The organism is Ferrovibrio sp. GW821-FHT12F09 (assembly GCF_058806775.1).
The window spans coordinates 1-56,931 of sequence record NZ_JBXAPZ010000003.1; the positions used below are offsets into that span (position 1 = coordinate 1).

Annotated in this window: 52 protein-coding genes, 1 tRNA gene and 1 pseudogene (1 of these 54 only partly in view); 35 read left to right on the forward strand and 19 right to left on the reverse strand. The window is 64.0% G+C overall.

From position 1 onward, the window contains the following. From AC1ROB_RS20265 to AC1ROB_RS20315, 11 genes and pseudogenes are all read left to right on the forward strand, one after another. Positions 1-77, forward strand: a 77-nt coding sequence (locus AC1ROB_RS20265; protein ID WP_445808136.1) for an EF-Tu C-terminal domain-related protein, incomplete at its 5' end; no start/stop codon positions are given. 26 nt (positions 78-103) lie between these two features. After that, positions 104-180 (forward strand) — tRNA-Trp (locus AC1ROB_RS20270). A gap of 43 nt (positions 181-223) precedes the next feature. Continuing rightward, complete coding sequence (gene secE / locus AC1ROB_RS20275; RefSeq protein ID WP_492973279.1) at positions 224-421, forward strand: preprotein translocase subunit SecE; 198 nt, start codon at positions 224-226, stop codon at positions 419-421. Positions 422-426: 5 nt separating this feature from the next. After that, positions 427-957: a transcription termination/antitermination protein NusG gene (gene nusG / locus AC1ROB_RS20280; protein ID WP_492973278.1), complete on the forward strand. Its 531-nt coding sequence runs from the start codon at positions 427-429 to the stop codon at positions 955-957. Positions 958-1,101: 144 nt separating this feature from the next. Further along, on the forward strand, positions 1,102-1,536 hold the full coding sequence (gene rplK, locus AC1ROB_RS20285; RefSeq protein WP_341899184.1) for a 50S ribosomal protein L11: 435 nt from the start codon (positions 1,102-1,104) through the stop codon (positions 1,534-1,536). Between the two features lie 15 nt (positions 1,537-1,551). Next, positions 1,552-2,268, forward strand: coding sequence for a 50S ribosomal protein L1 (gene rplA / locus AC1ROB_RS20290; protein ID WP_492973277.1), 717 nt, complete (start codon positions 1,552-1,554; stop codon positions 2,266-2,268). Between the two features lie 329 nt (positions 2,269-2,597). Further along, positions 2,598-3,107 (forward strand): 50S ribosomal protein L10, encoded by a 510-nt coding sequence (gene rplJ / locus AC1ROB_RS20295; RefSeq protein ID WP_492973276.1) that lies wholly within the window; start codon positions 2,598-2,600, stop codon positions 3,105-3,107. A 65-nt stretch (positions 3,108-3,172) separates the two neighbouring features. Next, positions 3,173-3,547 carry a 50S ribosomal protein L7/L12 gene (gene rplL, locus AC1ROB_RS20300; protein ID WP_341915005.1) on the forward strand — a complete coding sequence of 125 codons (375 nt, stop codon included), beginning with the start codon at positions 3,173-3,175 and terminating at the stop codon, positions 3,545-3,547. Between the two features lie 235 nt (positions 3,548-3,782). Beyond that, the gene (gene rpoB, locus AC1ROB_RS20305; RefSeq protein WP_492973275.1) at positions 3,783-7,877 is read left to right on the forward strand and encodes a DNA-directed RNA polymerase subunit beta; all 4,095 of its coding nucleotides are present in this window, start codon (positions 3,783-3,785) and stop codon (positions 7,875-7,877) included. Positions 7,878-7,915: 38 nt separating this feature from the next. Then, a pseudogene (gene rpoC, locus AC1ROB_RS20310) lies at positions 7,916-12,187 on the forward strand (DNA-directed RNA polymerase subunit beta'); the annotation flags it as partial. A 143-nt stretch (positions 12,188-12,330) separates the two neighbouring features. Continuing rightward, a complete protein-coding gene (locus tag AC1ROB_RS20315; protein WP_492973274.1) occupies positions 12,331-12,762 on the forward strand; it encodes a hypothetical protein in 432 nt (143 codons plus the stop codon). Positions 12,763-12,765: 3 nt separating this feature from the next. Here AC1ROB_RS20315 and AC1ROB_RS20320 read toward each other — a convergent pair whose 3' ends face one another. Next, on the reverse strand, positions 12,766-13,212 hold the full coding sequence (locus AC1ROB_RS20320; RefSeq protein WP_492973273.1) for a PAS domain-containing protein: 447 nt from the start codon (positions 13,210-13,212) through the stop codon (positions 12,766-12,768). A gap of 114 nt (positions 13,213-13,326) precedes the next feature. Between AC1ROB_RS20320 and recO the strand changes: the two genes are divergently transcribed. From recO to AC1ROB_RS20335, 3 genes are all read left to right on the forward strand, one after another. Then, entirely contained in the window at positions 13,327-14,091 is a 765-nt protein-coding gene (gene recO, locus AC1ROB_RS20325; protein WP_492973272.1) for a DNA repair protein RecO, read from the forward strand. A gap of 33 nt (positions 14,092-14,124) precedes the next feature. Continuing rightward, positions 14,125-16,362, forward strand: a complete 2,238-nt coding sequence (parC, locus tag AC1ROB_RS20330) for a DNA topoisomerase IV subunit A (RefSeq protein ID WP_492973271.1) — start codon at positions 14,125-14,127, stop codon at positions 16,360-16,362. Positions 16,363-16,743: 381 nt separating this feature from the next. Beyond that, positions 16,744-17,925, forward strand: coding sequence for a hypothetical protein (locus AC1ROB_RS20335; protein WP_492973270.1), 1,182 nt, complete (start codon positions 16,744-16,746; stop codon positions 17,923-17,925). Positions 17,926-17,962: 37 nt separating this feature from the next. Here the strand turns inward: AC1ROB_RS20335 and AC1ROB_RS20340 are convergent, their stop codons facing one another. Then, positions 17,963-19,201, reverse strand: coding sequence for a flavin-dependent oxidoreductase (locus AC1ROB_RS20340; protein ID WP_492973269.1), 1,239 nt, complete (start codon positions 19,199-19,201; stop codon positions 17,963-17,965). Between the two features lie 23 nt (positions 19,202-19,224). Further along, positions 19,225-20,217, reverse strand: a complete 993-nt coding sequence (locus AC1ROB_RS20345) for a tripartite tricarboxylate transporter substrate binding protein (protein WP_492973268.1) — start codon at positions 20,215-20,217, stop codon at positions 19,225-19,227. A 138-nt stretch (positions 20,218-20,355) separates the two neighbouring features. Between AC1ROB_RS20345 and AC1ROB_RS20350 the strand changes: the two genes are divergently transcribed. After that, positions 20,356-20,865, forward strand: coding sequence for a MarR family winged helix-turn-helix transcriptional regulator (locus AC1ROB_RS20350; protein WP_492973267.1), 510 nt, complete (start codon positions 20,356-20,358; stop codon positions 20,863-20,865). On the opposite strand, the gene AC1ROB_RS20355 is transcribed toward AC1ROB_RS20350, so the two are convergent. Continuing rightward, the gene (locus AC1ROB_RS20355) at positions 20,862-22,049 is read right to left on the reverse strand and encodes a hypothetical protein (protein ID WP_492973266.1); all 1,188 of its coding nucleotides are present in this window, start codon (positions 22,047-22,049) and stop codon (positions 20,862-20,864) included. The genes AC1ROB_RS20350 and AC1ROB_RS20355 overlap by 4 nt on opposite strands. 578 nt (positions 22,050-22,627) lie before the next feature. Here AC1ROB_RS20355 and AC1ROB_RS20360 point away from each other — a divergent pair. The 6 genes from AC1ROB_RS20360 to AC1ROB_RS20385 all read left to right on the forward strand — a co-directional run bounded on the left by AC1ROB_RS20360 (position 22,628) and on the right by AC1ROB_RS20385 (position 28,614). After that, positions 22,628-23,428: an undecaprenyl-diphosphate phosphatase gene (locus tag AC1ROB_RS20360; protein WP_492973265.1), complete on the forward strand. Its 801-nt coding sequence runs from the start codon at positions 22,628-22,630 to the stop codon at positions 23,426-23,428. A gap of 32 nt (positions 23,429-23,460) precedes the next feature. Beyond that, positions 23,461-25,092 (forward strand): AMP-binding protein, encoded by a 1,632-nt coding sequence (locus AC1ROB_RS20365; protein WP_492973264.1) that lies wholly within the window; start codon positions 23,461-23,463, stop codon positions 25,090-25,092. Positions 25,093-25,178: 86 nt separating this feature from the next. Next, positions 25,179-26,222, forward strand: a complete 1,044-nt coding sequence (locus AC1ROB_RS20370; protein WP_492973263.1) for a COX15/CtaA family protein — start codon at positions 25,179-25,181, stop codon at positions 26,220-26,222. A 3-nt stretch (positions 26,223-26,225) separates the two neighbouring features. Further along, positions 26,226-26,552: a divalent-cation tolerance protein CutA gene (gene cutA, locus AC1ROB_RS20375; protein WP_492973262.1), complete on the forward strand. Its 327-nt coding sequence runs from the start codon at positions 26,226-26,228 to the stop codon at positions 26,550-26,552. A 76-nt stretch (positions 26,553-26,628) separates the two neighbouring features. Beyond that, positions 26,629-27,333, forward strand: a complete 705-nt coding sequence (msrA, locus tag AC1ROB_RS20380) for a peptide-methionine (S)-S-oxide reductase MsrA (protein ID WP_492973261.1) — start codon at positions 26,629-26,631, stop codon at positions 27,331-27,333. Positions 27,334-27,408: 75 nt separating this feature from the next. Then, complete coding sequence (locus AC1ROB_RS20385) at positions 27,409-28,614, forward strand: MFS transporter (RefSeq protein WP_492973260.1); 1,206 nt, start codon at positions 27,409-27,411, stop codon at positions 28,612-28,614. A gap of 1 nt (position 28,615) precedes the next feature. Here the strand turns inward: AC1ROB_RS20385 and AC1ROB_RS20390 are convergent, their stop codons facing one another. From AC1ROB_RS20390 to AC1ROB_RS20400, 3 genes are read right to left on the reverse strand one after another with little or no spacing between them, the layout of a single operon-like run. Continuing rightward, positions 28,616-29,938, reverse strand: coding sequence for an O-acetylhomoserine aminocarboxypropyltransferase (locus tag AC1ROB_RS20390; protein ID WP_492973259.1), 1,323 nt, complete (start codon positions 29,936-29,938; stop codon positions 28,616-28,618). A gap of 5 nt (positions 29,939-29,943) precedes the next feature. Beyond that, the gene (locus tag AC1ROB_RS20395) at positions 29,944-30,447 is read right to left on the reverse strand and encodes a CoA-binding protein (RefSeq protein WP_492973258.1); all 504 of its coding nucleotides are present in this window, start codon (positions 30,445-30,447) and stop codon (positions 29,944-29,946) included. 2 nt (positions 30,448-30,449) lie between these two features. Continuing rightward, positions 30,450-31,256 (reverse strand): enoyl-CoA hydratase, encoded by an 807-nt coding sequence (locus AC1ROB_RS20400; protein ID WP_492973257.1) that lies wholly within the window; start codon positions 31,254-31,256, stop codon positions 30,450-30,452. Between the two features lie 258 nt (positions 31,257-31,514). Here AC1ROB_RS20400 and galU point away from each other — a divergent pair, with 258 nt between their 5' ends. Together galU and AC1ROB_RS20410 are read left to right on the forward strand one after the other, a co-directional pair. Beyond that, the gene (gene galU / locus AC1ROB_RS20405; protein ID WP_492973256.1) at positions 31,515-32,390 is read left to right on the forward strand and encodes a UTP--glucose-1-phosphate uridylyltransferase GalU; all 876 of its coding nucleotides are present in this window, start codon (positions 31,515-31,517) and stop codon (positions 32,388-32,390) included. Positions 32,391-32,417: 27 nt separating this feature from the next. Continuing rightward, positions 32,418-33,734 carry a UDP-glucose dehydrogenase family protein gene (locus AC1ROB_RS20410; protein WP_492973255.1) on the forward strand — a complete coding sequence of 439 codons (1,317 nt, stop codon included), beginning with the start codon at positions 32,418-32,420 and terminating at the stop codon, positions 33,732-33,734. A gap of 6 nt (positions 33,735-33,740) precedes the next feature. Here the strand turns inward: AC1ROB_RS20410 and AC1ROB_RS20415 are convergent, their stop codons facing one another. The 3 genes from AC1ROB_RS20415 to AC1ROB_RS20425 form a co-directional block, all read right to left on the reverse strand. Further along, on the reverse strand, positions 33,741-35,006 hold the full coding sequence (locus tag AC1ROB_RS20415) for an MFS transporter (protein ID WP_492973254.1): 1,266 nt from the start codon (positions 35,004-35,006) through the stop codon (positions 33,741-33,743). A 206-nt stretch (positions 35,007-35,212) separates the two neighbouring features. Continuing rightward, entirely contained in the window at positions 35,213-36,253 is a 1,041-nt protein-coding gene (locus tag AC1ROB_RS20420; protein ID WP_492973253.1) for an adenylate/guanylate cyclase domain-containing protein, read from the reverse strand. 148 nt (positions 36,254-36,401) lie between these two features. After that, the gene (locus tag AC1ROB_RS20425; protein WP_492973252.1) at positions 36,402-37,625 is read right to left on the reverse strand and encodes a serine hydrolase; all 1,224 of its coding nucleotides are present in this window, start codon (positions 37,623-37,625) and stop codon (positions 36,402-36,404) included. A gap of 174 nt (positions 37,626-37,799) precedes the next feature. Between AC1ROB_RS20425 and AC1ROB_RS20430 the strand changes: the two genes are divergently transcribed. The 7 genes from AC1ROB_RS20430 (at position 37,800) to AC1ROB_RS20460 (ending at position 45,858) form a co-directional block, all read left to right on the forward strand. Beyond that, on the forward strand, positions 37,800-38,552 hold the full coding sequence (locus AC1ROB_RS20430) for a hypothetical protein (RefSeq protein ID WP_492973251.1): 753 nt from the start codon (positions 37,800-37,802) through the stop codon (positions 38,550-38,552). Between the two features lie 182 nt (positions 38,553-38,734). After that, a complete protein-coding gene (locus AC1ROB_RS20435; protein WP_492973250.1) occupies positions 38,735-39,199 on the forward strand; it encodes a phasin family protein in 465 nt (154 codons plus the stop codon). Positions 39,200-39,375: 176 nt separating this feature from the next. Continuing rightward, positions 39,376-39,705 carry an ATP-dependent Clp protease adapter ClpS gene (gene clpS / locus AC1ROB_RS20440; protein ID WP_492973249.1) on the forward strand — a complete coding sequence of 110 codons (330 nt, stop codon included), beginning with the start codon at positions 39,376-39,378 and terminating at the stop codon, positions 39,703-39,705. 16 nt (positions 39,706-39,721) lie between these two features. Beyond that, positions 39,722-42,103, forward strand: coding sequence for an ATP-dependent Clp protease ATP-binding subunit ClpA (gene clpA, locus AC1ROB_RS20445; RefSeq protein WP_492973248.1), 2,382 nt, complete (start codon positions 39,722-39,724; stop codon positions 42,101-42,103). Positions 42,104-42,261: 158 nt separating this feature from the next. Next, positions 42,262-43,860, forward strand: a complete 1,599-nt coding sequence (locus AC1ROB_RS20450) for an ABC transporter substrate-binding protein (protein WP_492973247.1) — start codon at positions 42,262-42,264, stop codon at positions 43,858-43,860. A 70-nt stretch (positions 43,861-43,930) separates the two neighbouring features. Further along, positions 43,931-44,923, forward strand: coding sequence for an ABC transporter permease (locus tag AC1ROB_RS20455; protein WP_492973246.1), 993 nt, complete (start codon positions 43,931-43,933; stop codon positions 44,921-44,923). Beyond that, on the forward strand, positions 44,920-45,858 hold the full coding sequence (locus tag AC1ROB_RS20460) for an ABC transporter permease (protein WP_492973245.1): 939 nt from the start codon (positions 44,920-44,922) through the stop codon (positions 45,856-45,858). Before AC1ROB_RS20455 ends, AC1ROB_RS20460 begins: the two co-directional genes overlap by 4 nt. Before the next feature lie 9 nt (positions 45,859-45,867). On the opposite strand, the gene AC1ROB_RS20465 is transcribed toward AC1ROB_RS20460, so the two are convergent. From AC1ROB_RS20465 to AC1ROB_RS20495, 7 genes are all read right to left on the reverse strand, one after another. Continuing rightward, positions 45,868-46,533 carry a tetratricopeptide repeat protein gene (locus AC1ROB_RS20465; protein ID WP_492973244.1) on the reverse strand — a complete coding sequence of 222 codons (666 nt, stop codon included), beginning with the start codon at positions 46,531-46,533 and terminating at the stop codon, positions 45,868-45,870. Between the two features lie 24 nt (positions 46,534-46,557). After that, entirely contained in the window at positions 46,558-47,004 is a 447-nt protein-coding gene (locus AC1ROB_RS20470) for an HIT family protein (protein WP_492973243.1), read from the reverse strand. A 53-nt stretch (positions 47,005-47,057) separates the two neighbouring features. Beyond that, positions 47,058-48,248 (reverse strand): GNAT family N-acetyltransferase, encoded by a 1,191-nt coding sequence (locus AC1ROB_RS20475; protein WP_492973242.1) that lies wholly within the window; start codon positions 48,246-48,248, stop codon positions 47,058-47,060. Positions 48,249-48,258: 10 nt separating this feature from the next. After that, positions 48,259-49,017: a glycerophosphodiester phosphodiesterase family protein gene (locus tag AC1ROB_RS20480; protein ID WP_492973241.1), complete on the reverse strand. Its 759-nt coding sequence runs from the start codon at positions 49,015-49,017 to the stop codon at positions 48,259-48,261. Between the two features lie 9 nt (positions 49,018-49,026). Further along, complete coding sequence (locus AC1ROB_RS20485) at positions 49,027-49,494, reverse strand: RidA family protein (RefSeq protein WP_492973240.1); 468 nt, start codon at positions 49,492-49,494, stop codon at positions 49,027-49,029. A 4-nt stretch (positions 49,495-49,498) separates the two neighbouring features. After that, positions 49,499-49,960: a RidA family protein gene (locus AC1ROB_RS20490; protein ID WP_492973239.1), complete on the reverse strand. Its 462-nt coding sequence runs from the start codon at positions 49,958-49,960 to the stop codon at positions 49,499-49,501. A 77-nt stretch (positions 49,961-50,037) separates the two neighbouring features. Continuing rightward, on the reverse strand, positions 50,038-50,760 hold the full coding sequence (locus AC1ROB_RS20495; RefSeq protein WP_492973238.1) for a GGDEF domain-containing protein: 723 nt from the start codon (positions 50,758-50,760) through the stop codon (positions 50,038-50,040). 325 nt (positions 50,761-51,085) lie between these two features. Between AC1ROB_RS20495 and AC1ROB_RS20500 the strand changes: the two genes are divergently transcribed. Continuing rightward, positions 51,086-51,916 carry an EipB family protein gene (locus AC1ROB_RS20500; protein ID WP_492973237.1) on the forward strand — a complete coding sequence of 277 codons (831 nt, stop codon included), beginning with the start codon at positions 51,086-51,088 and terminating at the stop codon, positions 51,914-51,916. 4 nt (positions 51,917-51,920) lie between these two features. Here AC1ROB_RS20500 and AC1ROB_RS20505 read toward each other — a convergent pair whose 3' ends face one another. Then, entirely contained in the window at positions 51,921-52,829 is a 909-nt protein-coding gene (locus AC1ROB_RS20505; protein WP_492973287.1) for an ROK family protein, read from the reverse strand. A 19-nt stretch (positions 52,830-52,848) separates the two neighbouring features. Further along, the gene (locus AC1ROB_RS20510) at positions 52,849-53,550 is read right to left on the reverse strand and encodes a hypothetical protein (protein WP_492973236.1); all 702 of its coding nucleotides are present in this window, start codon (positions 53,548-53,550) and stop codon (positions 52,849-52,851) included. Between the two features lie 103 nt (positions 53,551-53,653). Here AC1ROB_RS20510 and AC1ROB_RS20515 point away from each other — a divergent pair, with 103 nt between their 5' ends. The 4 genes from AC1ROB_RS20515 to AC1ROB_RS20530 all read left to right on the forward strand — a co-directional run. Continuing rightward, positions 53,654-54,028 carry a response regulator gene (locus AC1ROB_RS20515; RefSeq protein ID WP_492973235.1) on the forward strand — a complete coding sequence of 125 codons (375 nt, stop codon included), beginning with the start codon at positions 53,654-53,656 and terminating at the stop codon, positions 54,026-54,028. Between the two features lie 21 nt (positions 54,029-54,049). Then, complete coding sequence (locus AC1ROB_RS20520; protein WP_492973234.1) at positions 54,050-55,414, forward strand: PleD family two-component system response regulator; 1,365 nt, start codon at positions 54,050-54,052, stop codon at positions 55,412-55,414. A 1-nt stretch (position 55,415) separates the two neighbouring features. Beyond that, positions 55,416-55,925, forward strand: a complete 510-nt coding sequence (locus AC1ROB_RS20525; RefSeq protein ID WP_492973233.1) for a MarR family winged helix-turn-helix transcriptional regulator — start codon at positions 55,416-55,418, stop codon at positions 55,923-55,925. 110 nt (positions 55,926-56,035) lie between these two features. After that, positions 56,036-56,931: the 5' end (the start) of a TonB-dependent receptor gene (locus AC1ROB_RS20530; protein ID WP_492973232.1), read on the forward strand. The gene runs 1,243 nt beyond the window's last position; only the first 896 of its 2,139 coding nucleotides appear in the window; it begins with the start codon at positions 56,036-56,038; its stop codon lies off the right edge, out of view.

Sequence of the window (56,931 nt, forward strand, 5' to 3'; positions counted from 1 at the left end):
ATGAAGGCCTGCGCTTCGCGATCCGCGAAGGCGGCCGCACCGTCGGCGCCGGCGTCGTCGCCAAGGTCATCGCGTAACATTACGCGACGACTGACGCGCATGCAGGGGCGTAGCTCAACTGGCTAGAGCACCGGTCTCCAAAACCGGGGGTTGGGGGTTCGACTCCCTCCGCCCCTGCCAGCGTGGCAGACGTAACGAGTTTCGAGTTTAGGATAACAAGGCGATGGCGAAAGTCAGTCCGATCGAGTTTTTCCGGCAGGTCCGGCAGGAGACCGTCAAGGTTACCTGGCCGAGCCGTAAGGAGACCCTGATCACCACAGCAATGGTGTTCGTGATGGGGCTGGTCGCCGCGCTGTTCTTTTTTGTGGTCGACACGATCCTGCGCTTCGGTGTGCAGACGATCCTCGGCCTGGGGAGCTGAAGACGATGGCGGCGCGCTGGTACATCGTCCATGTCTACGCGAACTTCGAAAAGAAGGTCGCGCAGGCGATCCGCGATGGCGCGGCACAGAAGGGCATGTCCGAGCACTTCGAAGAAGTGCTGGTCCCGACCGAGGAAGTGGTGGAAGTCCGCCGCGGCCAGAAGGTCAATGCCGAACGCAAGTTTTTCCCCGGCTACGTGCTGGTGAAGATGACCATGACCGACGAGACCTACCATCTCGTCAAGAATTCGCCGAAGGTCACCGGCTTTCTGAGTTCGGGCGGCAAGCCGTCGCCGATCACGGAAGCCGAGGCGCAGCGGATCGCCAATCAGGTGAAGGAAGGCGTGGAGCATCCCAAGCCTTCGGTCACCTTCGAGGTGGGCGAGCAGGTGCGTGTGGCCGATGGCCCGTTCACGTCGTTCTCCGGCGTGGTGGAAGAAGTGGACGAAGAGCGCGCCCGCCTCAAGGTGGCGGTGTCGATCTTCGGTCGCGCCACCCCGGTGGAGCTGGAATACAGCCAGGTCGAGAAGCTCTGACCTGACTGCTTGAGTACCCGGGCCGCGTATCGCCCGGTTCACCGCGTGGGAGACAGCTAAGGTCCATATTCGCCGGACCGACCCTGTCGCACCGCGTATCCGCTAGCGGGGAGCAAGGCTCTCCAAGCAGGAAAGGAAGTCAGTATGGCGAAGAAGATTGACGGCTATATCAAGCTGCAGGTTCCGGCCGGCAAGGCCAACCCGTCGCCGCCGATCGGCCCGGCTCTGGGCCAGCGCGGCGTCAACATCATGGAATTCTGCAAGGCGTTCAACGCGCAGACCAAGGACCTTGAGCAGGACATGCCGATCCCGGTGGTTATCACCGTGTATTCGGACCGTTCGTTCACGTTCATCACCAAGACCCCGCCGGTGACCTACTTCCTGAAGAAGGCTGCCAACATCAAGTCCGGTTCGAAGACGACCGGCCGCGGTGACAAGGTCGGCTCGGTGACGATGGACCAGGTGCGCGAGATCGCCAAGGCCAAGATGAAGGATCTCAACGCTCACGACGTTGATGCGGCAGCCCGCATGATCGTTGGTTCGGCCCGCTCGATGGGCCTGGACGTTCGTGGCGAATAAGGGGAGATCTGAATCATGAGCAAGCAGGGCAAGCGTTTCACGACCGCCGCGAAGACGGTCAATCCCGATCACCGCTACGGCGTTACCGAAGCCGTCAAGATGGTGAAGGCCAATGCCAAGGCGAAGTTCGATGAGACCATCGAAATCGCTGTCAACCTGGGCGTCGATCCGCGTCATGCCGACCAGATGGTCCGTGGCGTTGTGACCATGCCGTCGGGCACCGGCAAGACCGTTCGCGTCGCCGTCTTCGCCAAGGGTGCGAAGGCCGAAGAAGCCAAGAAGGCTGGTGCCGACCTGGTCGGCGCCGACGATCTGGCCGAAATCATCAACACCGGCAAGATCGAGTTCGATCGCTGCATTGCCACGCCGGACATGATGGCTGTCGTCGGCAAGCTGGGTAAGGTTCTGGGCCCGCGCGGCCTGATGCCGAACCCGAAGCTCGGCTCGGTCACCATGGATGTCGCTGGCGCCGTCAAGGCGGCCAAGGGCGGCCAGGTCGAGTTCCGCGTTGAGAAGGCCGGCCTGCTGCATGCCGGCATCGCCAAGGCGTCCTTCACCGAGGAGCAGATCCTCGCCAATGTGAAGGCGTTCATCGATGCCGTGATGAAGGCCAAGCCGACCGGCGTGAAGGGTCACTACGTCAAGAAGATCGCGATCAGCTCGACCATGGGTCCGGGCGTGCGTCTCGATCTGACCGACGCGATTGGCGGCGGCGACAAGGCCGCTGCGTAAGTAACGAGTTTCGTCAGCCTTCCTCGGAAGGCTGACGGAGCGATGTTCAGGGCAACCTGGGCATCGCAACCTGTCCGAGACTGCAGGCCCCCGGAAGCTTTTTAGCCGAAGGGTTTAATGGGAATGGCCACCTGCATAGACGGGGAAGAGAATTTTCAGGGCGCCGGTTACGACCGGGGCCCGGAAGGTTCGAGCCCTGGGACAGGCGAACCGGGTGATCGGTTTGCCGCAGACGGTGGAGCTGAGAAGCGAAGCCGGAGCGACCAGATCGATTGCTCAAGTGCCAACCAGGATCAGGGCAACCTGATTCCTTGTTTAGGAGACGAACAGTGGATCGTGCTCAAAAACAGGAGATGGTGACCACGCTCAACCAGGTCTTTAAAGAGGCCGAGGCTGTGGTGGTAACCCAGAATAACGGTCTGACCGTTGCTCAGGTGACTGAGCTGCGCCGTCAGATGCGTGCCGCTGGCGCCAGCTTCAAGGTCGCGAAAAACCGTCTTGTCTGCCTTGCCCTCGAGGGCACCACCTACGCATCCCTGAAGGACCTCTTCAAGGGGCCGACCGGCATTGCCTATGCCAATGATCCGGTCGCCGCAGCGAAGGTCGCCGTGGAGTTCGCCAAGAAGAACGACAAGTTCGTCGTTGTTGGCGGCGCCATGGGCGAAACCGTCCTGAATGCTGATGGTGTCAAAGCCTTGGCGACCCTGCCGTCGCTCGACGAACTGCGCGGCAAGATCATCGGCCTGCTCAACGCGCCTGCGACCAAGGTCGCTGGCGTCGTGCAGGCGCCGGCTGGCCAGTTGGCCCGCCTGCTCAATGCGTATGCCACGAAGGGTTAAGGCCGAAAAGCCGAACCGTAACTGTCAAACCAGGTATCGAACCTACACACTAAGGAGTCACTCAAATGGCTGATTTGAACAAGATCGTTGACGAACTGTCGACGCTGACCGTCCTCGAGGCTGCCGAGCTCGCCAAGCTTCTCGAAGAGAAGTGGGGCGTTTCGGCTGCTGCCCCGGTTGCCGTTGCCGCCGCTGGCGGTGGCGCTGCTGCCCCGGCCGCTGAAGAAAAGACCGAGTTCAACGTGATCCTCGCCGATGCCGGCGCGAACAAGATCAACGTCATCAAGGAAGTCCGCGCCATCACCGGCCTGGGCCTCAAGGAAGCCAAGGACCTCGTCGAGGGCGCTCCGAAGGCTGTCAAGGAAGGCGTCAACAAGGACGACGCCGCCAAGATCAAGGCCCAGCTGGAAGCCGCTGGCGCCAAGGTCGAAGTCAAGTAATACGCGTAACGGCGAGGGGGCGGGTCCGGTGTGGACCTGCCCCTAAGCTGCCCTATATCAGGGGCTCATTTCAGGGTTACACACCCCGTCCGCCGCGGATTTCGGCGGATCGATACGGTTCGGATCTTTGGGCGCGGCGATCGCCCGGCGGGATTAACAGGCCCGCGAAACTCATCGCTGGTCCGAACCGTGCGGCGCGATCCTTTCGCTGCACAGATATAGATTTGGGACAGACATGACCTTGTCGTTCACCGGCCGCAAGCGCGTTCGCAAAAGCTTCGGGCGCATCCCCAGCGTTGCCTCGATGCCGAACCTCATCGAGGTTCAGAAAAGCTCCTACGACAGTTTCCTGATGATGAACGACGCTGGCGACCAGCGCCCCGATGCGGGCCTGCAGGGCGTCTTCAAGTCGGTCTTCCCGATCAAGGATTTCAGCGACAGCTCGTCGCTCGAATTCGTCAAGTATGAGTTCGAAGCGCCGAAGTACGATGTCGACGAGTGCATGCAGCGCGGCATGACCTTTGCCGCGCCGCTGAAGGTGACGCTGCGCCTGATCGTCTTCGAAGTCGATCCCGATACCCAGGCCAAGTCGGTCAAGGGCATCAAGGAGCAGGACGTCTACATGGGCGACATGCCGCTCATGACCGACAAGGGCACCTTCATCATCAACGGCACCGAGCGCGTCATCGTTTCGCAGATGCACCGCAGCCCGGGCGTGTTCTTCGACCACGACAAGGGCAAGACCCATTCGTCGGGCAAGTATCTCTACACCGCCCGCGTCATTCCCTATCGCGGCTCGTGGCTCGATTTCGAGTTCGATGCCAAGGACATCGTGCATGTCCGCATCGACCGTCGCCGCAAGCTGCCGGTCACCACGCTGTTCTTCGCGCTGGGCCTGACCCAGGAAGAGATCCTGGACTCCTTCTACAAGAAGGTGATCTTCAAGCGCGACAAGAAGGGCTGGCGCACCGAATACAATGCCGAGCGCATGCGCGGCGTGCGCCTCAACAGCGAGCTGATCAACGCCAAGACCGGCAAGGTCATGGTCGAGGCCGGCACTAAGGTGACCCCGCGTCTGGCCAAGAAGCTGGCGGAAGAGGGCCTGAAGGAACTGCTGGTGTCGCCGGCCGACATGGTTGGCAAGTACAACTCGCTCGACATCGTCAACGAAGAGACTGGCGAGATCTATCTGGAAGCGGGCGAGGAGCTCGACGTCAAGAAGATCGAGACCCTGGAGGCTGCCGGCATCGAGCAGATCTCCGTGCTCGACGTCGATCACGTCACCATCGGCTCCTACATCCGCAACACCATGGTTGCCGACAAGCACCAGGGCCGCGAGCAGGCGCTGTTCGAAATCTATCGCGTCATGCGTCCGGGCGAGCCGCCGACGGTGGACACGGCGGAAGCCCTGTTCCACGGCCTGTTCTTCGATTCCGAGCGTTATGACCTCTCGGCCGTCGGCCGCGTGAAGATGAACGCCCGTCTCGGCCTGGAAGCCGAAGACACCGTGCGCGTGCTGCGCACCGAGGACATCCTGGCCTGCGTACGCACGCTGGTCGAACTCAAGGATGGCCGCGGCGAAATCGACGACATCGACCATCTCGGCAACCGCCGTGTGCGTTCGGTCGGCGAGCTGATGGAAAACCAGTACCGCATCGGCCTGGTCCGCATGGAGCGTGCGATCCGCGAGCGCATGAGCTCGGTCGAGATCGACACGGTCATGCCGCATGACCTGATCAACGCCAAGCCGGCTGCCGCTGCCGTCCGCGAGTTCTTCGGCTCCAGCCAGCTCTCGCAGTTCATGGACCAGACCAACCCGCTGTCGGAGATCACCCACAAGCGCCGTCTCTCGGCGCTTGGCCCGGGCGGTCTGACCCGCGAGCGCGCCGGTTTCGAAGTGCGCGACGTGCATCCGACCCATTACGGCCGCATCTGCCCGATTGAGACGCCGGAAGGCCCGAATATCGGTCTGATCAACTCGCTGGCGACCTATGCCCGCGTCAACCAGTATGGCTTCATCGAGAGCCCGTACCGCCGCATCCGCGACGGCAAGGTGACCGATGAGGTCGTCTATCTGACCGCGATGGAAGAGGGCAAGTACACCATTGCTCAGGCCAACGTGGAGATCGACAAGGGCAAGCTGGCCGGTGACCTGGTTTCCTGCCGCCGCAACGGCGATTTCGTCATGGTCCGCCCCGAGGGCGTCGACTTCATGGACGTGTCGCCCAAGCAGCTCGTCTCCGTCGCCGCGGCGCTGATCCCGTTCCTCGAGAACGATGACGCCAACCGCGCGCTGATGGGTTCGAACATGCAGCGTCAGGCCGTGCCGCTGATCCGTGCCGAAGCGCCGCTGGTCGGCACCGGCATGGAAGAGGTGGTGGCCCGCGATTCCGGCGCCACCATCGTTGCCAAGCGCACCGGCGTGATCGACCAGATCGACGGTACCCGTATCGTCGTCCGCGTATCGGACGAAGCCGATATGTCGAAGTCGAATGTCGATATCTACAAGCTGCTGAAGTTCCAGCGCTCGAACCAGAATACCTGCATCACCCAGCGCCCGCTGGTGAAGGTGGGCGATCAGGTGCGCGCCGGCGATATCATCGCCGACGGTCCCTCGACCGAGCTGGGCGAGCTGGCGCTGGGCCGTAACGTGCTCGTCGCCTTCATGCCCTGGAACGGCTACAACTTCGAAGATTCGATCCTGATCTCGGAGCGTATCGCCAAGGACGACGTCTTCACCTCGATCCATATCGAGGAATTCGAAGTCATGGCCCGCGACACCAAGCTCGGGCCTGAGGAAATCACCCGCGATATTCCGAACGTGGGCGAGGAAGGCCTCAAGAATCTCGACGAGGCCGGCATCGTCTATATCGGCGCCGAAGTCCATCCGGGCGACATCATGGTCGGCAAGATCACGCCGAAGGGCGAAAGCCCGATGACGCCGGAAGAGAAGCTGCTGCGCGCCATCTTCGGCGAAAAGGCTTCCGACGTGCGCGACAGCTCGCTGCGCGTGCCGCCGGGCGTCTCGGGCACCATCGTCGAAGTGCGCGTCTTCTCCCGCCATGGCGTGGAAAAGGACGAACGCGCCCTGGCGATCGAGCGCGCCGAGATCGAGCGTCTGGCCAAGGACCGTGACGACGAGAAGGCGATCATCGAGCGCTCCATCTATGGCCGCCTCAAGGAACTCCTGAACGGCAAGCAGGCTGACAAGGGTCCGAAGGGCTTCAAGGATGGCGGCAAGATCACCGACGAGATCCTGGCCGAACTGACCCCCGGTCAGTGGTGGCAGATCAGCGTCAAGAACGAAAAGTCGATGGCCGACATCGAGGCGCTGAAGAAGCAGTATGATGCCGCCACCACGCGCATCCAGAAGCGCTTCGAGGACAAGGTGGAGAAGCTGCAGCGCGGCGACGAGCTGCCGCCCGGCGTGATGAAGATGGTCAAGGTCTTCGTCGCGGTGAAGCGCAAGCTGCAGCCCGGTGACAAGATGGCCGGCCGCCACGGCAACAAGGGCGTCATCTCCCGCATCGTGCCGGAAGAAGACATGCCCTACCTGCAGGACGGTCAGCCGGTCGATATCGTGCTGAACCCGCTGGGCGTGCCCTCGCGCATGAACGTCGGACAGATTCTGGAAACCCATCTGGGCTGGGCTTCGGCCGGCCTGGGTCGCCAGATCGGCGAGATGCTCGACAAGGTCAACCGCAACACGGCCAAGGCGGCCGATCTGCGCCAGACCATGAAGACCATCTATTCCAAGCAGGAATACGCCGACAAGATCAACGATCTGTCGGATGACCAGCTGCTCGAGCTCGGCGCCAATCTGCGTCGCGGCGTGCCGATGGCCACTCCGGTCTTCGACGGCGCCCATGAGCCCGACATCGTGGAGATGCTGGAGAAGGCCAACTTCGACAAGTCGGGTCAGGTCACTCTGATCGACGGCCGCACCGGCGAAGCCTTCGACCGCAAGGTCACGGTTGGCTACATCTACATGCTGAAGCTGCATCACCTGGTGGATGACAAGATCCACGCCCGTTCGATCGGCCCGTACTCGCTGGTCACCCAGCAGCCGCTCGGCGGCAAGGCGCAGTTCGGCGGTCAGCGGTTCGGCGAAATGGAGGTCTGGGCACTCCAGGCATACGGCGCCGCCTACACGCTGCAGGAAATGCTGACGGTCAAGTCGGACGACGTGGCCGGTCGCTCGAAGGTTTACGAGTCGATCGTGCGCGGCGACACCAACTTCGAAGCCGGCATTCCGGAATCGTTCAACGTGCTGGTCAAGGAAATGCGGTCGCTCGGCCTGAATGTCGAGCTGTCGCAGCGTTCCTACTGATCGCCACGAAACATTTCCTCCGATAGGAGACGATAGACATGAACGAACTGAGCAACGTTTTCGGCCAGCCCCAGGGCGCCCAGGCCTTCGACCAGATCCAGATCTCGATCGCCAGCCCCGAGCGTATCCGCTCGTGGTCCTACGGCGAGATCAAGAAGCCTGAGACCATCAACTACCGGACCTTCAAGCCGGAGCGGGACGGCCTGTTTTGCGCCCGCATCTTTGGCCCGATCAAGGACTACGAGTGCCTGTGCGGCAAGTACAAGCGCATGAAGTATCGCGGCGTGATCTGCGAGAAGTGCGGCGTCGAAGTCACGCTCTCGAAGGTGCGTCGCGAGCGCATGGGCCATATCGAACTGGCCTCGCCGGTGGCGCATATCTGGTTCCTGAAGTCGCTGCCTTCGCGTATCGGCCTCATGCTCGACATGACGCTGAAAGATCTCGAGCGCATCCTGTACTTCGAGAACTACGTCGTCGTGGAGCCGGGTCTCTCGCCGCTCAAGCAGTTCGACCTGCTGACGGAAGAGCAGCTGTTCACTGCTCAGGAAGAATATGGCGATGACGCCTTCGTCGCCAAGATCGGCGCGGAAGCCATCCGCGACCTGCTGGTGGCGCTCGACCTGGAAAAGGAGCGCGACAACATCCGCCAGGAGCTGATCGAGACGACTTCGGAACTGAAGCCGAAGAAGCTGGTCAAGCGCCTGAAGCTGGTGGAAAGCTTCATCGACTCCGGCAACAAGCCGGAATGGATGGTGCTGACCGTGGTGCCGGTGATTCCGCCGGAACTGCGTCCGCTGGTGCCGCTGGACGGCGGCCGCTTCGCGACCTCGGATTTGAACGATCTGTATCGCCGCGTCATCAACCGCAACAACCGCCTGAAGCGCCTGATCGAGCTGCGCGCGCCTGACATCATCGTGCGTAACGAAAAGCGCATGCTGCAGGAAGCCGTCGACGCCCTGTTCGACAACGGCCGTCGCGGCCGCGTCATCACCGGCGCCAACAAGCGTCCGCTGAAGTCGCTCAGCGACATGCTGAAGGGCAAGCAGGGTCGTTTCCGTCAGAACCTGCTCGGCAAGCGCGTCGACTATTCGGGCCGTTCGGTCATCGTCGTCGGTCCGGAACTCAAGCTGCACCAGTGCGGCCTGCCGAAGAAGATGGCGCTCGAACTGTTCAAGCCCTTCATCTACTCCAAGCTTGAGCTGCGCGGCCTGGCCGCCACCGTCAAGATGGCGAAGAAGATGGTGGAAAAGGAGCGTCCGGAAGTCTGGGATATCCTCGAAGAGGTCATCCGCGAACATCCGGTGCTGCTGAACCGCGCCCCGACCCTGCATCGTCTGGGCATCCAGGCCTTCGAGCCGACCCTGATCGAAGGCAAGGCCATCCAGCTGCATCCGCTGGTCTGCGCCGCCTTCAACGCCGACTTCGACGGTGACCAGATGGCGGTGCACGTGCCGCTGTCGCTGGAAGCCCAGCTCGAAGCCCGCGTGCTGATGATGTCGACCAACAACATCCTCAGCCCGGCGAACGGCAAGCCGATCATCGTGCCGTCGCAGGATATCGTGCTCGGTCTGTATTACACGACCATGGAGCGTAACCATCCGCTCGGCGACGTGCTGAAGATCAAGGACGTCAATGCGGTGCTGAAGGCCTGGGCCGAAGACGATGTCATCGTCTACGACCCCAAGACCAAGGTGGAAGTGCCGAAGACGGCCGTGAAGGCCGAGCTGGAGCGTCTGCTGCAGGCTGGCGCCATCGTGGAGCGGACCCCGGTCTTCGCCACGATCGCCGAAATCCAGCAGGCGCTGGATGCCAAGGCGATCACGCTGCATCACCGCATCAAGGCCCGTCTCAGCACGGTGGACTCGGACGGCAATCCGATCATTGCCCGCGTCACCACCACGCCGGGCCGCATGCTGCTGAGCGAGATCCTGCCCAAGCACAAGAACGTGCCGTTCCGCGTGATCAACCAGCAGCTGACCAAGAAGGAGATCACCAACGTCATCGACGTGGTGTATCGCCATTGCGGCCAGAAAGAGACCGTCATCTTCTGCGATCGCATGATGGCGCTCGGCTTCACCCGCGCCTTCAAGGCCGGCATTTCCTTCGGCAAGGACGACATGGTCGTGCCGCTGACCAAGGAAAAGCATATCGACGACACCAAGAAGCTGGTCGGCGAATACGAGCAGCAGTACCAGGACGGCCTGATCACCCAGGGCGAGAAGTACAACAAGGTGGTCGATGCCTGGTCCCAGTGCACCGACCGCGTCGCCGACGAGATGATGAAGGTCATTCAGACCGACATCGATCAGGTCAGCGGCGAGCGCAAGCCGATCAACTCGATCTGGATGATGGCCCATTCGGGCGCCCGTGGTTCGGCAGCGCAGATGAAGCAGCTCGCCGGCATGCGCGGCCTGATGGCCAAGCCGTCGGGCGAGATCATCGAGACGCCGATCATCTCGAACTTCAAGGAAGGCCTCACCGTGCTCGAGTATTTCAACTCGACCCACGGCGCCCGTAAGGGTCTGGCCGACACCGCCTTGAAGACCGCCAACTCGGGCTACCTGACCCGTCGTCTCGTCGACGTGGCGCAGGATTGCATCATCACCGAGGACGATTGCGGCACCGAGCGCGGCCTCACCGTGCGCGAAGTGGTCGAGGGCGCCGAAGTGATCGCCACCCTTGGCGAGCGCATTCTGGGCCGTACGCCCAGCCTGGACGTGAAGCATCCGCTCACCGGCGAGGTTCTGGTCAAGGCCGGCGACCTGATGGAAGAGCGCGACGTGGATCGCATCGAGACGGCCGGCGTGGAATCCATGCTGATCCGTTCGGTGCTGACCTGCGACAGCCAGGTTGGCGTCTGCGGCAAGTGCTATGGCCGCGATCTGGCCCGCGGTACCAAGGTCAACATCGGTGAAGCTGTCGGCGTCATTGCCGCGCAGTCCATCGGCGAGCCGGGTACCCAGCTGACCATGCGTACCTTCCACATCGGCGGCACCGCCCAGGTGGCGGAGCAGTCGAGCCTTGAGGCCGCCTATGACGCGACCCTCAAGATCGCCAACCGCAACCTGGTGACCGACAGCCAGGGCCGCTTCGTGGTCATGGGCCGCAATTGCGAAGTCATCCTGGTTGACCAGAATGGCCGCGAACGCGCCCGCCACAAGGTGCCTTACGGCGCCCGTCTGGTCGCCGATGAAGGCGGCAAGGTGAAGAAGGGCCAGCGCATCGCTGACTGGGATCCCTACACCCGCCCGGTCATCACCGAGCGCGAGGGTATCGTGCATTACCGCGACCTCGTCGAGGGCGTGTCGATGCGCGAAGCGACCGACGAGTCGACCGGCATTTCCTACAAGGTCGTCTCCGACTGGAAGCAGAACCCGAAGGGCAGCGAGCTGCGTCCGCGCATCACGCTGCGCAACGACAAGGGCGAGATCCTCATGCTCGTCAGCGGTGCCGAAGGCCGCTACTACCTCTCGGCCGACGCCATTCTGTCGGTGGAAGATGGTGCGCAGGTCCATGCCGGCGACGTGCTGGCGCGTATCCCGGTGGAAGGCACCAAGACCCGTGACATCACCGGCGGTCTGCCGCGTGTGGCCGAGCTCTTTGAAGCCCGCCGCCCGAAGGACCATGCGGTGATCGCGGAGATCGACGGCCGCGTCGAGTTCGGCAAGGATTACAAGGCCAAGCGCCGCCTGATCCTGAAGCCGGCCGAAGAGGGCGCCGAAGCAGTTGAATACCTGATCCCGAAGGGCAAGCAGATTGCCGTTCAGGAAGGCGATTTCGTCCGTGTCGGCGACCATCTGCTCGATGGCAACCCGGCACCGCACGACATCCTCAAGGTGCTCGGCATCGAGGCGCTGGCCAACTATCTCGTGAACGAGATTCAGGAGGTCTATCGTCTGCAGGGCGTGAAGATCAACGACAAGCACATCGAGGTGATTTGCCGCCAGATGCTGCAGAAGATCGAGATCACCGACCCGGCGGAAACCACCTTCCTGATCGGCGAGCAGGTCGACCGCAGCGAGTTCGAAGAGGTGAATGCCAAGACCGAAGCCGATGGCCGCAAGCCGGCCAAGGGCATGCCGGTTCTGCTCGGCATCACCAAGGCGAGCCTGCAGACCCGGTCGTTCTTCTCGGCCGCGTCCTTCCAGGAGACCACCCGCGTGCTCACCGAAGCTGCCGTCGGCGGCAAGGTGGACAGGCTGGTCGGCCTCAAGGAGAACGTCATCGTCGGCCGCCTGATCCCGGTCGGCACCGGCGCGATCATGAGCCGCATGAAAGGCCTCGCCGCCCAGCGCGATCGAGACTTCGCCGATGCGCTGGAAAGCGAACTGCAGGCTGCCGTCGGCGACGCCGCCGAGTAAGCCTGTCGGTCATAACCGATACGAAGAGGGCGGCCCGCAAGGCCGCCCTTTTTTTGTTCAATCAGGACGGATTGACGGATAGTGTCTGCCAGATGCGAAAGAAACTGATTGGTGTCGCGATGCTGCTGTTCGCTGCCATTCTGGCAGGCAAAGCGCAGGCATGCACACCCGTTTCAGCGACGGATGAAGAGCGGTTTGGCCGCGCATCGTCGGTCTTCTTTGCGCGAGTCATCGAGAATGAGCGGCCAAAGGGTTTGCTTCCCTCCGGTGACCGTGATCCGACTGTCATCGGACGTTTCGAGCTGATCGAAACCTTCAAGGGCAATCCACCGGCCGACCATAGGATGTATGACGAGGGCACCAGCTGTGGTCTGCCGCTGGTGCCCGGGGGCTATTACATCTTTTTCATCGACAGTGGCCGTCCGATTTCGTCCTCGCCGGCAGGGTCGCGGGCTTTCCAGAGCGCCACGGATCCCGCAGCCGTGCAGATGCTGGGCAAGCTGCGGGCCCTGGTGGGACGCTAGGTCTCACCCATACCCAAATCCCACCGCGCCGCCGAGGAACATGGTGATGGTCTTGCCGTCCACCGTCAGCGGCAGGATCAGGCGCTCGTAATCGAGCCGCCGGCCGCTCAGCTTGGTGAACTTCCATTGCCGGGCCACCGGGCTGGCGGTTTTGATGCAGGTGTCATACTCGCCGATATAGGCGGCGGTGATATGGTCGAGGTCGATCTCGTCCATGAACTTTCCGGCCAGCGCATCGCCATAGATCTCGCGGAAGGCCTCGCCCACCAGGCGGTAGCGGATGCGGCCGTCCACCAGCTCCATGATGAACACCCAGGGCAGGATGTCGCGCAGCTCTTCCGGCGCGATATCGGCGCGGGCGGGGAAGGGGCGGTCGCCCTTTTTCGCCAGCCAGTAGTCATGCAGCTTTTGCAGACGCGCATCCGCGATCGTCAGGTCGGCGCCCGCCATGGTTTCCCCCGGTTTTCCGTCTGCCCGTCCGAAAGTGTGGGAGAGCCCCGAAGGCCTGTAAAGCGGATTTGTTTGCGCCTTGCCCGCCCCGGAGAATCACCCTAAGCCATCTGTATGGAATGGCAGGATGACGGCGTGGTGCTCAGTGTGCGCCACCATGGCGAAAGCGCGCGCATCGTCGCGCTGCTGACCGAGCATCACGGCCGTCATGCCGGGCTGCTGCGCGGCTCTGGCGCGGGGCAGGGCCGCTCGCTCGGCGGCGGCATCCAGCCCGGCCAGATCGTGCGCGCCGACTGGCGGGCCCGGCTGTCGGAACAGCTCGGCTATTTCAGCCTGGAATCGCTCGGCCATCCGGCAGCATTAATGCTGGACGATCCGGCGCGACTGGCGGCGCTCAGCGCGGTCTGCGCCCTGATCGACACCACGCTGCCCGAGCGCGAGCCGCATCCGGCCCTGTTCAATGCCACCAAATCGCTGTTCACCCTGATGGCGGATATGCCCGAGCCGGGCGACTGGGGCGCGCTCTATGTGCGCTGGGAAGTCGGCCTGCTGGCCGAGATGGGCTACGGCATCGATCTGGGCAGCTGCGCCGCCACCGGCGCCACCACCGGGCTCACCCATGTCTCGCCGCGCACCGGCCGGGCGGTGTCGGCGGAAGCCGCGGCGCCCTATGCCGACCGGCTGCTCGGCCTGCCGGCCTTCTTGGTGCCGGGCCGCAGCGGCGCGGCGGCGTCGAATCATCCACTGCTGGAGGTCGAATCGGGCCTCGCGCTGACCGGGCATTTCCTGGAAAACCGCCTGTTCGCCCAGTTGCATAAAGCCGTGCCGCAGGCCCGCGCCCGGCTGCTGGAAGTGGTGCATCGCAGCCTGCATCCGTAGAAGAATCACCCCGTTTGTTGTAAGAACCGCCCCATGAGCAAGCATCTCCCGCCCAAGGACGTCCCCGAAGATATCCGCAACGTGCCGCTGCCCGACGCGCTGTCCGAGCGCTATCTGGCCTATGCGCTCAGCACCATCACCTCGCGCTCGCTGCCCGATGCGCGCGACGGGCTGAAGCCGGTGCAGCGCCGCGTGCTGTTCGCCATGCGGCTGCTTAAATTGGATCCCAGTGCCGGCTACAAGAAATGCGCCCGCGTCGTCGGCGACGTGATCGGTAAATACCATCCCCATGGCGACCAGTCGGTCTATGACGCGCTGGTGCGCCTGGCCCAGGATTTCGCCCAGCGCTATCCGCTGGTCGACGGCCAGGGCAACTTCGGCAATATCGACGGCGATAACGCCGCCGCCATGCGATACACCGAGGCCCGCCTCACCGAAGTGGCCAACGTCCTGCTGGCCAACCTGGATGACGACACCGTCGATTTCCGCCCCAATTACGACGGCGAGAATGACGAGCCGGTGGTGCTGCCGGCCGGCCTGCCCAACCTGCTGGCCAATGGCGCCAGCGGCATCGCCGTCGGCATGGCCACCTCGATCCCGCCGCATAACCTGCCCGAGCTTTGCGATGCGCTGCTGCATCTGATCAAGCATAAGAATGCCAGCATCGAGAAGCTGGTGGAATTCGTGCAGGGCCCGGATTTCCCTACCGGCGGCATCATGGTCGAGCCGCTGTCGAGCCGCATCGAGGCCTACAAGACCGGCCGCGGCAGCTTCCGCCATCGCGCCCGCTGGGTGAAGGAAGAGCTGCCGCGCGGCATGTGGCAGATCGTCGTCACCGAGATTCCCTACCAGGTGCAGAAGTCGAAGCTGATCGAGCGCATCGCCGAACTGATCACCGACAAGAAGGCGCCGCTGCTCGACGACGTGCGCGATGAATCGGCGGAAGACATCCGTCTGGTCATCATTCCGAAGAACCGCACCATCGATCCCGCCGTGCTGATGGAAAGCCTGTTCCGCAGCACCGATCTGGAAACGCGCTTCCCGCTGAACCTGAACGTGCTGGACGGCGGCAAGCTGCCCAAGGTGATGAACCTGCGCGAGGTGCTGCAGGCCTATCTGGATCACCGCCACGAGGTGCTGGAGCGCAAGAGCAAATACCGCCAGGGCAAGATCGAGCATCGCCTGGAAGTGCTCGACGGCTATCTGATCGCCTACCTCAATCTCGACGAGCTGATCGAGATCATCCGCCGCGAGGACGAGCCCAAGCCGGCGATGATGAAGCGGTTCAAGCTTACCGATGTGCAGGCCGAAGCCATCCTCAACATGCGCCTGCGCAGTTTGCGCAAGCTGGAAGAGATGGAGCTGCGCGGCGAGCACAAGGCGTTGAGCACCGAACTGGCCGAGCTGAAAAAGCTGCTGGGCGATGAGTCTCTGCGCTGGACGGCCATCGCGGCGGAAGTGCAGGAGATCAAGAAGCAGTTCGGCCCCAAGACCGCGCTCGGCAAGCGCCGCACCAGCGTCGGCGATGCGCCGGTCATTTCCGAGGAAGCCTTCGACATCCTGGTCGAGCGCGAGCCGATCACCGTGATCTGCTCGGCCAAAGGCTGGATCCGCGCCATCAAGGGCCATGTCGCCGATGACGGCACGGCGGCCTTCAAGGAAGGCGACAAGGGCCGCTTCTGGCTGCATGCCGAAAGCACCGACAAGCTGCTGCTGTTCGGCACCAACGGCCGCGCCTATACGATCGCCTGCGATAAGCTGCCGCGCGGTCGCGGCCATGGCGAGCCGGTGCGGCTCACCGTCGATCTCGGCAACGACCAGGACATCGTCGCCCTGTTCAAATACCAGGGCGACCGCAAATTCCTGGTCGCCGGCAGCGACGGTCGCGGCTTCATCTGCCCGGAAGAGGAAATGCTGGCCGGCACCCGCACAGGCAAGCAGATTCTGAACCTGCAGACCCCGGCAGAGGCCTGCGTGCTGACCCAGGTCGAGGGCGACACCGTCGCGGTGGTGGGCGAGAACCGCAAGCTGCTGCTGTTCCCTCTCGCGGAGCTGCCCGAGATGACCAAGGGTCGCGGCATCACCCTGCAGAAATACAAGGATGGCGGCCTGCTGGACGCCAAGACCTTCACCTACAAGCAGGGCCTGACCTGGACCGATTCCTCCGGCCGCACCAAGACCGAGACCGACCTGAAGGAATATCGCGGCGAACGCGCCCAGGCCGGCCGCATCGTGCCCCGCGGCTTCAACAAGAACGGCCGGTTCTCCTGACGATGACAGGGCATACCCCGCGGGTCGAACCCGCGGGGTATGGTTTTTTCGGGCAGGCATAAGCGCCATCAGGATCGGGCAATTGGCCTGGCGGATCGCGTCTGACTTTTCCTCAGTGCACATCCCTTCTGGAACGGAGGACGATTTCCACAGGAGGGTTTTCCGTTTGCATACGCGGATATAGTGTACCGCGAGAATCAGATTGCCGGCCTGTCGTGTGATTGCGGACTGTACCTCTGGGGCAAAAACCTTGGGGGATATACAATGCGAAATACAGCATACGGATTGGCGTGCCTGCAGCGATCAGCGGGGATCGCGGGCGTCCTGATACTGACGGCCTGCGCGCCAACATCACAGCAAACTTTAAAGGCAGATATGCCGGTGGCGGCCACGGAGCGGATTCAAAACGTCTCGGGCACCGTGCCAACCGGTGGGGGCGGTGGTCAGCCGGTAAAGCAGTTCGATGCCACGGCCTTCTTCGATGTCAAAAATGCGATCCAGCAGGCTGAGGAGCCGCATGCCGGGCTGTATACCAGCCTCATCCTGCAGAGCATGGCGGCGCTGGACGGCACCGCGGACCCAAAGGACCACCAGCAGCGCAACGCACTGGCCCGCGCCCTGTGGACCAAGGCCACGGCCAGCAGCATGGTGCTGCGGACCGCGGTGACGGATGCCGGCGTCAGCACGACATGGTCGCTTTATGCCAGTGCCAATACCAGCGGCCGGCGCGGCGAGACATGGGCAACCGACGTGATCGCCAGCGAACGGACGCCACATTTCCTGGTCAAGAGCGGCCAGAATGTCGAGGTGAAAGGGCTGTTCAACCTGACCAATGCGCCGGAATCGCAGATCCTGGTCACGGCGGTACGCGTGCTGCGGGAAGCGGCGCAGCAGATCAGTCCGGCGACAAAGGTGGCCACCACGCTGTCGGCGCCGTCGATGCAGCGCGAGGCCCAGTCTCTGGATGCCGCGCTGGGCAAGCTGTTCTCGGAAAAAGTCGACGAGACGACGCTTTATCGTGAGCCATTGAATCTCTGGAAGCCGACGTCAGGCCTTGAGATCACGCTAAAGCTGCCGAAAGATAACAACCTGTCGAGCCAGCTCCTGGAATCACCGGGCACATGGAAGCTGACGGTCAGCACGCCAAAGCCGTCGATCTTTTCCGATATGGGCGTCTGCGCGGCACCTGCCATCAGTTGCCGCCCCAGCAGGACGGAGGCGGCGCGGGCGGCGTTCACCGGCCTGACGACCGACCGTGTCCTGACCTACAGGGTGACCGAGCAGGTGTCGCTCGGCGACTATATCGCCCGGCAGGCGTGGTATGGCGAGGCGATCGCGGCCATCGGTACGGCCGCGACGTCACGGGATGGTGCGCGCGCCTTCTGCGCCAAGACCAGGGCCGCACTGGCAGCGCTGCCGCTGAGCCAGTATGACAGCCTGGCCGGTCTGTGGGCGATCATGCGCGGCGGACCGTTCTCGAAGGCGATCCAGACCAGTGCCTTTGCCCATGCGGACGGCTGTAGTGCAGATCTGACTGAGATGAGCAATTACGGCCTGAACTGAGCGGACGGCGGAAGTCCGGAGCCGATCCGGACTTCCGTCACGCCGTCTTCAGCTTGTCCTTCTCATAACCGGCCACTTTTTTATAGTTGTCGGTGATCGCCGTCAGTTCGGCCGGACTGATCACATCGCCGATCCTGGCAAACGGCTTGTCGCCGGTGCGCTCGAACACCTCGCGCAGGATGGCGTCGGGCGGATTGGTGCGGTTGGTCAGCACCACATTGGTGGTGGCGGGCAGGCGCTTGGCCTCATAGGCCGCCAGCGCTTCCACCGGGTCTTTCCCCTCGGCCAGCAGGTCGGCCAGCACACGGGCATCGAGGATCGACTGGCCGGCGCCATTGGAGCCACGCGGCACCATCGGATGCGCTGCATCGCCCAGCAGCGTGACGCGACCCTGGCTCCAGCGCGGCAGCGGGTCCTGGTCCACCATCGGGAATTCCAGCACCATGTCGGCCGCCTTGATCATCGCCGGCACATCAAGCCAGTCGAACTGCCAGTCGGCAAAGGCCGGCAGGAAGTCGTCCAGGCTGCCGCTGCGGTTCCAGTCGCGCTGGATATGCTTCGGCGTCTCGATCTCGGCCACCCAGTTCATCATCTGGTTGCCCTCGGCATCGACATTCTCGCGGATCGGATAGATCACCATCTTGCCGTGGCTGAGCCAGCCGGCGCGCACCATGGTGGCGCCCGACAGGATCGGCTTCATGCGGGTGATGCCGCGCCACATGTTGACGCCGGAATAGCGCGGCTGGCCTTCCGCCGGATTGAACTGCTTGCGGATCACCGAATGGATGCCGTCGCAGGCAATCGCCACCTCGCCGATCTGGTCGGGCAGGGCCAGGCCGGTTTCGGTATTGCGGAAATGCACGCGGGTCTGCTGCGCATCCTGCTCGACGCCGATGCACTGCCAGCCCAGATGGATACGGTCGGCGCCGATGCGCTCTTTTGCGGCTGCCAGTAACGCCGCCTGCAGATCCGCACGATGGATGGAGAGCTGCGGCCAGTCGTAACCGGCGGCAATCCCCAGCGGCTCGGCATGGATGAGCTGGCCGAAGCGGTTGAAGAAGGCGGCTTCCTTCGCGCTTACCGCCGCCTTGGTCAGCGGGTCTTCCAGCCCGAGGCGGAACAGCTCTTTCGTGCTGTGTGGCAGCAGGTTGACGCCGACGCCGACGGCGCGGATTTCCGGCGCCGCCTCGAAGACGCGGCAGGGAATGCCGCGGTCGTGCAGGGTCAGCGCCAGGGTCAGGCCGCCGATGCCGCCGCCGATAATAATCACATCCATGACTGACGTCCTTTTACGCGGGCTTACTCGGCCTCGATCTTGGCTTCGCTCACCACCTTGGCCCAGCGCGCGGTATCGGTGGCGGTCTGCTTGGCCAGGGCATCCGGCGTGCCGGTCCTCACCACCAGGCCCTGCTTCTGGATCGTCTCGCGCACGGCGGGATCGGACAGGATGGCGTTCAGTTCGGCATTCAGTCCTTTCACCATCTCCGGCGGCGTCTTCGCCGGGGCATACATGGCGAACCACAGATCGACATCGAAACCGGCGACGCCCTGTTCGGCCATGGTGGGCAGCTGCGGCGCCACCGGCGAGCGTTCGGCGCTGGTCACGCCCAGCACGCGGATGCGGTTATCGGCCAGGAAGGGCAGCGCCGTATGCACCGGCATGATCATCGCTGCCACGGTGCCGCCCAGCAGGTCCTGCACCGCGCCGCCCGAGCCCTTGTAGGGAATGTGGTTCAGGTTGATGCCGGCAGCCTGCTTGAAGCTCTCCATCGCCAGATGCTGCGGCGTGCCATTGCCGGGCGAGGCATAGTCGATCTTGCCCGGATTGGCTTTGGCTTCCGCGATGAAGTCCTTCAGGTTGGTCGCCTTCACGGAGGGATGCACGGCCAGCACCATCTGGCCGTTGGCGATGCTGCCGATCGGCGCGAAATCCCGGCTCACGTCATAGGGCACGGATTTGTACAGCGAGGGCGTCATGGTGAAGGTATTGGCGGTCACCATCAGCGTGTAGCCGTCGGGTGCCGATGTCGCCACCACCTGGCTGCCGATATTGCCAGACGCGCCGACGCGGTTTTCCACCACCACGGTCTGGCCCGAACGCTGGCGCATCTGCTCGCCGATGATGCGGGCCAGGATGTCCATGCCGGTACCGGGCGTGAAGGGCACCACGATCTTCACCGGCCGCTGGATCAGCGACTGCGCGGCCGCCGGGAGCGCGAAGAGGGTGGCTGCGGTCAGCGCGGCCAGAACGGTTGACGTCAGGGCGGCGCGGCGGGTCAGGGACTGCATCATGGTTTCCTCCTGCGGCGCCTCTTGGCGGGCACCGTCAATTCTGTTGGGCCATATTCATCAGACGTCTGATTATTATGTCGGGTCGCTGTATGTGTCAATTCGGGAAAATATGCTATGTCGGCAGGGCAGGGATGAATCATGGCCAGACCGAAACGCGCAGAAGCCGAACCGACCGGGCATCCGGTGCCCGAAATCTACGACCGCCCCGGATTCCAGATCCGCCGGGCGCACCAGAATTCGGTTTCGACTTTTTTGCAGTATCTCAAACCCCATGACCTGACGCCGCCGCAGTTCGGCGCGCTGTCGGTGGTGCTGCGCTGGGGCCCGATCAGCCAGATCGACCTGGCCCGCAGCTTAGGGTTTGACCGGTCGACCACCGCGCTGGTGGTCGAACTGCTGGTGAAACGGAAACTGATCGCCAAGACCGCCAATGCGCAGGACCGCCGCAAATTCGCGCTGACGCTGACGCCGGCCGGGAAGAAGCTGGTGCAGGCCTGCATGGCGGATGCGAACCGTGTGCGCGAAACCCTGCTGGCGCCCTTCACCAAACAGGAAGCGGCCGAGTTCCTGCGCCTCTTGCGCAAGTTCAACGATGCCTTCGACGGCGTTTCGAAAGCGCCGCCGGTGGTGGGGCGCCGGCGCGGCTAGCGCTTCGTCACGCGCACCAGCGCGGCGAACTCGATTTCCTCGGGCTTCTCGGCGCCGTGGTTGATCGAGGTGATGCGCAGCCGGTCATCCGCCGGCGGATGGATGCGGAATTCGAATTTTCCGATCTCGGCCACTAGCCGGCTGTCACGCTGTACCAGCTTCCAGGTCGTGTTGGACGCCTTGTCACCATTCACCGCTGCGCCGATCTGGTAGGGCGCGTCGACACGGCCCTGGCTGAGCGGCGGGACGGTCAGTACGGCAAAGCGGCCGGTGGCAATCGTGCCCTGCCACTGGCCGGTGAACCCGCTGCCGTCCGATGGCGGAATGGCCGGCGGCGCGATGTTGAAGGTTGCGGGTGTTGCCGGATCGCCGTCGCTGCAGCCCGGTGCCTGTGCGCCCTCGAAAAAGCGGATCAGGCAGGGACCATAGCGGCGGGCGAACTGCCAGCTGCCGCCGCCGCCATGGCCGCTCATGCCGGCATAGGGCGGTTCGCTGACGATGAAGTTGGTGACGCCCAGCTCGGCCAGCTTCTTGCTCGCATAGGGCCCGCGGATACCGGGCTGCTTGGTCTCGAACCAGTCGTCGCCGCTGAAAAAACCGGCGGAGACGCGGATCGGCTTGCCGGCGTATTTCTCCCACATCGTGCGGATGGCGAGGTCATTGTTCACCCAGTCGCCGCCGCGCGTGTAGTCGCCGAAGCCGGCCGGCGAGAGCGGCAGGATGCCGGAAATCTCGGCGCCGTAACTGCCGGCCTGGATGCTGGCATAGGCGCCGCGAGACTGGCCGCTCAGGATGATTTTGTCGTAGCCGCGGGCCTTCAGTTTGTCGATGCCCATCAGGATGACGCTGGCGGTCAGGTCGGTGGCCCCGGTGCCGCCGCGGCCCAGCCCGATCAGGGAATGACGGCGCAGGTTAAAGACGTCCCAGCCGGCTTCGGCAAAGACCTGCATCACCGGCGGCACTTTCTCGGGCGCGATCTTGTCCGGCGAGTAACCGTCGTTCCAGACCACCACGCCTTTGGCCTTGCCGGGACCGTAGGGATGAGCTGCCGGGATGGTCTTGCCCGGAAACACCGCCGGCTCGAACCAGTAATGCTGGCCCTCGACGAAATTCTGCGCCGCGGCTGGCGCAGATACCGCTGCGATCAGACCGGCCAGGATCAGCCGGCGCAGGGATGGCTGCATATTTTACCCCCAGTTGCCGCTCCGTCCTTGTCCACCCGGCAGAGTCGGCTTGGCCCATCATGCCGGGCGGGGCGGAATCAAAAAAGGCCGGGTCGCGGGGACCCGGCCTTTTGACGTTTAATTCACGGCAGCGTTCAGAGAACGCCAAACAGATAGAGCAGAATGATGATCGGGATCGGAATGCCAATGAACCAGAGTAAAAGGCCGCGCATGAGAAACTCCTTTGCAAAGTAACGTCCTCATAAACGCTTGATGCGGCATTTTGTTTCAGCCGCGGGCCACCCCTTCACGGCGCCGGTTTCTGGCTGTCAGATAGGGGGCATCTTGCCGATTCCGGCAAAATGTACTATATTTGTTCTAAGCTGTCCTGTGCCAGAAATCCGGGAACCCGGCTGCATGACATCGTATGCATTTGCCTTGTGTCTCGGAGAAACAGGACGGCCCAGGATGGCTCGGTTTGGTCTCAGATGGCACGAGATGGCCAAAGATGGCGTTGCGCTGGTCCGGTTTGGCTCACTTTGGTCAAATCTGGCGCGAGTTGGCAGGTTTGCCAGCGAATTTCCCAAGGATTTCAATAAATGCTGATCGATTATTTGCAGGCCGCCTTCCTTGGCATCGTTGAAGGCCTGACCGAATTCATCCCGGTCTCCTCCACCGGCCACCTGATCCTGCTGGTCGATCTGCTGGGCTTCGAGGGCCCGCCGGGCAAGGTGTTCGAGATCGCCATCCAGCTCGGCGCCATCCTCGCCATCTGCGTGGTCTACTGGCCGAGGCTCTGGGGCACGCTGTCGGGCCTGGGCCGCGACGACAAAGCCAACCGCTTCACCGTCAATGTGCTGTTCGGCTTCCTGCCGGCGCTGGTGATCGGCTTCTTCGCCCATGGCTTCATCAAGAGTGTGTTGTTCAATCCTTGGGTCGTGTCAGTGGCGCTGATCGTCGGCGGGCTGCTGATCCTGGTGATCGAACGATTCACCGGCAAAGGCGAGGTGCAGAGCGTTGATGACTTCAAGTTCCGGCTCAGCCTGAAGATCGGCTTCCTGCAATGCCTGGCGATGATCCCCGGTGTGTCGCGTTCGGGCGCCACCATCATGGGCGCGCGCCTGCTGGGTGTGCAGCGCGCGGCGGCGGCGGAATTCTCGTTCTTCCTGGCGGTGCCCACCATGGTGGCGGCCACGGCCTACGACCTGTTCAAGAACTGGCAGAGCCTGACGCTGGATGGCGCCGGCCTGATCGCGGTCGGATTCGTCACGGCCTTCCTCTGCGCCGTGCTGGTGGTGCGCAGCGTGATCGCCTTCATCAACCGCTACGGCTTCGTGCCTTTTGCGTATTACCGTATCGTCATCGGCGCCGTGATGCTTGCCGTCCTGGTCCTGCGCTAGAAGAATGACAAAAAATCCGGAGGAAACCGTTCATGCAGGGAGAAGGGCTGCCGCCCTCGGTCTACGCGGCCTTTAGGCAGAGCGCGCAGACGCATGCGCAGAGCAGTTTCCTCTGCGTGCCGGCACTGGCCGGACTGGCTGAAGGACTGGAGCTGAGCTACGGCACGGTGCTGGCCATCGTCGATGCGCTGAAGGATCGTTATGCCGCGGCGGGCTATGGCATCGGCCATCGCGTCGCCCTGCTGCTGGATATGCGGCCGGAATTCTTTTTCCATTACCTCGCGCTGAACGGGCTCGGCTGCGGCATCGTGCCGGTCAACCCCGACTACCGCCATGATGAGATGCTCTATCTGCTGGAGCATTCCGAAGCCGACCTCGCCATCGTGCTGCCGGACCGTATCGCCGATCTGGAGGCTGTGGCGAAGCAGCGGACCGCCAAGCCGCTGCCGGTGCTGAACGGACTGGACATGCCGGCCGGCATTCCGTCGCCGCAGACGAAGCCGCGCGCCGGCCTCCCGGATCACGATACCGAATATGCGCTGCTCTATACCTCGGGCACCACCGGCCGGCCCAAGGGCTGCGTGCTGACCAACTTCTACACGCTGAATGCTGGCGACTGGTATGCCCGGCTGGGCGGCCGCATGGTGATGCGACCGGCGCAGGAGCGCTTCTACAATCCGCTGCCGCTGTTCCACATGAATCACGGTGCCATCACGGTGGCCTGTGCCATCCTCGGTGCGCACTGCCTGATCCTCACCGAGCGCTTCAGCCCGACCCGCTGGTGGCCGGAGGTCGTGCAGACCGGGGCGACCATCATCCACTACCTCGGCGTTGTACCGCCGCTCTTGCTCAACCAGCCGATCAGCGCGGAAGAAAAGCAGCATCGCGCGCGCTTCGGTTTCGGCGCCGGCGTCGAGCCGCAGTTGCACAAGCCGTTTGAGGATCGCTTCGGCTTTCCGCTCTGCGAGGTCTGGGGCATGACAGAGACCGGCCGCGTCTTCTGCGATTGCATCGAGCCGCGCCAGACCGACACGCGCGCCTTCGGCCGGCCGCTGCCCGGCCTGCAGGCGATGGTGGCCGGCGATGATGGCGCCGAGCTGCCGCGCGGGCAGGAGGGCGAGTTGCTGGTGCGCCATTCGGCCGCCACGCCACGATATGGTTTCTTCGCGGGCTACCTGAAGAATGACGCAGCCACCGAAGAGGCCTGGAGGGGCGGCTGGTTCCATACCGGCGACGTGGTGCGGCAGGCCGAAGACGGCATGCTGTATTTCGTCGACCGCAAGAAGAACATCATTCGCCGCTCGGGCGAGAATATCGCCGCCGCCGAGATCGAGGCCTGCCTGCAGGCGCATCCGGACGTGGCGCAGGTGGCGGTGCTGGCGGCGCCCGACGAGATCCGCGAAGAGGAAGTGATGGCCTGCATCGTGCCCATGAAGCCTAGAGAGGGGGCGGGGCAGGCGGGCGATGCCGCGCTGGCCGAGGCGCTGTTCGCCTGGTGCTTCGAGCGGCTGGCCTATTTCAAGGCGCCGGGCTGGGTGCTGTTCGTCGACAGCCTGCCCACCACCGGCACCCAGAAGGTGCAGAAGACGCAGATTTTTCAGGCCGGCGAGGATCCGCGCCAGCGGCCGGGGATTATCGATCTGCGGGCGCGGAAGAAGCGGTAGACTGCGACAATGGCGCGTATCCTCCGGCCTTGACCCGGCCGGGGTCCCGGTCTTTGTTCTGGACCGGATCGATCGAGGGACACGACATGGCGACGACGATTACGGCAATGGTGAGCGAGCGGCGGCAGCAGGATGCCCGCGCCGTGGCGCTGTGGCTGTTTGCCGTCGCCGGCCTGGTGGCGCTGATGGTCGTCATCGGCGGCCTGACGCGCCTGACCGAGTCTGGTCTCTCCATGGTGGAATGGAAACCGATCACCGGCTGGCTGCCGCCGCTGTCGGAGACCGCCTGGGCCGCGGAGTTCGAGAAGTACAAGCAGTTCCCCGAATATCAGAAAGTGAATATCGGGATGACGCTGGAGGGTTTCAAAGGCATCTTCTGGCTGGAATACATCCATCGTCTGCTCGGCCGCCTGATCGGTGTCGCCTTTGCCATTCCGATGATCCTGTTCTGGATCGGCGGCCGCATTCCCGCCGGCATGAAGCCGCATCTGCTGCTGATGTTCGTGCTCGGCGGCAGCCAGGGCGCGCTCGGCTGGTTCATGGTCGCCAGCGGCCTGGTCGACCATCCCGATGTCAGCCACTACCGGCTCACCGCCCATCTCGGCCTGGCCTTCCTGATCTATGCCTATCTGCTCTGGGGCGCGCTGTCGCTGGTACGTCACCATCGCATGGTGTCGGCGAAGGGCGGCGGCATCGCCGCGCTGCTCACCATCGTGGTGTTCCTGCAGGTGCTGTCCGGCGGTCTGGTCGCCGGCATGAATGCCGGTCTGGCGCATAACACCTGGCCGCTGATGGACGGGGCCTTCATTCCCGATGGCCTGTTGATCGCCGAGCCCTGGTGGATCAACTTTTTCGAGAATGCGATGACCGTACAGTTCCAGCATCGCATGCTGGCCTATACCGTCTTCGTGCTGGCGCTGGCGACTTCGGTGCTGCTGAAAGGCCGGGCGCCCACCGGCCTGCGTCATGGCCTGCTCGGCATCGTGCTGCTGCAGGTCGGCCTCGGCATCGCCACGTTGTTGCAGCATGTGCCGGTGGCGCTCGGCACCCTGCACCAGGCTGGCGCCGTCGCCGTGCTGACCGTCGCCGTGGCGCTGTGGCATGACCGCGCGCTCGGCAGCTATGACTGACCCATGACAGAGATCGTCCTGCTCTACTGCACGGCGCCCAGCCTCGACGAGGCCGAGGTGATCGCCGAGGCCGTGGTCTCGCAGCGGCTGGCCGCCTGCGCCAACATCATTCCCGGCATGCGCTCGGTTTACTGGTGGCAGGGCAAGCTGGAGCGCGGCGAGGAAGCGGTGATCATCTTTAAGACCCGTCCGGACCTGGTGGAGGCCGCGAGCGCCGCAGTCAAGGCCGCCGGCAGCTACAGCGTGCCCTGCATCCTGCCGCTGGACGTCGGGCAGGGCGGCAACCCGGATTACATCGCCTGGCTGTTGGCTGAGACCAGGAAGGCCTGACCACAGTTTCGTGATGCGGCCTTCCAAAGCCGCAGGTGCAGATTACATCTCTGTCGCGCCATCACCGGAGCCCGCCATGTTCAGATTGACCACCATCGCGCGTTTCACTGCCGCCTGTTTCACTGCAGCCCTGCTGCTGGCGACCGGACCGGTGCTGGCCTTCGAAGCCGGACGCGCCATCCCTGCGCCTGTGACCGATGTGGCCATGCCGGCGGCACCCTCGGCTGTCGCGGTCTTTGCCGGCGGCTGCTTCTGGGGCGTGCAGGGCGTGTTCCAGCATGTGGAGGGCGTCACCAGCGCCGTCTCGGGCTATGCCGGCGGCGACCAGGCTTCGGCCGACTACAAGAAGGTCAGCGCCGGCGTCACCGCCCATGCCGAGGCGGTGCAGGTGACCTACGATCCGCGCAAGATCTCTTACGGCCGGTTGCTGCAGATCTACTTCTCCGTCGCCCATAATCCGACCCAGCTCAACCGCCAGGGACCCGATATCGGTCCGCACTACCGCTCGACCATCTTCCCGCAGGATACGGAACAGGCGACCGTGGCCCGGGCCTATATCGCCCAGCTCAACCAGGCGAAGGCCTTCGACAGGCCGGTGGTGACCACCATCGAGCCGGACCGGGCTTTCTACCCGGCCGAGGACTATCACCAGGACTACATGACCCTGCATCCGAACCAGCCCTATATCGCCATCAACGACCTGCCCAAGATTGCTGAGCTGAAGCGCTTCTTCCCGGCGGTTTATCGCGACAAGCCGGTGCTGGTGAAGGCCGGCTCCTGATTGTTGCGGTACATTTTCGGGCTTGCCTGAGCGGGCCGGGGGCGTAGTCTTCCCGGTATCCCCAGGAGAGTCGTTATGTCCCGTTATTCCGGTTTCCTGACGCTGACCTTCTCCAGCGTCGCCCATACCTTTTCCCATCTGTTCACGCTGCTCTACGCCACCGTGGTGCTGGTGCTCGAGCGCGAATGGGGCCTGGGCTATGACGCGCTGTTCGCGCTCTCGATCCCGATGAGCGTGCTGTTCGGCGCCGTAGCACTGCCCGCCGGCTGGCTGGGCGACAAGTGGAGCGCGTCCGGGATGATGGCGCTGTTCTTCCTCGGCGTCGGCGCCTTTTCGATCCTCACCGGCTTTGCCGACAGCCCGCTGACCATCGGCCTGGGACTGGCCGGTATCGGGCTGTTCGCCGCGATCTATCATCCGGTCGGCATCCCGTGGCTGGTGCGCAATGCCGTCAACCGCGGCCGCGCGCTCGGCATCAACGGCGTCTTCGGTTCGGTCGGCACGGCCGCCGCCGCCATCGTCGCCGGCCTGCTCGCCGATCTCTATGGCTGGCGTGCCGCCTTCATCATTCCTGGCATCCTCTGCCTGATCGTCGGCATCTTCTTTGTCTGGGCGCGGCAGTCGAACCTGCTGCTGGATCGCGGCGACGATCTGGTGCCGAGTGCGCCGCCGGGCAAGAGCGACATCTGGCGCGTCTTCTGGGTGATGTCGGCCACCATGCTCTGCACCGGGCTGATCTTCCAGGCCACGGCGTTTGCGCTGCCCAAGGTGTTCGACACGCGGCTCTCAGGGCTGTTCAACGACAGCATGCTCGGCATCGGCGGCATGGTCACGATTGTCTACACCGCCTCGGCGCTGTCGCAGATCGTCGGCGGCGAGCTGGCCGACCGCTACGCGCTGCGCAGTGTCTACGCCGCCGTTCAGTGGCTGCAGATTCCGGTGATCCTTGGCGCCATGCTGCTGATCCACCCGGCGCTGGTGCCGGTGGCGGCGCTGATGGTCAGCCTCAATGTGGCGGGGCAGGCAGCCGAGAATTCGCTGCTGGCGAAATACACGCCGCCGCAATGGCGTGGCCGGGCGTTTGGCGCCAAGTTCGTGCTGACGCTGGGCGTCTCGTCGCTCGGCGTGGCGGTGATCCCGGTGATCTACCGCGTCACCGGCACGCTGGATGCGCTGTTCCTGCTGCTGGCCGCCGCCGCTGCCGGTGCGGGCATCTTCGCGCTGCTGCTGCCGCGCGAGAAGACCGAAGCGGCGGCGCCTGTCATGCAGGCGGCCGAGTAGGTCACACCGCGTTCAGGGCCTTATCGAGGTCCTTGATCAGGTCGGCCACATCCTCGATGCCGATGGACAGCCGGATCACGTCGTCGCCGGAACCGGCCGCAGCGCGCTGCTCGGGCGAAAGCTGGCGGTGCGTGGTCGAGGCCGGGTGGATCACCAGGCTGCGCGTATCGCCCACATTGGCCAGATGCGAGAAGATCTGCACGGTATCGACGAATTTCAGGCCGGCTGCATAGCCGCCCTTGAGGCCGAAGGTGAAGACCGAGCCGGCGCCCTTGGGCATGTAGGCCTGAGCCAATTTATAATACTTGTCGCCCTTCAGGCCGGCGTAAGACACCCAGGCGACCTTCGGATGCTTGGACAGAAACTCGGCCACGGCCAGTGCATTGTCGCAATGCTTGCGCATGCGGAGCGACAGCGTCTCCATGCCGGTCAGGATCATGAAGGCATTGAAGGGCGAGATGGCGGGCCCGAGGTCGCGGAGCGAGATCACGCGGCAGGCGACGGCAAAGGCCATGTCGCCGAAGGTCTCCCAGAAGGTGAGGCCGTGATAAGCCGGCGAGGGCTTGGAGAGATGGGGGAACTTGTCGTTCTGGCCCCAGTCGAACTTGCCGGAATCGACAATCACGCCGCCCATCGAGTTGCCATGGCCGCCGAGGAACTTGGTGGCCGAATGCAGCACGATATCGGCGCCATGCTCGATCGGGCGGCACAGATAGGGCGAGGCCATGGTGTTGTCGATGATCAGCGGAAGACCGTTGCGATGCGCGATCTCGGCCAGCGCCGCGATATCGGCAATCACGCCGCCCGGATTGGACAGGCTCTCGGCATAGATCGCCTTGGTTCTGGGCGTGATCGCTGCCTCGAAGCCGGCGAGGTCGTCGGGATCGACGAAGGTGGTGTGCCAGTCGAAACGCTGGAAGCTGACGCCGAGCTGGGTGATCGAACCGCCATAGAGCTTGCTGGAGGCGACGATATGGTCGCCCGGATTCATCAGCATATGGAAGGCGACGAGCTGCGAGGCATGGCCGGTGGCCACCGCGGTGGCGGCGCGGCCGTTCTCTAAGGCAGCGACCTTCTGCTCCAGCACCGCCGTGGTCGGGTTGGTCAGGCGGGTGTAGATGTTGCCGAAGCTCTGCAGGTTGAACAGCGAGGCCGCCTGGTCGGCATCCTCGAAGACAAAAGCCGTGGTCTGGAAGATCGGCGTCGAACGCGCACCGGTGGTCGGGTCGGGTGCGGTGCCGGCATGGACCTGCAACGTGTCGAAGCCATAGGGCGAGGTGTTGTCCGCCGCGCGGTTGTTGGCAGTCTTCTTGGTATCAGCCATAATATTTAAATCCGGCGATTGCGCTTGGAATTGATGACGCGGGTGTTCACACCCATCCAGCCGATTTCCTGGCTCAGGCGTCCGTATTCGATCTTGGGGCAGCGGTTCATCACCACCGCCAGGCCGGCCGCTTCGGCCGTCTCTGCCGCCGCGTCATTGCGGACGCCAAGCTGCAGCCACAGCACCTTGGCGCCGATTTGAATAGCCTCGTCGGCAATCGGCGGGATGGCGTCGGAATTGCGGAAGCAGTCGACCATGTCGACCTTCACCGGAATCTCGGTCAGGGCGGCATAGACCTTCTCGCCCAGGATATCCTTGCCGGCCTCGCGCGGATTCACCGGGATGACGCGGTAGCCCTTCTGCTGCAGGTATTTCATCGCAAAGAAGGACGGCCGGTTCCAGTTGGCGCTGGCCCCCACCATGGCGATGACATTCACCTTGCGCAGGATGCGGCGGATATACTCGTCGTCGTAATGGTCGTGATCGATCTTTTCCAAAACGGCACTCATCCTCAGCGACCCTCCCATTTCGGGTCGCGCTTTTCGATAAAGGCATCGATGCCTTCCTCGGCATCGCGGGCCAGCATGTTCTGGGTCATCACCTGGCTGGCATAGTCATAGGCCTGGGCCAGCGGCATCTCGAGCTGGCGGTAGAAGGCCTCCTTGCCGATCTTCACCGTCAGCGGCGACTTGGCGGCGATCTGTGTGGCCAATGCGAGGGCGCTTTCAACCAAATCGGCTTCCGGCACCACGCGGTTGACCAGGCCGATCTCGGCGGCGCGGGCGGCCGGCAGCAGGTCGCCGGTCAGCAGCATCTCCATGGCATGCTTGCGCGAGACGTTGCGCGACAGCGCCACCATCGGCGTGGAACAGAACAGCCCGATATTGACGCCGGGTGTGGCGAAGCGGGCGCTGTCGGCGGCCACCGCCAGGTCGCAGCTCGCCACCAGCTGGCAGCCGGCGGCCGAGGCCACGCCATGCACCTGGGCGATCACCGGCTGGGGCAGGGCGACGATCGACTGCATCAGCATCGAGCACTGGCGGAACAGGGCTTCATACTGCCGACGGCCGGGGTTGGCGCGGACTTCCTTCAGGTCGTGTCCGGCGCAGAAGCCCGGGCCGCTGGCGGCCAGGATCACAGCTTTGACACTGCGGTCGGCCTTGATGGCGTCCAGTTCGGCCTGCAGGGCGGCCATCAGGCCGGTCGACAGGCTGTTATAGGCCTGCGGGCGGTTGAGGGTCAGGCGGACAATGCCGGCGGCGGGCTGGTCGCGCAGGACGGGCGCGGGCTGCTGGTCAAGGTCGGGCGCGGCGGACACGGGCCTTCTCCGTAACGTTTCCTGATCGGGTGAGTCCTTATGATAGGTGGTCGGGGCCGTCCGGGGAAGGCGGCGGGCCCCGGCATGGCCCCTCTGCAGGAGCCGTATTTCCGCCCCATTACCCGGGCAGGAAAGGGGGGCCGGGCGGGCAGCGGCCCCGTTGCGTGCCATGCGAGGGCATCGTAAAACCGCGCCGTAGGCCCTGTTCGAATCGTCCGGTCCGAACCGACCGCCAACCAAGAAGAAAGTCCTGCACCCATGATCCGTCCGATCCGTAAAGCCGTGTTTCCTGTCGGTGGCCTTGGCACCCGTTTTCTGCCCGCCACCAAGGCGATGCCGAAGGAAATGCTGCCGGTGGTCGACAAGCCGCTGATCCAGTATGCCGTGGAAGAGGCGCAGGCCGCCGGCATTGAGGAATTCATCTTCGTCACCGGCCGCGGCAAGCAGGCGATCGAGGATCATTTCGACCGTTCCTACGAACTGGAAGACACGCTGAAGGAGCGCAGCAAGACCGAGCTGCTCGACCTGATCAACAGCTGGATGCCCAAGGCGGGCGCGGTGTCCTACACCCGGCAGATGGAACCGATGGGCCTGGGCCATGCAGTGCGCTGCGCCAAGTCTCTGGTCGGCGACGAGCCCTTCGCGGTGCTGCTGGCCGACGATCTGATCCTGTCGAAGCGCGGCTGCCTGGCCGAGATGGTCGAGGCCTATAACAAGGTCGGCGGCAACATGATCGCCGCCATGGATGTGCCGCATGAGCACACCAAGCGCTACGGCGTGATTTCGCCGGGCAAGGATGCCGACAAGCTGGTGGAAGTGAAGGGCCTGGTGGAAAAGCCGAGCCCGGACAAGGCCCCCAGCCGCACCGCCGTGATCGGTCGCTATATCGTGCAGCCCCAGGTCTTCGATCATCTCGACAAGGTGCAGCGTGGCGCCGGCGGCGAGATCCAGCTGACCGACGCGCTGGCCCGCATGATCGGCGAGGTGCCGTTCCACGGCCTGCGCTTCAGCGGCACGCGCTATGACTGCGGCGACAAGATCGGCTTCCTGCATGCCAATATCGCCTTCGCGCTCGACCGTCCGGACATGCGCAAGGATGTCACCGAAATCCTGCAGGGTTACAAAACGCTTTAATCGACGGCTGAGCCGGGGGAACAGACTATGCGTGTAGCGATGATCGGCACCGGCTATGTCGGCCTGGTGTCGGGGACCTGTTTCTCCGAGTTCGGCCATACCGTCACCTGCGTCGACAAGAACCCCGACCGCATTGCCAGCCTGCTGCGTGGCGAAAGCCCGATCTTCGAGCCGGGCCTGGACGATCTGGTCGCCCGCAATGCCAAGGCCGGCCGGCTGTCCTTCACCCAGGATATCAAGACCGCGGTGGCCAATGCCGATGCGGTGTTCATCGCGGTGGGCACGCCGTCGCGGCGCGGCGATGGCGAGGCCGACCTGTCCTATGTCTACGCCGCCGCCAGGGAAATCGCGGAATCGCTGACCCATTATACGCTGGTGGTGACCAAGTCGACCGTGCCGGTCGGCACCGGTCGCGAGGTCGAGCGCATCATCCGCGAAACGCGGCCCGATGCCGAATTCGAAGTGGCGTCCAATCCGGAATTCCTGCGCGAGGGCGCGGCCATCGAAGACTTCATGCGGCCCGACCGCGTGGTCTGCGGCGCCGAGAGCGACCGGGCGCGGGAGCTGCTGCGCGCCCTGTACCGGCCGCTCTATATCAACGAGACGCCGATCCAGTTCACCGCGCTGGAAACCGCCGAGCTGATCAAATACGCCGCCAATGCCTTCCTGGCGACCAAGATCACCTTCATCAACGAGATCGCCGATCTCTGCGAGAAGGTGAATGTGAACGTCCAGGACGTGGCGCGCGGCATTGGCCTGGACGGCCGCATCGGCGGCAAGTTCCTGCATGCCGGTCCAGGCTATGGCGGGTCGTGCTTCCCGAAGGATACCAACGCGCTGGCCGCCACCGCCCGCAAGTATGCCGCGCCGCTGCGCATCATCGAGACGGTGATCGATGTCAACGACAAGCGCAAAAGCCGCATGGCCGACAAGGTGATCGCGGCCTGCGGCGGCAGCGTGAAGGGCAAGACCATCGGCGTACTGGGCCTGACCTTCAAGCCCGAGACCGACGACATGCGCGACAGCCCGAGCCTGGATATCGTTCCGGCGCTGCAGTCCGCCGGCGCCACCATCCGCGCCTTCGATCCCGAAGGCATGCATGAGGCGCAGAAGCTGCTGAAGGACATCACCTGGTGCCAGGACGCCTATGACGTGGCGACCGGCGCCGATGGGCTGGTGCTGATTACCGAGTGGAACCAGTTCCGCGCCCTGGACCTGGTCCGGATGAAGACCCTGCTGAAGCAGCCGCTGCTGGTCGACCTGCGCAACGTCTACAAGCCCACGGAGATGCAGCAGGCCGGCTTCACCTATCACTCGGTCGGCCGGCCTCCGGTCAAGCCGTAAGGCGGTTCAGCCGGCGGGCCGTTCTTCGGTCCGCCGCGGCAGCAGGTACCAGCCCAGCGCCAGCAGCAGCAGGCCCAGCGCCAGGCCGAAGGTCCACTGATAGGCCTCGGTCGGGTAATTGCCGTTGGCGCCGCGCGGCCATAGGCCGATCAGCCAGCCCATGCCGGCCTGGGCGAAGAAGGTGAAACCGAACACCACGCCATTGAGCAGGGTGTTGACCCGGCCGGCCTGTTCCAGGGTGAACTGCCCGCTCAGGATCGGATAGGCGAGCGCCGTGGTGTTGCTCAGAATCCCGAAGGCGATCCACAGCAGCGGATTGGTCGGTGACCAGCCGGCGCACAAGACCAGCAGCACCACGGCATAAAGTGCCACGCCCCAGACCATGGTGCGGCCCAGCGGAATGCCGCGCCGCTGCAGCCGGTCGGCGGCGATGCCGGTCAGCGTGAAGCCGGCGGTGAGCGCCGCGGCCACCACGAACAGCACCTGCGCCGTGGCGGCGCGGTCCAGCCCGCCGACATCGCGCAGATAGGGGGCGGCCCACAGGCCCTGGATCGACATGCCGCTGGCCATGCCCATCATCGAGACCGGAGCGATGCGCCAGAACCGGCGGTCGGCCAGGAACTGGCCGCATTCGCGCAGCTGGGTGCCAAGGCTGCTGGTCGCAACCGGGCTGGTGCGTTCACGTTCGGGGACCACAAAGAAGATGGCGGCCGAGGCGAAGACGGTCATCACCGCCAGGCCCCAGAACAGCACCGTCCAGTGATAATGCTCGAGCGCCAGTTCGACTGGCAGGGTGGCGGCCAGCGCGCCGAGGCCGCCGGCGGTCATGAACACGCCATTGGCCAGCGCCCAGCGGTCCTTGGGCAGCCACAGGGCGATCGCCTTCATGGCCGACATCAGGCCGCCGGCGACGCCGAGACCCACCAGGGCGCGACCGATGACGAGATGCGTCAGCCCGCTGCCGACCGCGAAGACCACGGCGCCCAGCGCGGCCGAGAGCAGCAGGCAGGCCTGCACCCGGCGCGGGCCGAAGCGGTCGAGCAGGATGCCGAGCGGCAGCTGGAAGAGGGAGAAGGTGACGAAATAGGCCGCCGTCAGCGTGCCGAGATCGGCGGCGCCGATCCCAAGGTCGCGCTGCAGGTTCGGCGCGATCACGGCATTCACGCTGCGGAACAGGTAGGACATGAAATAGCCGCAGGCGAATGGCAGCAAAACGCGGCCGGCCACGAAGGCCATGCCGGGACTGGAGAGACTCGGATTGGAAAGGGCCATCACCCTCGCTCCTCGTTTGGTTGTGCCGTCCTGTCGGTCTGGGTGACCAGACAGAGGGAAGCAACCAAGGGGCGGGATGCCATGCCATCCGCAATGCGGGACGGCAAATCAGGGCTTCGGGCGTTGGCGATATTAAGACGGGCTGACCGGTTTGTCAGCGCAGATACACCGGACATTTCCTCGAACTCTTTTTTGTTTTTTCGTACTCAGGCGATGCGGTACAGGTCGATGGATACAGTCTTGCCCGGCAGGGTGAAATTGCCAAGCGCGCTGGCCGTCAGGCCGGCAGGCAGCGGGGCCGCGGCCAGCGCCTCGGCCGAGGCGATGATGCTGTCGGACAGGCCCTTCGACACCACTTCTATCTTGGCCGTGGTGTTGACGGTATCGCCCAGCAGGACGATTTCGCGCTTCACCTCGCCCATTTCGCCGGCCACCACCGGGCCCGCATGCAGGATGGCGCGAAAGTCGGGCGCGACGCCGAACTCGGCGCGGTAGCGGTCGGCCAGCTGGGCGAAACGCTGGCGGGCGGCGATCACGGCGGCATAGGCCCCGGCAGGATCCTTGCCGCCCTCCAGCGGCCAGGTGACGATCATCTCGTCGCCGACGTATTTATGGATGATGCCGCCCCAGGCCAGCACCGGCTCGGTCAGGTCGCTGAAGAAACGGTTCAGCAGGCTGTGGAAGGCCATGTCGCCGATCGTCTCGGCAATGGCCGACGAGCCGCGCATGTCGAAAAAGACCAGCAGGCGGTGCTCCAGCCGTGGCCGGTGATAGCGCCCGCGCAGCATGTTGCCCATCACGCCCGGGCCCAGCAGCAGCGACATTTCCATGGTGAAGTTGATCAGCAGCGCGAAGCCGACCGAGAAGACGAAGGTGACGGCGGTGATCCGGTTCAGGCCGAAGCCCGGATCGCCGGGCGCGCCCAGCAGGCTGCTGCCGATGAAGTCGCCGCCCAGGATGGCGCCGATATAGACAACCTCCTTGATCGCCAGAAGCTGCCAGAACGGCTTGCGGCGCAAACCGTTCGTGCCTTCCACGACATAGAGTTCGAAATAGGCGATGGCGCTGCTGACCAGCAGGCCGGTGAAGCCGCCGCGCAGCGTGCCGTGCACCAGGGTGTGAAGGCCAAGGGTATTGTCCAGGATGACGCCGACGGCGGTGCCGTAGCCGGCCCCCAGCAGGACGCCCAGCGCCATGAACATGACCAGCATGGTCTGGCGGCGGCGTTGGGTATGGGTCATGTCCATGGGGCGGAGTCTGGCACCTGAGGTGCGGCGTGAAAAGCCGCAGCGGCGGGGAGATGGGTCAGCAGGCGGTACGCAGCCTGGCAGGAAACGAAACGGGCCGCGGTGACATCGGTCACCGCGGCCCGGATTGTCCGGCTATGCCGGTGGGTCAGGCGTCGGGCGATACGACCGAGCAGGTCATTTTTTCGCGCTTCAGCTGTTCGCAGGCCTGGCGGGCATCGGCCTGGGTCAGGCCGGTGAGGCGGGCGCGGTACAGCGTGATCTTGTTGCCGGCATCGACGGCGTCGACCAGCGGCTCGGCCGCCGGCAGCTTGCCGCGCGCCTTGTTGACCAGCTTTTCGGCGGCGGCAGCCTGGCGGAAGGCGCCCAGCTGCACGGCCCATTCGCCGTTTTTGGCCGAAGCGGCGACGGCCGGCTTCTTGCTGCCCTTCTTGGCCTTGGCCGGCGCGGGGGCCGGGGTGGCGGCTTCGGCACTGGAGATCAGGCCGAAATGGCGATCGGGCTTGCCGCTGTCGGCCATGACCGGCGCGTTGGTGTCGCCGTTCTCGATCTTGTCGAAGGCGGCATCCAGCAGCTTGATCATCTGGTTGTCGCGGGCGACCACGCTGGAGCCGCCGAAGACCACACCGATCACCCGGCGGCCGTCGCGCTTGGCCGAGGCCACCAGGTTGAAGCCCGAGGCGCGGATGAAGCCGGTCTTGATGCCGTCGACGCCTTCGTAGCGCTTTAGCAGGTGGTTATGGTTGTTGAAGACCTTGTCGTTCCACTCGAATTCCGGGGTCTGGAAATACGCGTAGTAATTCCGATGGTTCTTCAGCAGGGCGAGCGCCAGCACCGACATGTCGCGGGCGGTGGTCTTCTGGCCCGGATTAGGCAAGCCCGACGCGTTCTTGAAGGTGGTGCTGGTCATGCCGAGCTGTCGGGCGCGGCGGGTCATCATGTCGGCGAAGACGGCTTCGTTGCCGCCGGCGATGGCTTCGCCCAGGGCGACCGTGGCATCGTTGGCCGACTTGGTGACGGCAGCCAGGATGGCGTCTTTGACGAACAGCGTCTGACCGGGGGTCAGGCCGATGGCGGACGGGGCCTGAGTGGCGGCATGGGGCGACACCGGGATGCGCTGCTCCAGTTTCAGGCGGCCGTCCTTCAGGGCGTCGAACGCCATGTACAGCGTCATCATCTTGGTCAGCGATGCCGGGTAGCGCGCGGTGTCGGCTTCATGGGCATGCAGCACCCGGCCGGTATCCGCGTCGACCACGATGGCCGAATAGCCGGCGGCCTGGACCTGACCGGCGAATACAATGGTGAGCAGGGTGAAACAGATTGTTACAAGACCTGGCAGAATCCGCCCCTTGGCCGCACACTTTGCCTTCATTATGCCTTCCTCGGTTGCCCTGATACTGGCCGGCGACCGGGAGCCCCCCAAGCCGCGAATCGGATGCAGGATATTAACCACAGCACCCCTTGTCCAGCGCGTTGTGCACTAACAAATTGAATCTGTTCAGATTCAATCAGCCGTGCGGCTGCTACTTCTCAGGATGTGAAGCTTATGTCGACGACCTTTAAGAAAGTATTGGCGCGGTCGATGGCCGCTATGGCCCTGGCGACCGACCTGGCCGCCTGCGCCGCCCAGGGGCCGACGGACAACCCGCTCAGCCGCAGCCTGACCTGGGAGCGCTACGTCGGCGGCGACGACCTGGCCCGCAGCTGCACGCCTGGCCAGCCGGCCCGCTACCGGCTGGTCTACAATGGCCGCCAGGATCACCAGCAGAAGACCTACGACTTTTCGGCCCAGCCCGATGGTGGCGCCATGCTGGAGGCCCGGGTGATCGGGCGGGGCAACCTGAACGATCCGAAGACCCCGCTGTCGATCACCGATCCCTTTGGGCCCTGGCGGGGCCCTCAGGCCCTGTACCGCCTCAGCCCGGCCGAAATGGAGAAGGTCAAGGCGGCCCTGGCAGCCACCGGCTTCGATGCGCCGGCGCCGAACGGGCTGTTCCTGCGGGGCGATACCTTCTACTGGACCGCCAGCGCCTGCCGGGACGGGCAGTTCCACTTCCAGGCCTGGGCCTGGCCGTCACCGGAATTCGACCGCATGGCGGTACCGCTGATCGAAACGCTCGCCCCCTATGACAAGACCGGGGTGGCGACCATGCGGCCCTTCGAAATCCCGCTGCCGCCCTACAGCAGTTTCCTGGATGACCGCGGTCAGTCCGGCGCGGTTTCAACCGGCGAAAAGCCCCACCGCTATCAGGTCGGTCCGAACGGGCTGCGCTACAGCCAGGGTATCCTGTTCAACTGATTTTACCGGATTTCAGCCGATTCTATTGCGCTGCACAAGGTTTTTGTGCAGCGCACCATTTTTCTGTTGACGGGTACCGGAAGTATGCCTAAATTCAAGGCGTGCAGTGCAGCATATTGCAGTCCCCGCTGAAGGCGGGTCTGGCCCCGTTACAAACCCGGACAAGCAAGGACAAGAACCCCATGTCGACCAAAGCCAAGACCAAGATCGAAACCGAAGCCCTCAACGGCACCCCCTACGAGTCGATGATCGTCGCCTCGAAGGAGCAGGTGGAAAAGGCCCTCAAGGCCAGCACCGAAGCGCTCGAGACCGCCATGTCGGCCGGCAAGGAGCAGGTGGATGCCATCGTCAGCGCCGGCAATGTCGCCGCCAAGGGCTTTGAGACCATCAACGCCGAAGTGATCGCCTACAGCAAGAGCAGCATCGAAGAGCAGATTTCTGCCGCCAAGGCGATGATGGGTGCCAAGACCCTGCAGGAATTCATCGAGCTGCAGAACGATTACGCCAAGAGCGCCTTCGAGGCCTATACCGCTTACAGCACCAAGCTGAGCGAAGTGGCCACCAAGGTTGCGCAGGACGCCTTCGCGCCGATCAATGCGCAGGTCCAGGCCACCGTCGAGAAGATGGTGAAGCCGCTCGCTGCCTGATCTGCGACGGCTTGATCGCCGTCACATTTCCTCCCCAGCGTCAGTAGCGTTTCCGGGCCCGGCTGCAAAGCCGGGCCTTTTTTTGTCCCAAGGGTGCTGGTAATTTTAACCTGTGGGGCCATATCATCCTCCGTGCACCACATTGTTGCGGTGCCGCAGTACTGCTGGATTGAGGCATGAGCGAACGGGACGGACGTGACGGGCGCGGGCGCACCGAAGTCGGCGTGGTCACAAAGACCCGGCCGAAAACACAGAAGCCACCCATGTACAAGGTGCTTCTGCTGAACGACGATTACACGCCGATGGAATTCGTCGTGCATGTCCTCGAGCGCTTTTTCAACAAGGCGCGCGAGGATGCGACCCAGATCATGCTGCATGTCCACCAGAAGGGCGTCGGGATTTGTGGCGTCTTTACCTACGAAGTAGCAGAGACCAAAGTAACCCAGGTGATCGATTTCGCGCGCCAGCACCAGCATCCGCTGCAGTGCACGATGGAACGCGACTGAGGGAGGCGTCTGACGTATGGCTTCATTCTCCCGGACATTGGAACAGACCCTGCATCGCGCGCTGTCGCTGGCCGGTGCCAAGAAACATGAATTTGCCACGCTGGAGCATCTGCTCTTCGCCCTGACCGAAGACCAGGACGCGATTGCCGTCCTGCGGGCCTGCAATGTCGATGTGGAAAAGCTGCGCCAGCGGATCGGCACCTTTATCGACGAGGATCTGCGCGGCCTGGTGGTCGGCGCCCCTCAGGATGCCAAGCCGACGCTCAGCTTCCAGCGTGCCGTGCAGCGTGCGCTGTTCCATGTGCAGTCGTCCGGTCGCGAGGAAGTGACCGGCGCCAATGTGCTGGTGGCGATCTTCTCCGAGCGTGAAAGCCATGCCGTGCATTTTCTGCAGGAGCAGGACATGACCCGCCTGGATGCCGTCAGCTATATCAGCCATGGCGTCGCCAAGTCGCCGGGCCGCGGCGACCGCCGGCCGGTGCGCGGCGCCGACAGCGATGTCGAGCAGCGGGCCGAGCGTGCCGACCGGTCGGATCGCGATCGTGAGCGGACCGACCGTGGCGGTCCCAAAGACAAGGACAAGGAGGCGCTGAGCGCCTACTGCGTCAACCTCAACGAGAAGGCCAAGGCGGGCAAGATCGACGCCCTGATCGGCCGCGAGGCCGAACTGGAACGCACCATCCAGATTCTGTGCCGCCGCACCAAGAACAACCCGCTTTACGTGGGCGATCCCGGCGTGGGCAAGACCGCCATCGCCGAAGGGCTGGCGCGCCGCATCGTGCGCGCCGAGGTCCCCGACATCCTGAAGGATGCCGTGATCTATGCGCTGGACATGGGCAGCTTGCTGGCCGGTACGCGCTATCGCGGCGATTTCGAGGAACGTCTCAAGCAGGTGATGCAGGAGCTGGAAAGCCAGCCCGGCTCGATCCTGTTCATCGACGAGATCCACACCGTGATCGGCGCCGGCGCCACCTCGGGCGGCGCCATGGATGCGTCGAACCTGCTGAAGCCGGCGCTCGCCTCGGGCGCGCTGCGCTGCATCGGCTCGACGACCTATAAGGAGTTCCGGTCCTATATCGAGAAGGACCGTGCGCTGCTGCGCCGCTTCCAGAAGATCGACGTCAACGAGCCGACCCCGGCCGATGCCATCAAGATCCTGAAGGGCATCAAGGGCTATTACGAACAGCACCATGGCGTGCGCTACACCGAGGATGCCATCAAGGCGGCGGTGGAGCTGTCGTCGAAATACATCAACGACCGCAAGCTGCCCGACAAGGCGATCGATGTGATCGACGAGGTCGGTGCGGCTGAGCTGATGAAGCCGGAAAGCAAGCGCCGCAAGACCATCGGCGTGAAGGAGATCGAGGCCATTGTCGCCAAGATCGCCCGCATCCCGCCCAAGTCGGTCTCGCGCGAGGACAAGGAGTCCCTGCGCAGCCTGGATGCCGACCTGAAGCGCGTGGTCTACGGCCAGGATCAGGCCATCGATGCGCTGGCCAGCGCCATCAAGCTGTCCCGCGCCGGCCTGCGCGAACCGGAGAAGCCGATCGGCAACTACCTGTTCTCGGGCCCCACCGGCGTCGGCAAGACCGAAGTCGCGCGCCAGCTCGCCACCATCATGGGCGTCGAGCTGATCCGCTTCGACATGTCGGAATACATGGAGCGCCACAGCGTCAGCCGCCTGATCGGTGCGCCGCCGGGCTATGTCGGTTTCGACCAGGGCGGCCTGCTGACTGACGCGGTCGACCAGCATCCGCATTGCGTGCTGCTGCTCGACGAAATCGAGAAGGCCCATGGCGACCTGTTCAACATCCTGCTGCAGGTGATGGACCACGGCAAGCTGACCGACAACAACGGCAAGCATGTCGATTTTCGCAATGTCGTGCTGATCATGACCACCAATGCCGGTGCGTCGGAAATGTCGAAGAATGCCATCGGTTTCGGCCGCGACATGAAGGAAGGCGAAGACGAAGAGGCGATCAAGCGCCTGTTCACGCCGGAATTCCGTAACCGTCTGGACGCGGTGATTCCCTTCGCGGCGCTGGCACCGGAAGTCATCAACCGGGTGGTCGACAAGTTCGTCGCCCAGCTGGAAGGCCAGCTCGCCGACCGCAACGTGACGGTCGCCCTGACCGACGAGGCCCGGGCCTGGCTGGCCGAGCGCGGCTATGACAAGCTCTATGGCGCCCGGCCGCTCAGCCGGGTGATCCAGGAGCATATCAAGAAGCCGCTGGCCGACGAGCTGCTGTTCGGGCAGTTGGCCAAGGGCGGCCATGTGCTGGTCAAGGTGGTCGAGGACAAGCTGGCCTTCGAGTTTACCGCCGAAAAGGGCGGGAAGGGCGGCGGCGGCTCGGCCGATGGGGCGCCGGACGGCAAAGTGCCGGAATACGCGCACTGATCCCTGCCGCCACGTCACAGGCGGCGAGTCCGTAGACATAAATTCTCCATAAAATTACAGTGTTGGTCATGTGATGCCGGCCGGGGTCCCCCGGCCGGCATCCAGACGAACCGCACGTTCTGTGCACGGACCTAAAAAACGACAACAGGAGGCTGTTTATGGCCGTATTCCGATTGAAGGCTGCGCTGCTTGCCGGCGCGCTATCCCTCGCTCTGCCGCTGGTCGCCGCGCCGGCTCTTGCCCAGGGCAAGGTGCTGCGCTGGGCCAGCCAGGGCGATTATCTGACCATGGACCCGCATAGCCAGAATGAAGGTCTGACCCGCACGGGCAGCTTCCAGAGCTATGAAGGCCTGGTCGGCTACAGCGCCGATCTGAAATTCGTACCGGCGCTCGCCACTTCGTGGAAGGCGGTCGACACCACCACCTGGGAATTCAAGCTGCGCCAGGGCGTGAAGTTCCATGACGGCAGCGACTTCACCGCCGATGACGTGGTCTTCTCGGTGAAGCGCGCCCAGCATGCGAATTCGGACTTCAAGACCTATATCGCCAGCGTCAAGGAAGTGAAGAAGATCGATGCGCAGACCGTGCATGTGATCACCGATGGCGCCAATCCGATCCTGCCCAACCAGATCGCCAACATCTTCATCATGTCGAAGGCCTGGGCGGAGAAGAACAACGCGGTCAATCCGCAGTCCTATAAGGACAAGGAAGAGACCTTCGCGGTCCGTAATTCCAACGGCACCGGTCCCTTTGTGATGAAGCTGCGCGAACAGGACGTGCGCACCACCTTCACCAAGAATGCGACCTGGTGGGGCCTGAAGGACAATCCGCATAACATCGACGAGATCGTCTACACCCCGATCACCACGCCGGCGACCCGCGTCGCCGCACTGGTCTCGGGCCAGCTCGACTTCGTGCTCGACGTGCCGGTGCAGGACGTGGAGCGCGTCAAGCGCTCGGCCGGCCTGCAGGTGAAGAAGACCAATGAAATCCGCACCATCTTCCTGGGCCTCGATGTTGGCAGCCCGGAACTGAAATACGGCGACGTGAAGGGCAAGAATCCCTTCGCTGACAAGCGCGTGCGCCAGGCCATGTATCACGCGATCGACATGAACGCGATCGTGCAGAAGGTGATGCGCGGCGACGCTGTGGCGGCCGGCATGATCACCTCGCCGGGCGTGCATGGCTACGACAAGGCGCTGGACAAGCGTCTGCCCTTCGACCTTGCCAAGGCCAAGGCGCTGATGACGGAAGCCGGCTATGCGAACGGCTTCGGCATCAAGCTGGACTGCTCGAACGACCGCTACGTGAATGACGAAGGCATCTGCCAGGCCGTGGTCGGCATGCTGGCGCAGATCGGTATCAAGGTCGATCTGGCGGCCCAGTCGAAGACCCTGCATTTCCCCAAGCTGCAGAAGAAGGACACCTCCTTCTACCTGGTCGGCTGGGGCGTGCCGACCTTCGACAGCCACTATGTCTTCTCGTATATGGCCCAGACGCCCGACGGCAAGAACGGCAGCTGGAACTTCACCAACTACACGAACCCCAAGCTGGACGGCATGATCAATGGCATGCTGAGCGAGCTGGACCAGGGCAAGCGTGACAAGCTGATCCACGACGCCTGGACCATCCTCAATGACGAGATCATCTACCTGCCGCTGCACCATCAGGTGCTGAACTGGGCGATGAGCGAAAAGCTGGACATGCCGATCATTGCCGACAATGTGCCGCGTTTCCATTTCGCCAAGATGAAGTAAGATTGTCGCCGCCCCGGCCAAGATTGAGTTGAATTGGCCGGGGCGGCACTCTTTTTAAAGTACACGCCCCATGCTCGGTTATATTGTCGGACGGCTGTCCCAGGCGGTCGCAGTGATGCTGGCTGTCGCCCTGGTCGCCTTCATGCTGTTCAATTACGTTGGCGATCCGATCAACAACATGGTCGGTCAGGATGCCACCACGGTGGATCGGGCAGAGCTGCGCGATCAGCTCGGCCTCAACGACCCCGCCATCATCCAGTTCGGCCGTTTCCTCGGGAATGCCGCCCAGGGCAATTTCGGCCTGTCCTACCGCATGAAGCGGCCGGTGGCGGTGCTGATCCAGGAGCGCCTGCCGGCAACCCTGGAGCTGGTCTTCCTGTCGGCTCTGCTGGCGCTCGTCGTCGGAATTCCGCTCGGCGTCTATACGGCGTTGCGCCGCGACGGCTGGCTCAGCCGCGTGGCGCTGACCACCAGTCTGGTCGGGGTGTCGCTGCCCACCTTCGTGATCGGCATCGGCCTGATCTACCTGTTCTCGGTGCAGTTCGACCTGCTGCCCAGTTTCGGGCGCGGCCAGGTGGTTTCGCTGGGCTGGTGGAGCACGGGCTTCCTGACCAAGTCGGGCTGGGCTGCCATCGTCATGCCGGCGATCACACTCAGCCTCTACCAGCTCACCCTGGTGCTGCGCCTGGTGCGCACCGAGATGCTGGAAGTGCTGCGCACCGACTACATAAAATTCGCCCGGGCCCGGGGCCTGAGCAACCGCATCGTACATTTCCGCCATGCGCTGAAGAACACCATGATGCCGGTGATCACCATCATCGGCCTGCAGATCGGCGGCCTGATCGCCTTTTCCATTGTCACCGAAACCGTGTTCCAGTGGCCGGGCATGGGTCTGCTGTTCATCCAGGCGGTCGGCTTTGCCGATATTCCGGTGATGGCGGCCTATCTGGTCATGGTGGGAGTCATGTTCGTTGTACTCAACCTGGCGGTCGACCTGACCTACTTCCTGATCGATCCGCGTCTGCGGGTGGATCGTGCAAAAGCGGCGGGGAAGGCCACATGAGCGCCGCTCCGCTGAACACGCCCCTGGCCATGGTGCGCCGCTGGATCGACAGCGATCTGGCCTACAGTTTCCGGCGCTCGCCGTCGGTGGTGGTCTCGGCCATCGTGGCGCTGACCATCATCCTGGCGGCGGTGCTGGCGCCGCTGGTGTCGCCGTTCAACCCGTTCGACCCCGGCGCGCTCAAGCTGATGGATGCCTTCACGCCGCCATCCTGGACGGATGAGGGCAAGGCCGCTTACCTGCTCGGCACCGACGATCAGGGACGCGATCTTTTTTCCACCATTCTTTACGGCAGTCGTATTTCGCTGCTGGTCGGCTTTGCCGCGATTGCCTTTGCGGCGGTGTTCGGCACGCTGATCGGCGTGCTCTGCGGCTATCGCGGCGGTTGGCTCGATGTGATCGTGATGCGCACAGCCGATGTGCAGCTCACCATCCCCAGCATCCTGATCGCGCTGACCATCGATGGCGTCACCCGCACGGCGCTGCCGCGCGAACTGCATAATGAAATCGCCATCTTCGTGCTGATCTTCGCGATTGGAATCGCTGACTGGCCGCAATTCGCCCGTGTTGCCCGTTCGGCGGCGCTGGTGGAACGCAGCAAGGATTATGTCGCCGCCGCCCGCGTGATCGGCCAGCCCTCCTGGGTGATCGTACTGCGCCATGTGCTGCCCAACACGCTGGGGCCGGTTCTGGTGCTGGCTACGGTCGGCCTGGCGCTGGCGGTGCTGTCGGAGGCGACGCTCAGCTTCCTTGGTGTCGGCGTGCCGCCCACGCAGCCATCGCTCGGCACGCTCATCCGCGTCGGGCAGAGCTATCTGTTCAGCGGCGAATGGTGGATCACCTTCTTCCCGGCGCTCACCCTGGTGCTGCTGGTGCTGGCGGTGAACGTGCTGGGCGACTGGCTGCGCGACGCCCTGAATCCCAAGCTGCGCTGACCGCTCTGGCTAGTTCGCGTTGCGGCGAGCCTTGGCGTCCCAGTATTTCCGCTTGGCCGGATCGGGCGGGATGCCGGGACGGCCGTCGGCATAAAGCCGGGCCAGGGTCTGCATGGCGCTGACATGGCCGCCCTTGGCGGCGCGTTCCAGCCACAGCAGTTCGGCGGCGTAATCCAGCGGCAGGCCTTCGCCGCTGCCATAGTGCATGGCGAGCACATAGGATTCTGCCGGATCGCCCAGCTCGGCGGCGCGATGGCTGGCCTGCAGGGCCAGCTGGGTGTTTTTCATGTAGCGGTAACAGTCGGCCAGCAGCACCCACAGACGCACGTCGCCTGGCGTGCTGGCCGTTGCCAGGTCCAGCTCTTTCACCGCCATCGGATATTCGTTGACCAGCGCCGCATAGCCGGCAAAGCGATAGCGATAGGCCGGATCGCCATTGGAGACGCGGATGGCCTGTTTCAGGGCCTGCAGGCCTTCGGGATAAAAGCCGCTGGCGAAATAGGCCTGGCCGAGCAGGGCATGCAGCTCGGCATCTTTCGGGCTGGCGGCGATGGCGCGTTCGCAGGCTGCGGTCTGGCCACGCTCGGCTTCGCTGCGGCACTGCGCGGCCGCGTCCTCCGCCTGCGCCGGCAGGGCAGAGACCAGCAGCGCGATTGCGCCGAGCCAGCGGATCACTGGTGAATACTCACAGATACATACTCACAGGCGGGCCTTGATATCCGCCGCCAGCCGGGCGATGGCCTCCTGGTCGCCGGGTGCCAGGCTCCAGTTCAGCTTGGCATTGTCGCCCAGCCGCCGGGGCAGGACATGCACATGATAATGCTGCACCGACTGCGCGGCGCCCTTGCCATTCGCCTGCACGATGTTGAAGCCGTCATTGGGCACCGCATCCGCGACGGCCGCCGCGATCTTCTTCGCGGTGCGCGCGACCGCGGCGATGCTCTCGTCGCTGGCGTCTAGCAGGTTGGCGTAATGGCCCTTGCTCAGCACCAGAGCATGGCCGTGGTTGAAAGGGTTGATGTCCATAATGGCGTAGGTGAGGTCGTCCTCATGGAGCTTGTAGCTTGGAGCCTCGCCCCGGACGATCTTGCAGAAAATGCAGCCCCCATCCTTTGGCAGTCCAGCGTCCTGCGGCAGTCCGGCCATGACAGTCCTCCCCAGCGTTTTGCCGGGAGTCTAGCCTGCGGCGGGGGCGGACGCTATTCGCTTTCCTCGCCCGGCACCTGACGAAACGGTGAATGCTCGTCCAGGGCGGCGATCAGCCCGGTCATATGGGCGCGTTCTTCCTTCAGATAGCGGTCGACCGCGTCCTGGAAACCGGGATCGGCCATCGCATGTACCGAATGGATCGGTACCGGCAGGTAGCCGCGGGCCAGCTTGTGCTCGCCCTGGGCGCCGGCCTCCACGCGGGCCAGACCATGGCGGATGGCATAGTCGATGGCCTGGTAATAGCAGCATTCGAAATGCAGGCCCGGATGGTATTCGATGCAGCCCCAGTTGCGGCCGTAAAGCGTGTCGCTGCCCAGCATGTTCCAGGCGCCGGCGATCCAGCGGCCGTCATGGCGCGCCATCACTAGCACGATCTGTTCCGGCATGGTGGCCTGCAGGCGGTGGAAGAAGTCGCGGTTCAGATAGGGTCGGCCCCATTTGCGGCTGCCGGTATCCATGTAGAACTCGAAGAAGGCATCCCAATGGGCTTCGGTCAGAGCCGCGCCCTGCAGGACTTCGATCTCGATCCCGGCGGCAACAGCCTCGCGGCGTTCCTTGCGGATCGCCTTGCGTTTGCGCGAGGCCAGCTGGGTCAGGAAGGCCTCGAAATCCGCATAGCCATCGTTCTGCCAGTGGAACTGCTCGCCCAGCCGTAGCAGCATCCCGCCCTCGCGGGACGCCCAGTCGGCTTCAGCTTCGGTGAGGAAATTCATATGCAGCGAAGACAGGCGATAGCGCCGCATCACTTCGCGGGCGCCCTGCAGCAGCGCATCGGCAACCGTGCTGAAATCCTGTCCCGGCGCGACCAGGAAGCGCGGACCGGTGACGGGCGAGAAGGGCACGGCCGACAGCAGCTTGGGATAATACTGGCCGCCGGCGCGGGCATAGGCTTCGGCCCAGCCATGGTCGAAGATATATTCACCCTGGCTGTGGCCCTTGATGTAGAGCGGCAGTGCGCCGATCACGGTGCCGTCGGCTGTCTCGGCCACCAGATGGGTGGGCTGCCAGCCGCTGCGCGGCGTCACGCAGCCCGATTGTTCCAGGGCGTCGAGGAAGGCATGGATGACGAAAGGATTGCCGCTGCCGGCGCAGGCATCCCAGGCGGTTGCCGGAATCTCGGCGATCCGCGCCAGTGCCCGGATGGTAACAGGGCTTTCTGCTCCGTCCGCGCCAGCCTTCATGCCAGGATGCTCATGCTTGGGTCGACAGATCCTCGAAGATCACATTGTCGGCATGGGCCGCGGCGCGGGCGCGCTCGGCCGGTGTGCGCACGGTCCAGCTCAGCAGCGGCAGGCCGCGCCGCCGCGCCGCTGCCGTGATCTCGGATGGCAGGTCGCGCACGTCATAGGCCAGGAAGTCGGGGTTGCCGTAACCGGTCATCAGGGCGCGCTTCAATTGCATCCGGGTGAACCAGTTAAGACCCTTGGTCATATTGGCAAGGTCTGTCGAAATCTGGCCGCGGATAATCTGCGGTGCGTTCTTCTGGAACCACTTCACGGTGCGCGGATTGAACGACTGCACCACGAAAGGGCCGGGGTAATGCTGCAGCATGCGGGCGACGCTGGTCTCCAGCGGACCGACCGGCTCGCCCTTGTCCTTCTTGATCTCGACCACCAGAGGCACGGCGCCCTGCACCTGGTCCAGCAGGTCGCGGAAGCTCGGCACGGTTTCCTCGGTGCCCAGCAGCTTGAGCGGCTTCAGGTCGGCCAGCGCCATCTGGCAGACAACACCCTCCTGGCCGCACAGCCGCTTCAGATCGGGATCATGGAACACCACCACCTGACGGTCGCCGGTGATGCGCACATCGGTCTCGATGGCAAAGCCACCATCGATGGCCTTCTGGAAGGCGAGCCGCGAATTTTCCGGCACGCCCTTGGCCATGTCATGCAGGCCGCGATGGGCGACGGGAGTCTTGGTCAGCCATTTGGGAAGATCATCGGGACGCGCCATGGTGGATTCTCAACGTAAGAGGAAAACGGCATCAGCCTCGAAGGCGATGTCCATCGGCAGGGACGGCGCCGCCGTGGTGGTCCGCGCCGGCCGATTATCGACGCCGAACAGATCGGTCAGCAGATCGGTGGCGCCATTGGCAACCTTCTGCGCGTCGATAAAATCCGGCACCGTGTTCACCAGGCAGAGCAGTTTGACGCAGCGGTCGATACGGTCAAGATCGCCGCCGCAGGCGACCTGCATATGCGCCAGCAGGTTCAGCGCGGTCAGACCGGCAGCGGCATAGCCGTCCTCGAAACTCAGATCGCGGCCGACTTTGCCGCGATAGCGGATCTCCGGACCCCAGGTCGGGCCAACGCCCGCCACATGCACCAGCTTGCCCACCGTGACGAAGCCGACATAGGTGGCCACCGGCTGCGGGGCCGGCGGCAGCGTCAAACCCTTGGCCTGCAGGCGGGCCACGACCTGGCCTGTCATGCGATCAGGCGATCTCGAAGATGGCGTCGACTTCGACGGCCACGCCACGCGGCAGCGACACGGCGCCAACGGCGAAACGGGCATGTTTGCCGGCATCGCCGAACACCTCGACCATCAGGTCGGAGGCGCCGTTGACCACCGTCGGATGATCGATGAAGTCGGGCGTGCAGTTGACGAAGCCGCCGACCTTGGCGCAGCGCACGATGCGATCCAGGCTGCCGCCCAGCGCGGCGCGCGCCTGTGCGATGATGTTGAGGCCGCAGAGCCGGGCCGCCTGCTTGCCGGTTTCGATATCGATGCCGGCGCCCAGCTTGCCGAGATAGCGCACTTCGCCATTGAAGATGGTGATCTGGCCGGCGACGAACAGCAGGTTGCCGGCGATCACGAACGGCACGTAATTGGCAGCCGGTGTGGCCGGGGCGGGCAGTTCGATCTTGAGGGCGGCGAGGCGGGCGTCGTGGCTCATGGCGATATCCTGGGGGTTGGACAGTACGGAATACTGTCTAGCCCGGATGCCGCGCGGCTGGCAACGCGCCAGCGATTTCAGTCCGGTGTCGTCACGAGGGCCGGCGGCCGGCGGCGGGCCTGCTTGCGGGCATACATCGCCCGGTCGCAATCGCGCAGCAGGGTTTTCAGGTCCATCTGGCCATCATAGGGCGACAGGCCGTAGCTGATGCCGGTGGGGATCAGGCTGTCGCCATGGCGCAGCGGCTGTTTCTCGATCCGCGTCACCAATTCCCCCAGCCGGGTTTCGGCCTGGTCCGGGCTGGCGCCCGGCATCGCCAGTACGAATTCATCGCCATGCAGGCGGGCGAGGCAGTCGGTGCTGCGGGCGGCAGGCTGCAGGCGCAGGGCCATCTGGCGCAGCACGGCGTCGCCGGCCGCATGGCCGTGGCGGTCGTTGATCGCCTTGAAATGGTCGAGGTCGAAATAAGCCAGCGTGCCCTGGCGTTTCTCGCGCCGGGCGCGGGCCAGCTCGGCCTGCATGAAATTCTCAAAAGCGCGGCGGTTGGGCAGGCCGGTCAGTTCGTCGGTGGTGGACAGCGCCTGCAGTTCCGCGATGCGCTGGGCCTGATCGGCCAGCTGCTGCTCGCTTTCGGCTGCGGCGGTTAGAATCTGCTCGACCAGATCATGCTTGCGCGGATCGGGGTCCCGGCGCAGGGCCAACCGCAGGCGCAGGACCAGGCTGGCAAAGCCTGGCAGGCTGCCGTCGGCGGCTGTCTGGCCGGCCATGGTGAAAACGTCGCTGTCATTTGCAGGCTTCATCACACATCTCACTTTGCCCCATTAGCAAAGCAAGCCATGTGCCAAGCGGAAAACATTGAAAAACAGTCATTTTTTTCAAGCGCCCAAGGCAGATTTTGCCGATAGCCGCCTGTCGCCGGTTTTTCCGAATCGGAACAGCCGGCAGAGCGTGCCTTCGGGAGGCCTCCCGGACCAAGACAGGGCCTGCGCCCGCGGTGCGGGTGCTGCCGTCGACCCATTGGCCGTACTTTGTGTGCAGAGCGGCATGTTTCTTTCCATGTCGGCTAAGGCTATTCTAGGTCAGGATTTTTTGGATTTACCCCCAGCCCTGACCTTGGCTTTGATCATGCGCCGCGCGTTGTTTTCGCTGTTTTTGCTGCTGGGGCTGATGGGCCTGCCGGCCGGACCCGCTCCGGCCGTCGATACGACCGAACTGCAGGCCATTGCCAAAGGCCTGGTCAGCCACCGGGCGCTCTACACCCTGTCCGTTGCCCGGCCTGACGTCCGCAATTACCGGAATGGCGTGGCCGGGGGCCTGAGCCTGGAATTCGTCCATGCCTGCGACGGCTATGTGCTGAACCAGCGGTTCGTCATCGAGACCAGCACCGAAGATGGCAGTGTGCTCACCAACATGGTGCTGAACTCGTGGGAGTCGCTGGATGGCCAGCGGTTCCGCTTCAAGATGAAGGACGAGGTGAATGGCGACGTCGAGCAGGAACTGAACGGAGAGGCCAAGCTGAACAGCCGTACGGGCGGTCAGGTTCGCTTCACGCTGCCCGAGGATACCGACCTCGCATTGCCGGTCGGCACAATGTTTCCCACCGACCATACCGTGCGGCTGCTGGCGCTGGCGCGCAACGGCGGCAATTGGTTGCAGACATCGGTGTATGACGGAGCCTCGGCGGAGTCCTACAGCGAGGTCGGCGGCTTCGTCGGCGCCGAGATGCCGGTGGAAACCGGCGACATGCCGATCCTGTCGCCGCTGAAGGGCCAGCGCTCATGGCGCATTCGTCTGGCCTATTTCACGTCCGACAAGCAGTCGGACACGCCGGAATACGAGATCGCCTATCGCCTGTACGAGAATGGCGTGGCCGATGACATCGTTTTCGATTATGGCGACTGGGCGATCCGCGCCAGCCTGAAGCTGCTGGAACTCAAGCCGCGCGACGCCTGCTGAGTATCTAGAGCGTTGCGTCTGCCGGCCACAGCCAGGCCGCGCCGCGCACGCCGGAACTGTCGCCATGACGGTTCTTCACCAGTGGCGTGGTGACCACATCGGAAAACACGAAGGCGCCCCACAGGCGCGGCACGTTGCGATACAGCCGCTCGAGATTCGACAGGCCGCCGCCGAGCACGATGATATCGGGGTCCAGCAGGTTGATGATCGTCGCCAGACCGCGCGCCAGACGATTCTCATAGCGCTGCAGGGCCTGCTCGGCCTGCGCATCGCCACCTTCCGCCGCCGCGACGATATCGGCGCCCTTCATGTCGCGGCCAGTCGCGGCGCGGAAATCCAGTTCCAGCCCGGTGCCGGACAGGAAGGTTTCCTGGCAGCCCCATTTGCCGCAGTAGCAGCGCGGACCGGGCAGTTCGTCCGGCTGTGGCCAGGGCAGGGGATTGTGGCCCCATTCGCCGGCAATGGCGTTCGGGCCGGTGAGGGCGCGGCCATCGACGACAATGCCGGATCCGCAGCCGGTGCCGAGGATGGCGCCGAACACCACGCCATGCCCGGCGCCGGCGCCATCGCTGGCTTCCGACAGGGCAAAGCAGTTGGCGTCGTTGGCCAGCCGCACCGGCCGGCCGGTTGCTGCCGCAAGGTCCCGGTCGAGCGGATGGCCGATCAGCCAGACCGAGTTGGCATTCTTGATCAGGCCGGTGGCCGGCGAGATGGTGCCGGGAATGCCGACGCCGATCGGGCCGTTGGCGCCGGCTTCCGTGGCGACGGCAGCCGCCAGATCGCGTAGCGCCATGACCGTCGCGTCATAGTTGCCGCGCGGCGCCGGCACGCGGAGTCGTGCGCGGATGCTGCCATCATTCGCCAGTGCGACGGCTTCGATTTTCGTTCCGCCCAGATCGATGCCGATACGCATGGCTGTTGCGCTCACGGGATCACGTTTGCGTCAGCAGCGCGGCGACATGGGCCTGTATCATCGGCCAGTCGTCCATACGGTGATGACAATCCGGCGCCGGTCCCAGCAGGGCGGCAAGCCGGGGATCGGCAATGTAGTGCAACCGATGTGCCGCCGGTGCGATCTGCGCAACCGAGGTATGGTTGTGCGGAATGTCGTCGATGAACACGGTGGCGGCTCCGGCCTGGCGCAGCAGGACGGCGACGGCCGGACCTTTCGGTCCGCTGTTGGCAATCAGGGGAAAATCCATGCCGTGCCGGGCAAGCGCGCGGCTGCGTGCGGCACGGGCGGCCATGGGCACATTGCTCAGAATGACGATCTGGGCGGTTTTGTTCAGTTCCGCCAGGGCCGCCGCGGCCCCGTCCACCGGGTCCATCATTTCGGTGGCCTCGGCGAAAAACCGCTGCAGCAGGGGATGCAGGGTTTCCGCATCCACCGGACTGTCGTCGACGCGGCGGCGGATATTGCCGTGCAGGGCGTAGGAGGCCCAGTCGAAATAAAGCTCGCGGCCGGCCAGGAAGCCTTCCAGGCCGCGCATGAAGTAGAACAGGACCTCGTCGGCATCGACGATCAGCAGCGGCTGGCCGGCCCTGAGCGACAGGGTGGCCAGCTGTTCGGCGACCGGGGCGGGAAGCTGTGGCGGGGTATCGGATTTCAGGCTCATCTGAGGTCGTAATGTCATCGCAAACGGCTTGGCCCGGCCGGTCCGGAATGCTACAAAATACTGGATACACTGGAAAAACGCGGCGAGCGTAGCAGTACACACTATCCGGGGATGGGGGCTGATGAGCAAGACCGTATTGATCGTCGAGGACAACGAACTCAACATGAAGTTGTTCCACGACCTGCTGGATGCCCATGGCTACCAGACCCTGCAGACCAAGGATGGCATGGAAGCCCTGGCCATGGTGCGCAAGCACCGCCCCGACCTGATCCTAATGGACATCCAGCTGCCAGAAGTCTCCGGCCTGGAAGTCATCAAGTGGATCAAGGAAGACGACAACCTGCGCACCATCCCCGTGGTGGCCGTCACCGCCTTCGCCATGAAGGGCGACGAGGAAAAGATGCGGGAAGGCGGCTGCGACGCCTATATCGCCAAGCCGATCTCGGTTGGAAAATTCATCGAGACGGTGAAGCAGTTTCTCGAACCCAAAGCCTGATCTCCGGCAGATAGCAGACCGATGACCGCGCGCATTCTGGTCGTCGACGACATCCGCACCAATATCAAGGTGCTGGAAGCGAAGCTGACCAGCGAATATTACGAAGTGATCACCGCCGGCAGTGGTGTCGAGGCGCTGGAGGCTGCCGTCGTGCAGAAACCAGACCTCATCCTGCTGGATGTGATGATGCCGGGCATGGACGGATTCGAAGTCTGCCGTCGCCTGAAGGCCAACCCGGATACCGCCCATGTGCCGGTGATCATGGTGACCGCGCTGGGCGATCCGGAAGATCGCGTGCAGGGCCTCAGCGCCGGCGCCGACGATTTCCTGACCAAGCCGGTCGATGACATTGCCATGTTCGCGCGCGTGCGCTCGCTGCTGCGCGTCAAGCTGATGCTGGACGAGCTGCGCATGCGCGAACGCACGTCGGCCTCGCTGGGCGTGATCTCGCCGCCGGTGCCGAGCCTTGATGAGGATTATGCCTCGTCGCAGATTCTGCTGGTGGAAGACAATCCGCGCGACCAGGTGCGGCTGCAGCGCATGATCGAAGGCCAGTTCCGCACGGAGATGATCGCCGACGGCATGGAGGCGCTGCATCGGGCGCGCCAGGTGGAATACGATTCCATTGTCATCAGCCTCGGTCTGCAGAATCCCGATGGTTTGCGCCTGTGTTCGCAGTTCCGCACTACCGAGGAAACCCGCAATGTGCCGATCCTGCTGCTGGTCGGACCCGATGACCAGAAGCAGCTGGTGAAAGGCCTGGAGATCGGCGTCACCGACTATGTCGTGCGCCCGATCGACCGCAACGAATTCATCGCCCGCCTGCGCGCCCAGGTGCGCCGCAAGCGCTACCAGGATCGCCTGCGCCTGCATTACCAGCAGAGCATGGAGATGGCGGTCACCGATCCGCTGACCGGTCTCTACAATCGCCGCTACATGGCCTCGCATCTGTCCACGCTGCTGAGCCAGAGCGCCAGCCAGCATGGCACGGCTGTTGCCATCATCGATCTGGATTACTTCAAGGCCGTCAACGACACCCACGGCCATCCGGTCGGCGACGAGGTGCTGCGCGAGGTGGGCAACCGCATCGTGCGCAATATCCGCGGCATCGATATGGCCTGCCGGTTCGGCGGCGAGGAATTCGTCGTGCTGATGCCCGATACCGACCTCGAATCCTCCGAGGTGGTGGCCAATCGCCTGCTGCAGGCCATTGGCGGCAAGGTCATCGCCACCCGTGGGGCCGGCGAGATGACGGTCACCTGTTCAATCGGCTGTACCTCGTCCAGCGCGGCCGATACGGCCGACACCCTGCTCAAGCGGGCCGACGAGGCGCTGTACGAGGCGAAGAACGGCGGCCGTAACCGGATCGTCTACCGGCAGGCCTGACATGGCCCGGCATCCGGCGGCGCGACCGCAGGCAAAGACCGCAGGGCCGGCAGCCGCTTCCACGCTCGCACCGGCGTTCGACCTGCGGTTCCGCATTATCAACAAGATCGGCATGATCGACATGCTGACGGCCGGCATCGCGACGCGACTGCTGGAGACCCTCGATCTGCCAGCGCCGCTGTTCGGCCTGCTGCATCATTTCGCCGAAAGCCCGGAGACGGCTCGCACGGTGACCGGTCTGGCCAAGGCCATGCAGGTGCCGCAACCCGGCGTGACCAAGCGGGTGCAGAAGTTGCTGCAGCGTGGTTTCCTGAGGGAAACTGCCAGCCCGAGCGACGCCCGCAAGAAAATGCTGCATATCACCGCGCAGGGGATCGAGCTGCATGCCAAAGCCCTGCGGCTGCTGGTGCCGGCTGCCATTGACGTCTTCGACGGCTGGCAGGCCTCCGACCTGGAGGCCCTGATGCGCCAGCTCGAACGCGTCAAAACCACCCTCGACCAGCAGACCTGATCGCCGGTTTCCGGCCGATTGCATACTCCATTCCTCAGAATTATTATTGCAACTGAGTATCAATACGGATACGGTTTGCCCGCCCCTAATACATTCCAAGGAATATATAAATGCAGATGCGGTGGAAGACCCTGGCGGTGGCTGTAACGGCGGGCGGGATGAGCGTAACGGCGGTGGCCCAGGACAAGACCGACAAGAGTGGGCCAGCCGCCCTGGATACGATCATCGTCAGTGCCAGCCGTACCGAAGAGCCGATTTCCTCGATCCCGGGTTCGGTGATCGTGATCGGCCGGGAAGAGATCGAACGCCAGCTCCGCCTGACCTCCAATCCGTCCAAGATTCTGCAAAAACTGGTTCCCGGCTACAGCGTGAGCAACGAGACGCTGAGCAATGCGTCGGAGAATTTCCGCGGCCGCAACACGCTGATTCTGGTGGATGGCGTCCAGCGCAACACGCCGCTGCGCGATATCTCTCGCATGCTGTCGGGCATCGACCTGAACAACATCGAGCGGATCGAAGTGGTCAATGGCTCCAGTGCGATCTATGGCAACGGCGCCACCGGCGGCGTCATCAATTTCATCACCAAGAGTGCCGGCGCCGGCAAACCCGAATACACGGCCGCGGCCGGCCTGCGCGCCTTCACGGCGAATGTGGGCGAATCGCTCGCGCCGGAACTGTCCGGCGGTTTCCGTGGCGACCTCGGCCCGATCGACATGACAGCCAGCCTGACGGCGAAATACACGCGCGGCATTTACGACGGGCACAGCAACGCCATTCCCTCCGATGCCATGCTGGGGCAGGGCGGCGGCGATAATATCTCCGACTATAACGGTCTGGTGAAGGTCGGGAAAACCATCGAGGCGCAGCGCCTGGAATTCTCGGTCAATGCAATTCATCTGGATCAGGATCCTGACTACTACACGAATTACGCCACCAGGCCGGTCTCGGTCAGCGCGACGCCATATGCCGGCAAAAGCGTTGCCGAGCGCTCGGAATTCTACCGCGC

Bases quoted from the DNA above. Each gene is read 5' to 3' on its own strand.
- AC1ROB_RS20350 (WP_492973267.1), top strand. From the start codon at position 20,356: ATGGCCAGACCGAAACGCGCAGAAGCCGAACCGACCGGGCATCCGGTG.
- rplA (WP_492973277.1), top strand. From the start codon at position 1,552: ATGAGCAAGCAGGGCAAGCGTTTCACGACCGCCGCGAAGACGGTCAAT.
- cutA (WP_492973262.1), top strand. From the start codon at position 26,226: ATGACAGAGATCGTCCTGCTCTACTGCACGGCGCCCAGCCTCGACGAG.
- AC1ROB_RS20480 (WP_492973241.1), bottom strand. From the start codon at position 49,017: ATGGCGCGTCCCGATGATCTTCCCAAATGGCTGACCAAGACTCCCGTC.
- AC1ROB_RS20455 (WP_492973246.1), top strand. From the start codon at position 43,931: ATGCTCGGTTATATTGTCGGACGGCTGTCCCAGGCGGTCGCAGTGATG.
- rplL (WP_341915005.1), top strand. From the start codon at position 3,173: ATGGCTGATTTGAACAAGATCGTTGACGAACTGTCGACGCTGACCGTC.
- AC1ROB_RS20460 (WP_492973245.1), top strand. From the start codon at position 44,920: ATGAGCGCCGCTCCGCTGAACACGCCCCTGGCCATGGTGCGCCGCTGG.
- clpS (WP_492973249.1), top strand. From the start codon at position 39,376: ATGAGCGAACGGGACGGACGTGACGGGCGCGGGCGCACCGAAGTCGGC.
- AC1ROB_RS20340 (WP_492973269.1), bottom strand. From the start codon at position 19,201: ATGGATGTGATTATTATCGGCGGCGGCATCGGCGGCCTGACCCTGGCG.
- AC1ROB_RS20355 (WP_492973266.1), bottom strand. From the start codon at position 22,049: ATGCAGCCATCCCTGCGCCGGCTGATCCTGGCCGGTCTGATCGCAGCG.
- AC1ROB_RS20385 (WP_492973260.1), top strand. From the start codon at position 27,409: ATGTCCCGTTATTCCGGTTTCCTGACGCTGACCTTCTCCAGCGTCGCC.
- AC1ROB_RS20360 (WP_492973265.1), top strand. From the start codon at position 22,628: ATGCTGATCGATTATTTGCAGGCCGCCTTCCTTGGCATCGTTGAAGGC.
- AC1ROB_RS20505 (WP_492973287.1), bottom strand. From the start codon at position 52,829: ATGCGTATCGGCATCGATCTGGGCGGAACGAAAATCGAAGCCGTCGCA.
- nusG (WP_492973278.1), top strand. From the start codon at position 427: ATGGCGGCGCGCTGGTACATCGTCCATGTCTACGCGAACTTCGAAAAG.
- AC1ROB_RS20490 (WP_492973239.1), bottom strand. From the start codon at position 49,960: ATGAGCCACGACGCCCGCCTCGCCGCCCTCAAGATCGAACTGCCCGCC.
- AC1ROB_RS20365 (WP_492973264.1), top strand. From the start codon at position 23,461: ATGCAGGGAGAAGGGCTGCCGCCCTCGGTCTACGCGGCCTTTAGGCAG.
- clpA (WP_492973248.1), top strand. From the start codon at position 39,722: ATGGCTTCATTCTCCCGGACATTGGAACAGACCCTGCATCGCGCGCTG.
- AC1ROB_RS20315 (WP_492973274.1), top strand. From the start codon at position 12,331: ATGCGAAAGAAACTGATTGGTGTCGCGATGCTGCTGTTCGCTGCCATT.
- AC1ROB_RS20450 (WP_492973247.1), top strand. From the start codon at position 42,262: ATGGCCGTATTCCGATTGAAGGCTGCGCTGCTTGCCGGCGCGCTATCC.
- AC1ROB_RS20345 (WP_492973268.1), bottom strand. From the start codon at position 20,217: ATGATGCAGTCCCTGACCCGCCGCGCCGCCCTGACGTCAACCGTTCTG.
- recO (WP_492973272.1), top strand. From the start codon at position 13,327: ATGGAATGGCAGGATGACGGCGTGGTGCTCAGTGTGCGCCACCATGGC.
- AC1ROB_RS20485 (WP_492973240.1), bottom strand. From the start codon at position 49,494: ATGACAGGCCAGGTCGTGGCCCGCCTGCAGGCCAAGGGTTTGACGCTG.
- AC1ROB_RS20430 (WP_492973251.1), top strand. From the start codon at position 37,800: ATGTCGACGACCTTTAAGAAAGTATTGGCGCGGTCGATGGCCGCTATG.
- AC1ROB_RS20515 (WP_492973235.1), top strand. From the start codon at position 53,654: ATGAGCAAGACCGTATTGATCGTCGAGGACAACGAACTCAACATGAAG.
- AC1ROB_RS20425 (WP_492973252.1), bottom strand. From the start codon at position 37,625: ATGAAGGCAAAGTGTGCGGCCAAGGGGCGGATTCTGCCAGGTCTTGTA.
- AC1ROB_RS20415 (WP_492973254.1), bottom strand. From the start codon at position 35,006: ATGGCCCTTTCCAATCCGAGTCTCTCCAGTCCCGGCATGGCCTTCGTG.
- parC (WP_492973271.1), top strand. From the start codon at position 14,125: ATGAGCAAGCATCTCCCGCCCAAGGACGTCCCCGAAGATATCCGCAAC.
- AC1ROB_RS20525 (WP_492973233.1), top strand. From the start codon at position 55,416: ATGGCCCGGCATCCGGCGGCGCGACCGCAGGCAAAGACCGCAGGGCCG.
- AC1ROB_RS20470 (WP_492973243.1), bottom strand. From the start codon at position 47,004: ATGGCCGGACTGCCGCAGGACGCTGGACTGCCAAAGGATGGGGGCTGC.
- AC1ROB_RS20495 (WP_492973238.1), bottom strand. From the start codon at position 50,760: ATGAAGCCTGCAAATGACAGCGACGTTTTCACCATGGCCGGCCAGACA.
- galU (WP_492973256.1), top strand. From the start codon at position 31,515: ATGATCCGTCCGATCCGTAAAGCCGTGTTTCCTGTCGGTGGCCTTGGC.
- AC1ROB_RS20390 (WP_492973259.1), bottom strand. From the start codon at position 29,938: ATGGCTGATACCAAGAAGACTGCCAACAACCGCGCGGCGGACAACACC.
- rpoB (WP_492973275.1), top strand. From the start codon at position 3,783: ATGACCTTGTCGTTCACCGGCCGCAAGCGCGTTCGCAAAAGCTTCGGG.
- AC1ROB_RS20510 (WP_492973236.1), bottom strand. From the start codon at position 53,550: ATGACATTACGACCTCAGATGAGCCTGAAATCCGATACCCCGCCACAG.
- AC1ROB_RS20435 (WP_492973250.1), top strand. From the start codon at position 38,735: ATGTCGACCAAAGCCAAGACCAAGATCGAAACCGAAGCCCTCAACGGC.
- AC1ROB_RS20520 (WP_492973234.1), top strand. From the start codon at position 54,050: ATGACCGCGCGCATTCTGGTCGTCGACGACATCCGCACCAATATCAAG.
- AC1ROB_RS20420 (WP_492973253.1), bottom strand. From the start codon at position 36,253: ATGGACATGACCCATACCCAACGCCGCCGCCAGACCATGCTGGTCATG.
- AC1ROB_RS20500 (WP_492973237.1), top strand. From the start codon at position 51,086: ATGCGCCGCGCGTTGTTTTCGCTGTTTTTGCTGCTGGGGCTGATGGGC.
- secE (WP_492973279.1), top strand. From the start codon at position 224: ATGGCGAAAGTCAGTCCGATCGAGTTTTTCCGGCAGGTCCGGCAGGAG.
- AC1ROB_RS20395 (WP_492973258.1), bottom strand. From the start codon at position 30,447: ATGAGTGCCGTTTTGGAAAAGATCGATCACGACCATTACGACGACGAG.
- AC1ROB_RS20370 (WP_492973263.1), top strand. From the start codon at position 25,179: ATGGCGACGACGATTACGGCAATGGTGAGCGAGCGGCGGCAGCAGGAT.
- msrA (WP_492973261.1), top strand. From the start codon at position 26,629: ATGTTCAGATTGACCACCATCGCGCGTTTCACTGCCGCCTGTTTCACT.
- AC1ROB_RS20475 (WP_492973242.1), bottom strand. From the start codon at position 48,248: ATGAAGGCTGGCGCGGACGGAGCAGAAAGCCCTGTTACCATCCGGGCA.
- AC1ROB_RS20410 (WP_492973255.1), top strand. From the start codon at position 32,418: ATGCGTGTAGCGATGATCGGCACCGGCTATGTCGGCCTGGTGTCGGGG.
- AC1ROB_RS20320 (WP_492973273.1), bottom strand. From the start codon at position 13,212: ATGGCGGGCGCCGACCTGACGATCGCGGATGCGCGTCTGCAAAAGCTG.
- rplK (WP_341899184.1), top strand. From the start codon at position 1,102: ATGGCGAAGAAGATTGACGGCTATATCAAGCTGCAGGTTCCGGCCGGC.